Genomic DNA, 57671 nt, shown 5'->3' with positions numbered 1-57671 from the left:
GCCGAGATCCGCAGCATCGTCGCGGAGAAACTCGCCCTCGTCGGACTGCCCGATGCGGCAGAGATGATGCCGCAGGAACTTTCGGGCGGCATGAAAAAACGCGTCGGACTCGCGCGTGCGATTGCGACCGACCCCTCCATCATCTTCTATGACGAGCCGAGTTCGGGGCTCGACCCCATCATGACGGCGAAGATCGACGAACTCATCATCAGTATGCAGAAAAAACTCGGCGTGACCTCTGTCGTCGTCACGCACGACATGGCAAGTGCGTGCCGTATCGCCGACCGCATTGCCATGATCTACGACGGGGCACTCATTGCCGTGGACACGACGGAGCGTTTTCAGGACATCAAAGACGAGCGCGTACAGGCATTTTTCCGTACGATGCATCACCGCAAGGAGGCAGGAGCATGAGTGCAGAGGCAAAGGTGGGGGCGTTTACCCTCGGAGGCGTGATCCTCCTGATTGCTGTCGTCATATTCTTCGGCGGACTGCGCCTCGGCAGCAGCAGCGACTACACGCTGTACGCAGGATTTCACCGCGCCGTCGGGCTGAATCCGGAGGCGCAGGTGCTCCTCTCGGGCGTGCCCGTCGGGCACGTGCAGGACGTTGTGAGCGACGGGACGGGTGTCACCGTCTCCATGATCATAGAGCGTGGGGTGAAGATCCCGCGCGGCTCTGCCGTCACCATCGGGCAGCCCGGCATCATGGGGGATAAATTCATTATCATCACGCCGAACGGAAACAGCGACACATACGCAAACGGCGACTATCTCTACGGCACGGATGAGATGGGGATGGACACGATGTTCGTTGAGCTGAACAAGATGATCGTCCTTGTGCAGGAAATGCTCACCTCCGTCAACGCCATCGTGGGCGCGCCGGGCTTCCAAACCTCCGTCGTGCAGCTCGCCGTCAACATGGAGCACATCACGGCGAACCTCGACGGGCTCACGGCGACGCTGGAGCAGATGGCGGCGGAGAATCGCGGCGACCTGCGCGGCATCCTCGTGAACATGAACACCATGACAGCGAACCTTGCGCAGAGCACGGCGAGCGTCGAGCGCATCATGGCGAACCTTGAGAGCGTCGGAGCAGACCCCGCGACGGCGGAGAACCTGCGCCAGACGCTCGCGAACATTACCGATGCCTCGGGGCGCATCGCACGCATCGCCGCGGGCATCGAGGCGGTGGCAGGCGACCCGCAGACGCAGGAGGATGCACGAACCCTCATTCACAACGCACGCACGATGACGGACAAGGCAGGTGGGCTGATGGGACGGCTTAGCAGCATCAAGGTCACACCGAAGGTGGACATTATGTATAGCGGCAAGGCTGACGACTGGCGGACGAATTTCAACCTCGATGTCGGTGAGCAGCAGGGCATGTACGCCTCCTTCGGTGTGGACGACATCGGCGGCGGGGACAAGGTGAGCGCCCAGCTCGGAAAGCGTGGCAGCGCGTTCGGTGCGCGTGCGGGCGTGATCGGCGGCGCCGCAGGTGTCGGTGTCGACGCCTACGCGGGGGATAAATTCAAATTCTCCGCCGATGCCTATAACCCGAATGACCTCACCGTCCGCCTGCGCAGTCAGTATCAGCTCAGCGGCGGCACCTACCTCTTCGGCGAGTGGAATGCGGTGAACGACCACCAACGCCGCGCCTTCTATACGGGCATCCGACAGGAATTTTGAACGTACAGATTGACGTGTGATAAAACATGTATATAATGTAATTATAATCACACGACTAGACTTCGCATGCACGGAGGATGGGGAAATGATCGATCTGTATTTGTCTGATGGTACGGCGCATGGTCGGTGCCTGTTGACTTTATAAAATAAAACAAATGCTCTATAGCAGAAAGGGAGACTGCTGTAGAGCGTTTTTTTATCGAAAATAAACAGATTGTTACGCCTTTTTATGGGTTCTTTTCTTTTATAAAAATGGTTACAATTTAACTTGACATAAGGAAGAAAACAATATATCTTGTTAGGACAATGGAACTAGGGGGAGGCCCAAGGAAGGGAGGGTAGAGGTTCATGCGAGGAAATGTAAAAGGGGACGACATATAGCGCGCTATGTGTCGATTTTTTTGTTGTCCGGAGGATATGCGCTTCCCTCGCTTCTGCCGGTGTATGCGGCGGATGTGACGGTGCCCGAAGTTGTCGTTGATGCGTCTCATCCTGCGGTGACAACGAGTGAGCCGGGACCGATCAATAAGAAAACAACGCCTACCCCGCCCATCGGGAGCCAAATCGAAACGCCGTGGTCGGCAATGCTGCCGACCTCCCTCTTGCAGGCGATGTGCGTAACGTCGTCGGGAATAAGCTGACGATACGGGCGACCTCTGCGGCGACGATGGCGGGCAAGGGCACGATGCGCACGGCGAAAAAGGACCGTACGGAAAACACCGTGAACCTCGTCGATGGCAAGGTGCGCAATCTCTACGGCGGCTACACGAATGGCACTGGTCAGACGACGGGCAATACCGTCACCATCGGGGATGGGACGAATGCCCTTCCCACGGGGACGAATATCGCGGGCTACCTCTACGGCGGCAACAAGACCGTCGACACGGACAACAAGCTCGTGGTCAATACTGCGGTCAGCGTCAAGAACATCAAGCATTTCGAGAAAATTAGCTTTAACATCAGCCACGTCTCCAATGCGACAACGCCGCTCCTCAAGCTCACCGACGGCGTGCAGACGAGCGGGCTTGACTGGGATAAAGTGGAAGTCACAGGCGCGAACGATTTCGTGTCGAGTACGTATCGGACGCGTCTTGCGACACTTATGCACAACGACCAAGGTATCGACTTTACGAAAGCGGGCGTCAATACTTACAACCCCATTCGTGCGAAGAATCGCGAGAGTGGCGATCTTGAGTATACGATCGACACGGATAACCCAACGGTGACGGCGGCGAAAGAGGTCTATGTGGACGGCTTCCGCTTCCGCCACAACAAGGGCACGGACGGAAAGGGCGCAAAGCACCTCGCTTTGGACGGCACGGTCGCGGCAGCCTACGGCGCGAACGTCACGGTAAAAGACGGTGCGGCGCAGGACAATGCAGCAGAGATCTCAGGTGACACGGTGACGGGCAACGCCTACGGTGGTGCGCTCACGGCTGTCGCTGCGACGAAGAATGCCGCGGGAGGCAGTGCGCACATCACGGGCGGCTCGGTTGGAGGAAATGTTTACGGCGGAGCCATTACGGATGCGGCTGCGAGTGAGAACGTGACGGGAAGCTCCGTCCATGTCGCGGGCGGCACGGTCTCCGGTACGGCCTACGGCGGGCATAATGCCGGCACGGGTAACACGCTCGCCATCTACCCTGGACAGTCGGCCATCCACGATTTTTCCGGTGTGCAGAAACTGCGCTTCTACCTGCCGAATGACGCACGGGCAAGCTATACGCCCATGCTACAGCTCGGCGTTGCTGCGAAGGATATCCGCAATCTCAATATCGGTGTCGGCTTCTCGGGAAGCGCGCCCGTGTTGCACGGAAACGATGTAATCAGCCTCATGAAGACACTGCCGGGGGGAACTCTGCTGACTGATGCGGATATCGCGAATCAGATTGAGGGCACGCAGGGCGTTACGATGCGCTATCAGTTCGCACTCCAAAAGCGCGGCACCGATGAGCTCGTCCTCACCCTCATCGGCGCTGCGATGAACGACCAGACTAAGTCCCTCGTCGAGCCGCGTTGCGGTGCGACGGACTTCATCAATCGTGGGGCCGACCTTCTGGCGGCGTCGGGGATTTCGTCGGCGGCGAAGGAGGGCGGTCGGGCGGAGGACGACGAAAAGCGCGGCTATCAGCTATGGGCGGCGATGAGCCAGGGGACGATGCGCGCCGAGACGGGCTCCTATGTCACGACGAACGGCTACAACCTTAGCGTCGGCTGGGCAAAGGAGGGGAGGCTCAGGGCGGCTAAGACACTCTTTACCCCATTTGTGGAGTACGGCAGGGGCACGTATCACACATATCTCGACGACGGCACACATGGCAACGGCAAGATCAGTTACCTTGGTGCAGGCCTCATGGGCGCATCGAACGCCCGGACGGATGCTGGGCGGAGGCGGCGCTGCACGGCGGAAGAGTACGAAGCAGCTATAGCGATGATGTCTCTGTCGGGACGGTCTCGACCTACGACAGCGAAAATGCCTACTATGCGGCGCATATCGGCATCGGAAAGACGCGGCTGCTCCGCACGGGTGATACACTGAACACCTACCTGCGATACTTCTATTCACGGCAGGATGGCGTCAGTGCATAGCTCAATACAGGCGAAATATATGATTTTGATGCGGTTGCGTCGCATCGAATGAGAGTCGGATTCACCTTCTTGCACTGCGAGGATACGGGCAAGGAGATCTATGCGGGTCTTGCGTACGAGTACGAATTTGACGGCGAGGGTGCAGCATCCTATCAGGGGCTTGCCACGGACAGCCCTGCCCTGCGCGGCGGCAGCACGATGGTCGAGCTGGGCTATCGCTTTATCCCGCCGGACAGCCGTCTATCTTGGCACATCCACATGGCGGGCTGGCAGGGAACGCGGCGCGGCATGACGGGGAACATCCAGGTCAGCTGGGCACTTTGATTCAGTGCCATATGGGACTGCTGCACGTGCGGCAGTCCCTCTTTTGTCTCCTTGTCAAGGACGCTCGAAAATGATAGAATAAATAGGATGCAATTCTGCATCAACAAAGGGGAGAGTATGCATCTGAAAATCCGCATTCTTGACAAGTATATATTTCGTGAGGTCTTTCTGTCCTTTCTCTTTGCCATCTGTGCGTTCTCGGCAGTTTTCATCGGCTCGGGCACGCTTTTTCGCATTGCACAGTACATCACGGACTATGGGGCATCCCTGCCGTCCGTCATAAAGATATTCGTGTTTAGTCTGCCCGGGGTCGTCATGTGGACGTTCCCAATGTCGATGCTCCTCGCAAGTCTTCTGACGTTTGGCCGGCTCTCCTCGTCGAGCGAGATCACGGCAATGAAGTCCTGCGGCATCGGCTTCGGTCGTATTGCTGCGCCCGCGATTTTGCTTGGCTTTCTCGTGAGCGTCGGCGCGATCCTCTTCAACGAGCACGTCGTTCCACGCGCGAATACGGCGTACCGCAACGTGATCTACTACGAGATCGAGGGCAACTCGGGCATGAAGTCGCAGGAGCACGTCATCATCAAGGAGATCGAGGGCGGGCAGATCAAGCGTCTCGTCTACGCGCGCTCCTACAATGCCGAACAGCAGCAGCTGACGGGGGTCAGCCTGCAGATCTTCGGCGCGGACGGCAAGGTCTCGCACGTCGAGAACGCCGAGTACGCTGAGTGGACGGGCAGCGAGTGGATCATGCACAAGGGGGATGTCTACGACATCGCAGATGAACATCTCGAGCGGCGGATGCGTTTTGAGACACAGGTGCTCCCCGTGGAGAAGGATCCACGCCAGATCATCCGTGAGCAGAAATCCCCCGAGGAAATGACGATGCGCGAGCTGCGCCATCAGATCGCGCTCATGCAGACGCAGTATGTCAACACGAGCAAGCTCGAGGCGGAGCTCTATCAGCGCGTCTCCGTCCCCATGGCGAGCCTGATCTTTACGCTGATCGGCGTGCCGCTCGGGCTCCAGCCGACGCGCAACTCGTCCTCGGCAGGATTTGCGATGAGCGTCATCATCATCTTTATCTACTACGCGCTGATGACCATGGGAAATGCCTTTGCACGCGGCGAGGTGCTTCCGCCGATGCTTGCCGTATGGATTCCAAACATCGTCGGCATCATCGCGGGCATCATCCTCCTGCGGCGCGCATCGCGCTGAGGTTCGCTGCTGCTCTTGCCTGACGCATGAAGGAGGTGACGTCATGTACGGTGTTACGCTGATTCTCGTGCTCGCTGTCGTCGGCGGCGTCATCGCTGTCATCGGCGACCGGCTCGGCACGCGCATCGGAAAGAAAAAACTTACGCTCTTTGGGCTGCGCCCACGCCATACTGCGGTGGTCGTCACGATCTTTACGGGCGTCTGCATCACGACGGTGACCTTCGGCATCCTCGCGGCGGCATCGGAGAATGTGCGGACAGCGCTCTTTGGCATGGATCGGCTGAACGCCATGATCGCGGACACGCGTGCGGCACTCGATGCGACGGCATCGGCACTCACCTCGGCGGAGGATGCAAAGCAGCAGGCGGATGCGGAACTCGTGAAGTCCGAGGAGGAGATCGCCGGATTGCGCAGTGAACAGGACGATCTGCGTGCAGAGTCGGATCGCCTCTCGGCGGGCAACCGTGCGCTCATGATGGAAAAGGAAGGGCTGATCTCGCTCAACGGGCGGCTCTCGGGCGAGAACGCCAAGCTCCTGACGGACATCGACGAGCTCGGCGTGCGTGCCAATGTCCTGCGCGAGAACATCGTGAACCTGCGCGAGGGCAACATCGTCTATCAGGCGGGGGAGATTATCGCGAGCGGAACGATTCCCGCGGGGCTGACGCGTGACGAGGTGGAGCGCGGGCTGGAGGGCATCGCGCAGCTCGGCACGCGCAACGCCTCGACCCGCCTCGGCGAGAACCACACGGATCAGGATATATGGATCTACGGGCCGGAGTATGAGTCGGCGGTTCAGACCATCATGCACAGCCCCGTGGACATGGTCGTGCGCATCGTCGCGGCGGGCAATCTCGTGCGCGGCGACGAGATCCGCGCGACCATCCAGCTGTACCCGAACCGCATCATCTATCGCGGCGGTGAGCTGATCGCCGCGCGTGTCTACGCACCGGAGGGACAGGGACCAGCCGCGGAGCAGGCGGTCGTCTCCTTCCTGCGCGATGTGAACGAGGCGGCGTCGGCAAAGGGGATTCTCCCCGATCCGATCCGCGGGACGGTCGGCGTGATCGAGGGGGCGGAGTTCTATGGCCTCGTGCAGGAGCTGATGGCGCATACGGGGAACGTCGTTCTCTCCGCCTACGCGGCGGCTGATACGGATGCGATGGGGCCCCTGCGCCTGCGCTTCAAGGTCGAAAGTGAGAGCGGCAGTTGAGCGGCGCAGTTCTCGCCGTTGATCCCGGGCGAGAGAAATGTGGCGTCGCTGTCCTCTCGGCAGACGGCACAGTGCTCCTGCAGGAGGTCGTGCCGACGACGCAGCTCACAGCGACGGCGGCGCGTCTCATCCATACGTACGCACCGACGGTGATCATGGGCAACGGGACGACGAGTGCAGCGGCAAGGGCGCGCATTGAGGAACTCGGCACGGAGGTCACTCTCGTCGATGAGTATCGTACGACGGACGCGGCAAAGGCGGCCTACTGGACGGCGCACCCGCCGCGCGGCTGGCGGCGGCTCATGCCGCGCGGGATGCTTGTGCCGCCCGTGCCGGTGGACGATTTCGTCGCCGTGATACTTGCACAGCGATATTTGACAGAAGTGTCGCAATAAAGTAAGATGAAACTATATACATCTTTAAGGAGAGCAATCATTCATGCCCGATAATGTCTTAGCCTTTCTGGTCGCGCTCGGCGTGGCCCTCCTGTTGACCCCCGCTGTGATCGCCTTTGCGCGCCGCACGGGGGCACTCGACAAGCCCAACGCGCGCAAGGTGCACGTGCGCCCCATCCCGCGCATCGGCGGCATCGGCATCTATGCGGCGTTCATGGTGTCGATTCTCGTCCAGCTCACCTTCGTTGACCTCGCGTCCGAGTACATGACGAGTCTCATCGGACTCATGGTCGGCGGCACGATCATCGTCGCCATCGGCATCATCGACGACTACTGCGACCTGCCGGCAAAGGTGAAGCTGCTCGGGCAGATCATTGCGGCGGCCGTGGTCGTTATCGGATTCGATGTGCGCATCGACGTCATCACCGACCCGCTCGGCGACTATATCTACCTTGAGTTCCTTGCGATCCCGGCAACGATTTTCTGGATCGTCGGGCTGACGAATACGGTCAATCTCATCGACGGGCTGGACGGGTTGGCGGCGGGGGTCTCCTCCATCGCCGCGCTGACGATCTTCCTCGTTGCCATGGAGGAGGGCATACCGCCCGTCGCCATGGTCACCATTGCGCTCGCGGGGGCTGCGATAGGCTTCCTCTACTACAACTTCAACCCTGCGCGCATCTTTATGGGCGACACGGGGAGTATGTTCCTCGGCTTCATGCTCGCGGGCATCTCCGTCGTCGGTGCGGTCAAGAGCGCGGCGACCATCGCCCTCATCGTGCCGATTCTCGCGCTCGGCCTGCCGATCCTCGACACGACGTTTGCCATCGTCCGGCGCGCGCGCAACCACCGCCCGATCTTCAAGCCCGACAAGGGACATCTGCACCACCGCCTTCTCGCACACGGGTTCAGTCAGAAACAGGCGGTGCTGCTCATGTATGTCGTCAGCGCGCTGTTCGGCCTGTGTGCACTCGCTCTGACGGCGGTCAGCATCCAAGCGGCGGCACTCATCATACTGCTCGTCGCAGCGGCGGTATTCGTCGGCGCGCGCAAGCTGGGCATCCTCGGCATGGATGCGCCGCAGAAATAGCGTGTAAGAGAAAAGAGAGCTATGTGTCCCCCAGTGAACCTTAGTGAAGCATGTGAGTAAAGTGCGCGGTACGCCCCGACGGACTTCTTTCGTTCAAGCGAAGCGCGTTTAAGAAGTTCGTCGGTATTTCAGCGTACAAGCGCACGATCACATGCGGAACGAGGCGTTCACGGGGGACACATACGACAGTTTTATATACATGCTGCTATTCGCAGAGAGGAGCAGAGGAGAATGACCGGCAAAATCAAAGTCATGTCGATCTTTGGGACGCGCCCGGAGGCGATCAAGATGGCGCCCGTCGTCATGGAGCTGGCGCGCCATCCAGAGGAGATTGAGACACAGACGCTCGTGACGGCACAGCATCGGGAGATGCTCGATCAGGTGCTCCATCTCTTTCACATCGTCCCCGACTACGATCTCAACATCATGGCGGCGGGACAGACACTCTTTGACATCACCACGCGTGCAATGCAGGGCATCAACGAGGTGTTCCAGAAGGATCGCCCCGACCTCGTCCTCGTCCACGGCGATACGACGACGACCTTTGCGGGGGCACTCGCCGCGTTCTATCATCAGATCCCCGTCGGACACGTTGAGGCGGGACTGCGGACGCACGACATCTACTCCCCATTCCCCGAGGAGATGAACCGTCGCCTGACGGGCGGCATCGCGACGCTGCACTTTGCCCCGACGCCGACGGCACACGATAATCTAGCGGCAGAGGGCGTGCCCGAGCGGCGCATCTTCGTCACGGGCAATACCGTCATCGACGCGCTGCATCATACCGTACGCCCCAACTACGTCCTCCCGCCGGAGCTTTCGCAGGTGGACTTTGAGCACCACCGCGTCCTCCTCGTGACGACGCATCGCCGCGAGAACCTCGGCGAGCCGATGCGCCACGTCTACCGTGCCATTCACGATATCGTGGACGAGATGGGGGACGTGGAGGTCATCTTCCCCGTACACCGCAATCCGAAAGTACGCGAGATCGTACGTGAGGAGCTGGGCGGGCTGGCGCACGTTCACCTCATCGACCCACTGGAGTACGAACCGTTCGCCAATCTCATGGCACGTGTGGACATCGTGCTTACGGACTCGGGCGGGATTCAGGAGGAGGCACCTGCGCTCGGCAAGCCTGTCCTCGTCCTGCGCGACACGACGGAACGCCCCGAGGCGGTGACGGCGGGCACGGTGCATCTCATCGGCACGGCGCAGGAGCGCGTCTACGCCGAGACCAAGCGTCTCCTCACCGATCAAGCGGCATACGCGGCAATGGCGGAGGCAGTCAATCCCTACGGCGATGGGGAGGCGGCACGCCGCATCATCGAGGCAGTTCTCTACCACGCGGGACACATCCACACGCCGCCGGAGCCCTTTCGCGGCGCGTGACGGCTCGGTGTGAGAGAGGAGGGGACACCGATGCAGGAAAAGAAGCCAATGCCGTCGGGGATGGCAGATGCCATGCGCGCCTTTGGACTGCTCTCGGGGGTCGGCATCTACTTTGTCGTCTTTCTCGGCATCTTCCTCTTTCTCGGCCAATGCGCCGATGATTTTCTCGGGACGGGGCGCGTCTGCACCATCACGGGCATCCTCCTCGGCTTTCCAGCCGCGATCTACTCACTCTATCGGCAGCTGAAGTATTTCAAGCTGGTGTAATGGGACTGCTGCACGCCCCCATCGGCTCGCTGCGCTCGCCACTTCCCCCGTAGATGGGGGAAGCTATTATGCCGTTACTTCCCGAAGCCTTCCCCGTTATGACGGGGAAGGGGGACCGCGTGAGCGGTGGAAGGGGCACAAAGGCGGGGCTGTTGCACGAGAATTTTAAATTCGTGCAGCAGCCCCATTGGAATTTATGGGAGATATATGACATGGGGAACAAGACAGTAAACGATGTCATGCAGAAAATGATTGCTTACTCGGAGGGCAATCTGCACGATATAGCACACTTTATGAAGGTCTATGCCTTTGCCCGCACGATCGGCGTCGCGGAGAATCTTACGCCGACGGAGCAGGAGACCGTGGAGATCGCCGCGATCCTGCACGACATCGCCTGCCCTCTCTGTCGCGAGAAATACGGCAATACGAACGGCAATCATCAGGAGGAGGAGGGGGGCCCTCTGACGGAGGAGTTCCTCAAGGACATCGAACTCCCTGCGGGGATGGCGGAGCGCCTCGTCTACCTCGTCAGCCACCACCATACGTATAACGATGTGGACGGGCGCGACTATCAGATCCTCCTTGAGGCGGACTTTCTCGTCAACGCCGACGAGAGCCACATGGGGGCTGCGGCGATACGCAACTTCCGCGACCACGTATTCAAGACGGCGACGGGCACGCATCTGCTCAAGACGATCTATCTGTAAAGGAGTGTGGACAATGGCTGTTGTTATGGATGTCAATGTTTCTCTAGATCGTGATGTGAAAGAACGAAGCGAGGCGCTGTATGGTGAACTTGGCGTGGATCTGACGACAGCAATCAATGTATTTCTTCGTCAGTCACTTCGTGTCGGAGGATTTCCGTTCGAGGTACGTATGGATGTTCCGAACAATGAAACTTCCGCAGCACTGATGGAAGCAGAACATCTTTTGCACGATCCATCAGTCAAGCGATACCCCGATGTTGAGGAAGCGTTGAGGGTACTCAAAGCATGAAGAACCTCGATATCGTATGGACAAGTCAGTTTAAGAAAAGACTATAAGGCGGCGATGAAACGCCGTCTACCCATAGAGCTTCTTGATGATGTGATTCGCAGCTTGGCTCGCGGAGAGCTTCTTCCAGATAGGAATAGAGATCATGCTCTGCTCGGTCGATGGCGTGGTTATCGTGAATGCCACATTCAGCCCGATTGGCTGCTCATCTATCGTGTTGAAGATACTATGCTGATGTTGACGCTTGCACGAACGGGTACCCATAGCGATCTGTTTGGTGCTTGAGATACATTAAGGAATTGCTAAAAAAAACGATGAAAACGTCCCGCAGGTCAGTCCTGCGGGGCGTTGCTGTATATTCGGCTGTATCTTGGTTGTTCGCTCAGCTCTGTTCCGTCATGGCGGCGGCGAGTGCTGCGCCGAGAGCGGAGCCGGCGTTTTCGAGGATGATCTGGATGTTGACCGCCTCATCGAGGAGGAGCTTATCGAGTGCGCCGCGCAGATGATGCGCGACGAGAGGCACCTTTTCATAGACCGAGCCGTCCACGGCGATGAACTGGTTCTCTGCCTTTGTCTCACCCGCGCGGTGACGGATGATGCCCGCATAGGTCGCGGCGACGATGTGCGCGGAGCGCTGGATCACCGTCCCCGCGAGATCCTGCATGAGGGCACGGTCGGCGGCGGAAAAGGTCATGCCCGTCTTGGCCTCGATGATCGCGCCCGCGGCGTGGCGGTCGAGGAAGGCATCTGCCACGATGGCAGAAAGCTCGATGCTCGTGAAGGGATACGAGGCTCCCTCCTCCCCGAGGAGATCGGCGAGTGCCGAGCCGTAGAGCATCCCGAGGTAGCGTCCCGATACCATCTTTTCGAGCCGCTGTGCACCGGGCTGCTCGGAACAGGCGTCGATGGCATCATCGTATTTCGAGAAGGGGAGGCGGTTGAATCCGCCCGACTCCATGTTGATGACCATTGGCTTCTCGCTGCCGTCCGCGAAGTTCTCGAAGTAGCAGGTGTTCTGCCCCGTGGCGTAGATCGAGCCGATGTAGGTGTGCTCGCGCTTGTACGCCGCCGCAAGGAGCACGGCAACCGTGTCGTTGATGACGGCGACGGGCACGACGTTCTTCATGCCGCGCCGCATGAGTGCATCCTCGAGGAGATCGTTTACGACCTTGCCCTCGACGCCCTTCGTGGCGAACTCCTTCGTCCAAGTGATGAGCCGCGCGTTGCAGAGGTTCGTCTGCTCCGAGGGGAAGGAGAAGGTGTGGCCGAGCAGATACTTGGTCTCGTGGTCGCCCTCGATTGCCTCGTCGATGATTTCGGCGAGGAAGTCGAACATCTCATCCGCCGTTGCATCCGCGCAGACGTAGTCGTAGACGCCGGGAAGCGTGAGCGGCTTGGCGACCTTGCTTTCGACCTTATACTTTCCGCTGCCGTCGAGGCGGAGGCGGACGGCGCGGACGTTCGTCCCGCCGAAGTCAAGCGCGAGGAATGTGCCGGTCTCCTTACCCGTCGGCAGACTCGCGAACGTGCGGAGCATCCGCAGGCTCGCACCCTTTTCGTGCGCAAGCCCTGCGTGCATCTCAGTGCGAAAATCATCGGCAATGTGGTGCAGCGTATCGTCGTCCAAGGTAAAGGCTGCCTTGATTTCCTTAAATTTCTTATGATCCAGACCCATGATTTTCCTCCTTTTCAACAAAAATGATCGAGCATCGCACCGACGCTCGAGAATACCGCGCGCGCCTGTTCCTGAATCGCGGGGCGCGCCGTAGTCAGTGAAAACCCGTCAAATGCCTTCAGCATGGGCAGGTCATTCGTCTCATCACCGATGGCGTAGATCTCCGCATCATCCCAGCCCATGACGCGGAGGAGGGTACGGATGCCCTCGTCCTTGCCGATGCCGGCGGGCGTGATGTCGAGGCTGCACGCGTTCGGAAAGGCATGGATGAGGTCGCCGAGCTTCGCATTCAGTACCTCTGCGCACGCATTGGACTGCTCCGGCTCCGGAAAGCCAAGCGAGAACTGATGGATCTTCGTCAGCCCCGCGATGTCGGATTCCTCAATGTAGGTGATGGGGAAGTCCCACTCCTTTGCCTCGCGCTCGATCCACGAGCCCTCGGAATGGTGGCAGAGGTAGGTCGTCTCTGCCGCCGAGAAGGCGAAGTGAAATGATTTCTGCGCCGTCGGCTCGGCGGCGATTGCCGTCAGCGCACGCGGTGCGATCTCCGCCTGAAACCGTACACTGTCGTCCGTGCCGCGGATGATGCCGCCATTGTTGCAGACCGTGTAGTCGAATTCAACGCCGTAGGCGCGCAGCTGCGGGACGAGCATCCCGTAGTCACGCCCTGAGACGACGCCGAATTTATGCCCCGCCGCGCGCCAGCGGGCGATGCCCTCCTTCGTCTCGGCGTCGATTTTGCCGCCGCGCAGGAGTGTCCCATCATAGTCGCTTGCCGCTACTTTCATCCGATTTCCTCCTCATAGACGATGGCTTCGAGCGGGCGCAGCGCGTACAGCGGCGCATCCGCATAGTTTCCGATGAGGCGCGTTCCGCGCTGCAGCTCTGCGGGGAGCGCTGCCTGCTCTGTCGTAAAGTTGACCGCTGTGACCGTGCGGCGGTTCCCCTCCGTCCGCGCAAACGCATAGATCTGTTCGTTGTCCTTCAGCAGCTCCTCATACTTGCCGCGCAGCAGAAGCGGATGTTCCGTCCGCAGGCGGATGAGTTTCTTGTAGTAGGCGAGAACGGAGTCCGCATCCTTTTCCTCTGCCGCCGCGTTGACAACAGGATAGTTCTCGTTGACAGGCAGCCATGGCGTGCCCGTCGTAAAGCCCGCATGTGCGGTATCATCCCACTGCATCGGCGTGCGTGCATTGTCGCGGCTGTTGAAATGAACGAAGGACAGTGCCTCAGTGGGGGGGTATCCCTCCGCGCGCGCCAGTTCGTACTGTCCGTGCGAGGAGATGTCGTCGTAGTCGGAGATGCTGTCCCATGCGACGTTCGTCATGCCGAGCTCCTCGCCCTCGTAGATGAAGGGCGTGCCGCGCAGGGTGAGCAGTACCGTGGCGAGCGCCTTTGCTCCGAGGACGGGGTCGGCGTCCTTCGGGAGGAAGTAGTTCACCGAGCGCGCGCGGTCGTGGTTCTCAAAGTAGATCGGGCACCAGCCCTCGCGGGCGACCCCCGCCTGACTTGCGGAGAGCGCCGCCTTGAGCTTTGTCAGCTTCCACGGCTGCATCTTGTACCATGTCTCGCCGCTTTCATAGGGGACGAGGACGTGCGCAAACTCGAAGAGCATGGAGAACACGCCGTTTTCGCCGACCCAGTCGGGGAGCTCTGCGGGGCTGACGCCATTCGCCTCACCGACGGTGAAGATGTCGTGTCCGTCAAAGACCTCGCGGCGGAACTCATGGAGGAAGTCCAGAATGCCGGGCGTATTGACCGTCATCGTGTGGACGCTCACCATGCCGTCTGCCGCATCGGGCGTGCCGTCGGTGAAGACGGCTGGTTTCTTGATGTAAGTGATCGCATCGATGCGGAATCCGCCGACGCCCTTGTCGAGCCAAAAGTTCGCGGCGCGGTAGAGAGCGTCGCGTACCTCCGGGTTCTCCCAGTTGAGATCGGGCTGCGCCTCGGCAAAGGTGTGCAGGTAGTACTGCCCGCGCTCGGGGCAGTATGTCCACGCAGAGCCGCCGAAGATGCCGCGCCAGTTCGTCGGCGCACTGCCGTCCTCCTTCGGGTCGCGCCAGATGTACCAGTCACTCTTTTCGTTGGTGCGGCTGGAGCGCGACTTCAGGAACCATGGATGTTGGTCGGAGCTGTGGTTGTAGACGAGATCCATGATGATGCGGATGCCGCGCTCCTTTGCGCCTGCGATCAGCTCCTCCATCTGGTGCATCGAGCCAAAATCGTGATTGATGTCCGTGTAGTCGCTGATGTCGTAGCCGTTGTCGATCATGGGCGACGGGTAAACGGGGGTGAGCCAGACCGCGCCGACACCGAGCTCCTTCAGATAGTCGAGCTTTTCCGTGATGCCGCGCAGGTCGCCCGTCCCGCTGCCCGTCGTGTCGTTGAAACTCTTCGGGTAGATCTGGTAGACGGCGGTGTTCTGCCACCATTTGTACTCGTTCATCGCAGACCCTTTCCTTTCCCTATTTTTCCTATTATCGAGACGCCTTGTTGTTGTTGCACAACAGTATACGTGCTTCTCAGAACGTCAGCACGGGCGTCTCGCCTGCCTTTGCATCCATGCCCGTCGTCTTCTTCATCAGCGGATACTCGCTGGAGTTCGTCACCGCCATGATGACCGTATCCTGATAGCCCGCGTCGTGGATCACCGTGCGGTCGAACGTCACGAGCGGCGTTCCTGCCTTCACGCGGTCGCCCATCGCGACGTGCATCTCAAATCCCTTGCCCTCGAGCTTCACCGTATCCACGCCGATGTGGATGAGCATCTCTGCACCGTTGTCCATGCGCAGACCTACCGCATGACGGCTGTCCTCCATGACCATCGTCACCTCGGCGTCTGCCGGCGCAACGACGACACCTTCCGTCGGCTCGACGGCAACGCCGTCGCCCATCATCTTCTGTGAGAACATCTCATCCTTGACCTCGGTCATGTCGATGACATGTCCCGTCGTGACCGCGTTGATCGCGACGGATTTCTCCGTGCCGACCGCCGTCTCTGCCGCATCCGATGCGGGGGCGGTGAGCAGTGCCTCAAAACGCTCGCGGATCTGCGGCACCGAGAGTCCGACAATGACTTGGAATGCGTGACCGTTGCGCACCAGACCATGTGCGCCTGCATCCGTAAAGGCAACCGCCGGGGCAACGCGCTCGGGGTCGCTGACCGTGACGCGCAGACGCGTTGCACAGTTCGTCACATCAACGATGTTCGACGGGCCGCCGAGCCCTTCGAGGAATGCCTTTGCCTTTACATCGCGCTCATCGAGCTTCATGCTCGGCGCAGCGGCACCATCCGCGGCATCACCCGCCTGTTTTGCTTTGTAGTCCGCCTTCGTAAAGAGCTTGTCATCCACCGTATCATCCGTGCGTCCTGGCGTCTTGTAGTCCTTGTGGATGATGATCCAGCGGAATACAAAGAAGTAGATGGCGGTGAAGCACAGTCCGATGACGATCTGCGTAATGTATTCCATGTAGTGATACGGGAAGAGCGGGATCCAGTTCTGCACGAATGCGTCGATCAGACCGCCGCCGAAGTTCCCCGACAGTCCGAAGGAGTAGAGGGTTGCCGACAGTGTTGCCGAGAGCAGCGCGTGAATCAGATAGAGCAGAGGAGCGACAAAGAGGAAGGTGAACTCCAGCGGCTCCGTGATACCGCAGAGCATCGCCGTGATCGTCGCGGGGATGAGAAGCGCCGCCGTCTTTTTCTTCTTCTCGGGCTTGGCGCAGACATAGATCGCGAGTGCCGCACCCGGCAGGCCAAACACCTTGCCGCTGCCGTGGAGGGCAAAGCCGCCCTCGGGAAAGAGGTCGCGCAGACTCTGCGCGCTCGTCATGAAGTCATTGATATGTCCGAGCCAGTATGCCTGAATGCCGCCGTCCACAATCGCGGGGCCGTACATGAAGGGCAAATAGATGAAGTGATGCAGACCGGCGGGCAGGAGGATTTTCTCCGAGAACGTGTATGCCCAGACACCGACGATGCCGCTGGTCTTGAGGAAAAACTGAAAGTGCTCGATGGCGTGCTGAACGGCAGGCCAGACAAAGCAGAAGATGAGTGCCATCGGGATCATCACGACGAAGCCGATGGCGACGACGAAGGCAGGTCCCTTGAAGATGCCGAGCCAGTCCGGGATGTCCGTGTCATAGAAGTGGTTGTGCAGGAACGCCGTGCAGCAGGCGATAAAGATCGCACCGAGCATGCCCATGTCCAGCGTCTTGATGTTGGCGATCATCGCGAGTCCCGTGCCGGGGCCTGCTGCCTGACTGTAGTCCACACCGAACATATCCGCATGGAGAGTGAGGAAACCAGCGATGAAGTAGTTGAACAGCATATAGATGACGAACGACTCCATCGCACAGCGCGCCGGCTCTTTCTTTGCGAAGCCGATCGGCACGGCAATGGCGAAGAGAATCGGCATCTGTGCGAAGACCGTCCACGCACCCTGCTCGACCACGTACCAGAAATCGTACCATACCGTACCCTGCGCGGCGATACTGCCGAGCAGCCCCGTGTTTTTACATACGATGGACACCGCCACCGTGAGACCGAAGAATGCGAACAGAATGACGGGCGTATACATCGCGCCGCCGAACCGCTGCATGTTCTGCATGATGACATCCTTGCTGAGTGCCATGTGCTTTCTCCTCCTTAACCCATTCCGCAACGACATTGGATCAGCCATAATCCGTTATGTCTACGATAATGCAAAAACGCCGCGAAAGCAATAGCTTCGCGGCATTCGGGAGCGATATACAGAGGTCGTACCGAAGTACACGGCGTGAAATTTGTTACATCCCGGCGCATTCCTCCGCATAGAGCCGATAGTGGACGTACCAGATCTCGAGCAGGAGGAAATAGGCGAGCATGGACTTGAACTGGAGGCGCGCCTCGTTCTCGGGCAGATTGAACTCTGCGGGCATGACGTAGAGGTTCTCCGTGGAGCGGCTCGCGAGCGTATTGTGTCGCATCTCCGTGATGGAGAGGACGGGAATGCCCTTCAGGTTCAGCTGCTCCGCAAACTCCACCGTGCGCGCCGACTCGCCCGAGAGCGAGATGAAGATAAAGAGATCGTCCGGCCCCGCCTCCTGATAGACGGAGTAGAACTCCTCGCGTCCCGCGATCTCATAGATAAAGATATTGTCATAGACAAAGAGCCGTTTCAGCTCCTGCATCACGTTCGTCTGCACGTAGCCCGAGGCGTAGCCAAAGACGCGGTGCGCCCCGTTCATCAGGCGGCTCGCCCGCGTGTAGTCGCGCTGCATCAGCGCGCGCCACGTCTGATCGTAGAAACCGCTGAGCGCCGTGCGGACATCCTGTGGCGGCACAGCGGCAGGAGTACCCTCCATGCGCATGACCGCCTTCATCTCGCCGAACCCGTCAAAGCCGAGCTTCTGTGCAAAGCGTACGACCGAGGCACTTGAGACAGCACACGCCCGTGCCAGCTCGTGGATGGAGGCACGGCTCGCCGCCGCGCGGTTGGCGTCGATGTAACGCCAGATGCAGCGATCTGCCTCACTCAGTTCACGCAGGTGCGCATTGATTCGCTCCGTGAGCATGGCGCATCCCCTTTCATCTCATATATTTCTTTCATTATAGCATATACTGCACCGATGTGCGCGCCTTTGTTGCGCTCTGCAGCGGTCTTTGTTATAATGAGAACATTGTATCGAACGGGAGAGGGGCGATGATGTGATACGGCTGATTTTTTCAGATATGGATGGGACGCTCTTGGATGAGAACGGGCGGCTGCCGGAGGAGTTCGGCGATCTCTATGCGCGGCTGAAGGAGCGCGGCATCCGCTTTGCCCCCGCCTCGGGACGGCAGTACGCATCGCTCCGACGGACGTTCGCTCCGTGGAAGGACGAGCTGATCTTCGTCGCGGAGAACGGGACAATGGTGATGGAGGGCAGCAGGGAGATCTTTTCGAGCGGGATTGAGCGGACGCTTGTGCTCGATGCCCTGCGGACGGGCATGGAGATTCCCGGTGTGCAGATAGTCATGTGCGGGAAAAAGAGCGGCTACATATTGTCACGCGACAATGTACCGGCATTTCGCCATGAGCTGGATCAGTACGTTACAGTGTCGTCGGTCGTAGAGGACTTCGCCGGCGTGGACGATGTCCTGATAAAAATCTCGCTCTGTGATCTTACAGGACACGCCGAGACCTCTATACTGCCGACGATGCAGCAGTACAGAGACCGCCTGCAGGTTACGCTCTCGAGTACGAAGTGGATCGATCTCTTTAACCTCGGTGTCAGCAAGGGGGCAGCCGTCGCGCAGATTCAGCGGCAGCTCGGTATTGCGCCCGAGGAGTGTGCGGCGTTTGGCGACTACGACAATGACCTTGAGCTGATGGATGCCGTGCACTACAGCTTTGCGATGGAGAACGCCCTGCCCGCCGTCAAGGAGCGTGCGCGCTACCGTGCGCCGAGCAATCGCGAGCACGGCGTGATAGAGGTCTGCGAGCGCATTCTCGCAGGGGAGTTTGACTGAGGTGTCATATGCGCTTTGACTATCACATGCATCTTGAGTATGGCTCGTACGATGAGGACTACGCGGAGGGATTCTTCCGTGCGGCAGAGCAGCGCGGCGTCTATGAGATCGGCTTTTCGGAGCACTCCCATACCTTTCCTGAGTTCGAGCAGCTCTACTATGACGATCTTATCTTGGACGACAGTACTGTGGGACAGTTTCAGCGGAAATGGCTGAAAAAGAACAAGTTCAAGTACACGCTTGACGAGTATTTTTCCTTTATTGAAAAGCTGCGGAAAAAGCACAAGGTGCGCGCGGGCATCGAGGTCTGCAATTTCCGCGATCAGGCGGCGGCCGCAAAGATTCTCGCCGCCTATCCGTTCGACTATGTGATCGGCTCGGTGCACTTCCTGCACGGCTGGGCGTACGACACAGAGGCCATCGTGGCGGAGTGGGACAACCACCCGCTGACGGAGATCTACGAGTGGTATACGGAGGAGGCAGAGCACCTCGCGGCGGCACATCTCTACGACGTGCTCGGGCATCCGTTCAACATCCGCCTGTATCGTCACTTTCCAACGTTCGATGTGACGCCGTATCTCGAGCGCGTGGCGGCGGCGATGGCAGCGGCAGATATGATCGTCGATCTCAACACGGGGACGTACTATCGCTATCCGGTGCACGAGTTTTCGCCGTATCCGGACTTTATGCGCGTGGCACATGCGCACGGCCTGCCGCTCATCACGACATCGGATGCGCATAAGCCCGAGGACTGTGCGCGTTATAATGAGGAGGCAGTGCAGTATGCCCGCTCCTTTGGCTATACGGAGCAGATTCACTTTACGGGCGGGCGCACGCGTGAGAGCGTCCCGCTGATCTGATGCACAGCGTCGAGAGAGGAGAGCAACGGATGAGTGCAGTGAGATCGTTTTGGATGGGGGCGGCGACGCTCCTCCTTTCCCTGCTCATGTTCTGCCCTGCGGTGCTTGCCGACGAGGGGCAGACGTGGGTCTGGCTGAGCTCGAACGACAGGTACTCGAAATACTACGCACCCGCCTCTGTCCGCATCGCCCAGAGTGTGGCGACGAGTGACGGCAGAGCGGTGGCGACGGAGATCGAGGCAGAGATCAAGACCTCGTTCAGTTATGAGGGCGCGGAGGAGACCATCCGCAACTACAAGATTAACCACGTTATCCCAAATCCCGCGCAGCTCTCGTACTCCGTTGCGCAGGTGCGCGTTGTACCGCAGAGCCGTACGCTGCAGTACCTCGGTGAGACGTTCTACGACAGCGCCGGCAAGGTGCTCTGGTCGAAGGGTGAGGGCAAGGAAAAGGAGATGAACTCCCAGCAGTTTGATGAGGAGTTCTATGCAGCCATCATCGACACGGTGTTTCATCAGGGGGAGATGCAGCGCCTGCGTGCGGATAACCGCTGGATCCTGCTCTGGTCGGATGAAACGTCCGGCGTCAAAACGCAGGTGACGGCAGACACCTCGACCATGCGCCGCATGGGGGACAATCTCGTCTTCTGGGCATGGACGGAGGTTCGTGATGCCGACGGAAAGGCTCTTGAGATCAAGTTCGACAAACGTGCAGTGAACCTCCCACAGGGCACGGAGCGCATTGTCACGGGGCGCTATTGGTCGCCGCAGGCGGGCTGGCAGGCACTCGACGACGGCTATGAGGGAGCGTACCGCATGATCAATCGCGACGCACCCGAGGAGCGCGGGCTCGTCCGCCTGCGTGCCTTTGCCGATGGCTACAGCACATGGATCACGCGCTATCAGGTCCGATAATATCCTTGAGAAGGGAAAAATATGCCGATTAAGATACCGAACAATTTGCCCGCAGTGAATGTTCTCGAGGGGGAGAACATCTTCGTCATGAACGCAGCGCGCGCCTACAGTCAGGATATCCGTCCGCTGCGGCTGCTCATTCTGAATCTCATGCCGATCAAGGAGGTGACGGAGACACAGCTTCTGCGCCTCCTCGGCAATACGCCGCTGCAGGTGGAGGCTGACTTCATCTATACGGAGTCCTACGTCCCGACACATACGTCACGCGCCTATCTCTCAGAATTTTATGGAACGTTTGCCGAGGTGCGCCATAAAAAATACGATGGCTTTATCATCACGGGGGCGCCGGTCGAGCAGTATGCCTTCGAGGAGGTCGCCTACTGGGACGAGGTCGCAGAGATCATGCAGTGGAGCAAGAAGCACGCCTTCTCGACGTTCCACATCTGCTGGGGCGCACAGGCGGGGCTCTACTATCACTACGGCATCCCGAAGCACTGGACGGAGAAGAAGATCTTCGGCGTCTATGAGCACCATCGCTGTGTGCAGCACGAGAGTCTACTGCGCGGCTTTGACGATATTTTCTACGTGCCGCACTCGCGCCATACGGAGACACGCCGCGCCGATGTCGATGCCGTACCCGAGCTGACCGTTCTCGCCGAGGGCGATGCGGGGGTCTACATCATCGCGAATCTGCGGCGGCGGCAGTTCTTCATCACGGGACATGCCGAGTATGATCCACTGACACTGAAGGCAGAGTATGACCGCGATCGCGCGGCGGGGATGAACCCCGACATCCCGGTGAACTACTATCCCAACGACGATCCAAGTCTTCCGCCCGTTGTTCGCTGGCGCAGCGTCGCACATCTGCTCTTTGCGAACTGGCTGAACTACTACGTCTATCAGGGTACACCATACGAACTGGACAGCCTTGACAACGCGGAGGACTGAGGAGCGGTGAAATGCTGCATCATCTGGAATGTTCAGCGAAAATTCAGCTTTTGGTACTACCATAGTATTCGTTAATAGAACAATACGATGGGAGCGATCGATTTGCAGAAACGATGGGGTGCAGTGCTGGCTGCCTGTGCCGTCCTGCTCATGGGCGTCCGTACCGCCGATGCGGCGGAGGCAATTCCAAAATACATTTACGAATGGGTGCAGTCCACAGCGCGGCAGGGCTACTACTTCAACAAGGAGTACATCCAGTACGCCGCCGATGCGCACGGCTACATCGACCTCACGAAGATCCTCGTGCCGACGCTGCGCGTCTACGATAATATCCAGATCCAAGATGTTGTCTCGAAGCGCCGCTGGCGGATGCTCCCGCTCGAGGGGTACGGTGATCTCTCGGGCGCGGCGGAGTATCTTTTGATCGACCTGCGCGCGGGCACGGTGCGCGTGACGGCGCATGAGGATCTGGACAGCGCGTGGGGGACGATCTCGCGCGAGGAGAATGCGAAGGAGTTTACCCTCGCCTCCCTCTCGGACAAGGACGTGGAGAAAAAATTTTTTAATGCAATTATTTCCTACGCTGCGGCCCATCAGGAGGAGCTCATCCACCGCTCGAAGGGGATACTGAGCGATGCTGACCGCAAAATACTGGCGGAACAGCAGGCAAAGGCGGCGAAAGAACAGAAAAAAACCGTCAAGCATCCATAAAGCAAGATAAAACGATAAAATATGGAGCGTCCCACTGATATCAAGGGGGGACGCTTCTTTTTATTTGGGAGTCTCTAGCTTTTTTTTTGAAAACAAAGTATAATAGAGATGAGCCTACTAGGAGGAGGATGTGACGCGCATGACAGACAAGGAATGGATGCAGCATGAGCTGAACCGCATGGTGAAGGCGGAGGGCGGTAAGATCAGCGTCGAGCGTATGACCGAGATTGTCTCGGAACTCAGCCGGCGGCTGCGCGAAAATCCGAACCTGCCGCGTGAGATGAACACGCTTACGGCGGATGAGTTGATTGCACGCGCACGCAAGGCGTCAGGCGAGGAGCGCTACCGCATCATCAAGCGTGTTCTGCGCATCGAGCCGGAAAACATCACAGCGGCGTGCATGCGCGTGGAATATCTGGCCCGCAATGCCGATGACCGCGTTCACCACTACGAAGACCTGGCACGCAAGGCAACGGCGCGTCTTACGGAGGAGGGGCTCTTCGCTGAGGAGAACATCGGCAAGTTCTGGTCAATGCCGCAAACAAAGCCCTATATGTTCCTCCGACTTTCCTATTTGGAGGCTCTGCTCGCCGCACGTAAACTTCGTCTTGCAGCGAAGGAGTGCAAAGAGATGCTGCGGCTTTCTGAACACGATGGCCTTGGGCGCCGCTACCAGCTCATGTTCATCTACGCCGCAATGGAGGAGGGCGATGCAGCGATTGAACTGTATCAGCGCTACGAGGAGGGCGTGGCGATGATGTACCTGCCGCTCGCGATGCTCTTCTATCGCCTCGGCAAGATGAAGATGGCGCGCAACTTCCTGAAGGAGCTCGCCGCCGTTAACCTCGATACGGAGGAATTCTTCGAGCGCGGCGTGCGCGGCGATCTGCCGAAGCGTGCGCCGGGACGCTATGCCGGCTCCTTCGCCATCGGTACGATGGAGGAGTTCGGCGAGGCGGTGACGGACAATGCCTTTGCCTTTGTCGGGATGGACGCATTCTTCGCCTGGGGGCTGAGCGAGCTGCGCGCGGGCGTGGCAGAGGGGGCATAGCACAGAACACGTATCGGCCGGAGTTCTGTTTCTCACGGCGGAGCGCACTGCGGCAGTGCAGGGATGAGCAGTGCACATGGGGGTGTGCACATCTCGTCTCCGGACTGCTGCAGTGCCGGCATAGCGATTTATTTTGGAGATGCACGACGCGGAACAGATGCGGGGGGCATCGTTCCGCCGTGCCGATGCAGTAGTGGCAAAAGGGGAGGAAATCACGCAAAAACGTCAAGTTCTCATCGCAGATCTGGAGTGTTTGGGGGACATGGATGCATAGCCGTGTCACTTCGATGTACGCGGTACCGCGGCGATCGATATGCGAATGCATATTGGCTTTATTGCTCCGGCATCATTGGGAATTACGGGTGATCTCAGCATCGTTTGCTGCACATCTTACCGCGATTTCTACGTATATGGGGACGATGCCCTCAGCAGAGGGTGAATATGGAGGGGACAATGGGACTCTTTGATGGATTTAAAGGCGGTGAGCCGGTCGACATGGGCATTCGCAGTGCCATCAAGGCCGAGCTCGATCGCCGTGAATGGAGTTATGAGGAGAATGAGGAGAGTGACGAGACGCGCAAGGAAGCCTACTTCTATATGCGCAATGAGCTCGAGAATGACGAGCCCGTCACCGTCGTCATTGCCGTGCGCGAGTACAATCACGCGGACGGATTCATCAAGATCAAGATTTATGACATCGCCTATCTCGAGGAAAACGGGAACCGCGCGGAGCTGCTCGCGAAGCTCAATGAATGGAACGCCGAGTACCGCTTTGTGAAGTTCTGCCTCGACGGCGATCGGGATGTGGTCGTCGATATCGACCTGCCGCTCGATCTCCACAACGGTGAGTTCAAACCGGATGCCGTCATTGCAATGATGGCGATCGGGATGCGCGTCGTGGAGCAGGTTCATGAAAGTCTGATGGGACTGTGCGAACGGGGGCACCGCCCGCACGCACAGGCGTCGGAATGATACGCACATTGAACGGAGGATTATCTGTATGGGACTTTTTGACGGCTTCAGCGGAAGCGAAGAAGGGCTCAGAAATAGTGCATACGAGGCGATTAAGACAGAATTTGACAAGCAGGAGCTGAGCTACGGCGAGGATACCTCCGAAGATGGTGAGGATCATATCCTGCGCATGCGGCAAAAACTGGATAATGGCAGCGTCGTGAGCATTGCCATCGTGGTAACGGAAAACGGCGATACGAACGACTTCATCAAGATCAAGTATTTTGACCTAGTGCGGCTCGGCGAGAAGGCGGAGCCGACGGTCTTTCACGAAAAACTCAACGAGTGGAACAGCGAGTACCGCTATGTGAAGTTCGTGGTGGACGACGATCAGGATGTCGTGGTGGACATCGATCTGCCTCTCGATCTGCACGTCGGCGCTTTCCAGGTGGAGAGCTTCATGTCGATGGTCGGCGTCGGACTCCAAGTGATCGAGGAGGTCTACCCGGAACTCATGAAGCTGCGGTGGTCGTGAGCGCGGCAGATGCGGCGCGCATCGCCGCATCCGAGGACAATGAAAAAGAGCTGTAACGCGAAGGATTTCCTTCTTGTTACAGCTCTTTTCTTATGCTGCTCAGCCCCGTTTGGTATGATCGATCTGCGGTACTTTTAGCCCTTTGCGCAGGTAGCTCTGCTGCAGCTGGTAGATGCTCTGGACAAGATGCTCGCGCTCGCGCGGCGTCAGTGTGGTGAACTCGACGCCGATGTGGTACGTTATGCCGAGGTTCGTCTCGATGGGCGTGGAGCGGCGGATAGCGCCCTCCGTCTCGAGTGTGCCGATATGTGGCAGGTCGGGCACGCGCACGACGACGGGTGCGTTTTCGAGCAGCTCCTCCTCGTGGACGAAGCAGAGCCCGCCGCCGCTGATATCGATGAGGTGCATCTCGCGGAAGTTCTTGAGACTGCCGTGGTCACCTGCCAGCTTTACCTCGATACTCATCGGGATGGGGACGCGGACGAAGTCGCGCAGCTGGATGCGCTCGGCACTCTCGGGGAGATCGAGGTACCAGATGGTGTCAGGCAGCTGCGATGCCGAACGATAGGCAACGGTGAAGTGATAGACGCAGCCCGGACCCGTGAGGTGACAGGAGAAGAGGTGCCCCGTCTCCGGGGTGTCGACGAACTTTCCGACGGGAATATTGAGACGTACGCTGAGCACGCCGTTGGGAGCACCCGCCGCCTGTTCTTCCTCACTGAGTTCGAGTGATCCGTAGTAGTCTACGCCAAGCCCAGCGTCGATGATATGGATGGAAGCGTCGTGCTTTAACAGTGCCGTGAGCTTTTCTCCTTCGAGTGTCATGGTGTTTGTCCTTTCTGTCGTTTATTCCATTATTATATCGGAATCGGATTGCACTGACATAAGGGAAGCGCTGATAAATTCGGCACAACCATCTTGACGTATCTTTTTCGCCCGCTTTTCGTTAGCAAATCCTCCACATAGCCCCCGCTATGCGTCCGGTTTGCTGCCTCAATCGGACAAAAAATCTACGCCAATCTGGCAGACTTCATTTTATCAGCGATTCCTTAAGGTGCTTTTCATGCTTTGACTTTGATGCGGGTTCAAGCTATAATAACTATGGAAGTTTGTCCCCATTTGGTAGGGGAATGGGAATGCGGTCGTAACTCTGTGGATGGGGGACGCGCGCACCATGACAAAGGGAATGGGTGAGTGCCATGGCAATGAAGATAGACAGCACGATTTCGCAGAGTACGTCCATGACGATGCCGCGTGCGGCAAGTGATGTGGGCGTGCGCGGCGCAGCGGCGGATTTCGGTACGGAGCTGGCGGATCAAAAGTCCTCCATGTCACGCGAGGCAATGGATCGGCTGCTCGAAAAGATCGACGAGCAGGGGGCACGGCTATCGAAGTCGCCGACCTATGAGGAGCTGCGCTCCTATCGTGCGCTCATACAGAGCTTTATCGGCGAGGCCGTCGACGGCATGTACGAGCTGCATACGCAGGCGGGCTGGGATCGCCTCGGCCGGCAGAAGGTCTATACCTCCGTGCGCAAAATCGACAAGAAGCTCGAGGAGATGGCGGAGAAGATACGCCTTGGTCAGGCGGATCAGCTGAGCATCATCGCGAGCCACGATGCCATACGCGGGCTGCTCGTCGATCTCTATATGTGATGGCAAAGGCAAAGGAAATCCCCGCCGCAGCTGAGGAGCGTGAGCCGTTCCCCCGCGACTGGTCGGACATCCGCGGTCATGCGGCGGTCATCGCCCGCCTGCGTCATCTCGCGGTGAACGGACGCCTGCCGCACGCCCTGATGCTTACGGGGACGGAGGGCGTCGGCAAGCGCCGGACGGCACACGTGCTCGCGCGGACACTGCTCTGCACGGCAGGGGGAGATGCGCCCTGCGGGCACTGTGATTCCTGCCGTACGATGGCGGCGGGCGTGCATCCCGACTACTTCGAGGTGAGCCCTGAGTCGCGCGGCAAGAGTGCGGCCATGATCCGTGCCGACGCGGTGCGCGACATCCTCATCGCGGCGAGTGAGTCGCCGCGGAGTGCGGATCGCCGCATCATCCTCATCGACGATGTGCACTGCATGAATGAGGTCGCGGCGAACCGCCTGCTCAAGACCCTTGAGGAGCCGCCCGCGACGGTGCTCTTTCTGCTCGTGACGAGCGCGTGGGATGCCGTCCTGCCGACCATTCGCTCCCGTGCGGTGCGTATTGCCTTCGGCACCGTGCCGCGTGCGGAGATCGCAGCGGAGCTGCAGGGGCGCGGCATAGAGGCGGCGGAGACCATCGCCGCCCTCGCGGACGGCAGCATCGGGCGTGCCGAGCGGCTCGCGGCGGAGGGGCTTTCCCTGCGCGACGATGCGCTCGCCTTTCTCACCTCGCTCAGCGCACTGCGCGTCGAGGAGCTGTGGACGCGCGCGGAGGAGCTCGGTGCGCGTCCCTATGAGGAGCGCAGTGCATGGCTCGGCTATCTGCAGATGGCGCTGCGCGACCTGCTCGTCCTGCGTGAGGACGCGGGTGCGGAGCTGTATCACGGAGACCGCCGCGCCGACCTGACGTCACTCCTCTCCGCGATGCCGCGGCCGCGTGTTCTCGCGCTCATGGAGGAGGCGGGAACGCTCCTGCGCCGCTTCGGTGCGAATGTGAACCCCGCCCTGCAGGCGGAGGCGTTCTTTCTGCGTGCACGGCAGGCGGCGCGGGATTGAGATGAAGAGATGCACTTCATGGGTGGAGAATACTGCCACTCTGGTCTCCCGCAGTGTGGGAGATGGTAAAGTGAAGGGAAGTTTTCGCATCAGTCTGAAATAGTGTGCCCTTAGCCTCCCATGCAGAGCGGGGGAGGAGGACCGCGGAGCGGTGGTGGGGGCACTCCTTATACCTAGGAGGAACACTTGCAAACGGTTGTTGGTGTCCGCTTCAAGTCGGCGGGCAAAATCTATACATTTGGACAGGGACGGCTCTCGCTCGCCGAGGGCGACTACGTCATCGTGGAGACCACGCGCGGCATGGAGTGCGGCAAAGTCGTCGTCGCGCCCCACGATGTCCCCGATGAGGCAGTCCCGCCGCATCTGCGCGTCGTACATCGCCTTGCCGATGCCTCCGATCGCGCCCGCGTCGAGGAGAACCGCGCTCGCGAGATCGAGGCGCGCACGGTCTGTGAGGAGAAGATTCGGCAGCTCGGGCTCAAGATGAAACTCGTGAGCGTTGAGCTGACCTTTGACCTCTCGAAGATGCTCTTTTACTTCACGGCGGACGGACGTGTGGACTTCCGTCAGCTCGTGCGCGAACTGGCGAGCGTCTTCCGCACGCGCATCGAGCTGCGCCAGATCGGCGTGCGCGACGAGGCGAAGATGATGGGCGGCATGGGCTGCTGCGGGCGACCGCTCTGCTGTGCGACCTTCCTCGACGACTTCGTGCCCGTCTCCATCCGCATGGCGAAGGAACAGAACCTCTCCCTCAACCCGACGAAGATCTCGGGGATCTGCGGACGGCTCATGTGCTGCCTGAAATACGAGAGCGAGGGCTACGGCTGCGGCGGCTGTATGTGCATGAAAAAGAAAGAAGAGTATGTCCCCGCGCAGAACGACCGCGTCGTCGCCGACGATGGTGAGGGACGTGTCGTATCGGTGCATGAGCAGCGACGGACGGCGACCATCCTCCTCGACGACGGCAAGACACTCGTCTCCGCGTGGGAGGACATCGTCCGCGTGGAGGAGAATGATGAGGGCTCGATGCGTCCCATGTCCGCCGCGCGCGCAGAGCGCCCGCCGCGTGAGCGCGGAGAGCGCAGTGATCGCCCGCCGCGTCCCTCGGCGAAGGGCGAGGGCGGAAAGCGGCGTCCGCAGAGCGGACGCCGCCCCCGCCCACAGCAGCGTCCACCTCGTCCGAACAGCTCCTCGGATGAGTGAGCTGCGGCACCCGCAGGAGCGGCTGGACGATCTCTGTACGGGCGGACGGCGCATCATCCAGCGCACGGATCGGTTCTGCTTCTCCATGGACGCTGTCCTTCTCGCACACTTTCCGACGCTCACGGGGCGCGAGCGCGTACTCGACCTCGGTACGGGGACGGGCATCATCCCGCTCCTCATCGCCGACCATGCGGCGATAGTGACGGCGGTCGAGATCGACCCCGTACAGGCGGAGCTCGCCGCACGTAATGCGGCACTGAACGGACTCACGGAAAAAATCACCGTGCGGGAGGGCGACTATCGCGACCCTGCCGCACTTTTTTCGTATGCGGCATACGATATCGTCTTTGCGAATCCGCCCTACCGCCGCGTCGGGCGCGGCGCACTCAGCATGGGCGCGCGTGCAGCGGCACGGCATGAGCTTACGGCGACCCTCGCCGATGTTGTACGTGCAGCGGCGTACGCCCTGCGCCATGGCGGCAGACTGGCGATGGTACACCTCCCCGAACGGCTCGGCGAGATCATCCCCGCGCTTCATGCGGCAGGGCTTGCCATGAAGCATCTGCGCATGGTACAGCCGCGCGCCGACCGCCCGCCAAACCTCCTCCTCATGGAGGCGGTGCGCGGCGCATCGACCGCAGGACTGCGCCACGAGCCGGTACTCATCGTCCGCGATGCGGAGGGACACTACACGGACGAGATTCGCGCCATCTATGGGCAGGAGATGTGAAAAGAATGGGACTGCTGTATGAAGCGGCAAGCTTCGTACAGCAGTCCCTTTTGGCTTTATATATGTTTTATACTTTCTTCCCCTCTGCCTTTGCCATAAACTTCTGGACGGCAACGGCAAAGCGCGTGTGCGTTCCTGCGCCGATCTCCTCGCGTGTGTCGTACGCCGTGACCTTCAGCGAGACCGCGCGTCCGTCCACCGCCGTCACCTCGGCGACAGCGCGCACGTCAAGCCCCACGGGGGTCGCTGCCTTGTGCCGGATTGCGATCTCAGTGCCGACCGTCGTCCACCCCTCGGGGCATCCCGCCGCACACAGCTCCGCCGCCGCACGCTCCATCAGCGCTGCCATTGCAGGCGTTGCATAGACCGCGAGCGAGCCGCTCCCGACCGTCGCCGCCGTATTCTCCTCTGTGACCGCACCGTGTACCTCATGCGTTGCCCCAACGTGAACTTTCTCGTTGAACTCCATAGCGAACCTCTCTTTCTGAGACCATGGGAAGCACTGATAAATTCGGCACTACCATCTTGACGTATCTTTTTCGCCCGCTTTTCGTTAGCAAATCCTCCACATAGCCCTCGCTATGCGTCCGGTTTGCTGCCTCAATCGGACAAAAAATCTACGCCAATCTGGCAGACCTCATTTTATCAGCGATTCCCATGATTCTTTTTCATTATAACCATCTGCGCTGTCGTTGTCGATAGGAAAAGAATACTATTGCGAATAGAACATCGAAGATTAAGAATAGATATACAATAACAAGATGGTTGTTAGGAAATACCTTGCTATATAAAAATATTCGGTGTATAATTCAAAGTTAAGGGAGTGGACTTAGTCCGACCTAGACGAAAGCAACAGAACATACGTTTGCCGTGTCGGTCGAAGTGTTTTATGAGGAGGAACTGTGATGACAGGATTGAAGGATCGGCAGAGACTGGCGCTCTATGTAGCGCTCGGCCTCTCCGCAGGAAGCGGGCTCACGCTCGACGCATCGACGGCGTATGCGCATGATATTCCGCTGAATGCTGATCATACGGGTACGTATGTTGCCAATGCCGCCGCAGGCGACAATGTTGTAGCTAGCCAGCCCACAGGGGGGAGCACCCCCACCATTACTGATGGTGACATTGTTGGCAGCAAGGCGGCAAATGCAAAGAACGTCACAGTTACCGTAAACAGCGTCAAAGCGGAGAGCGCAGGATACGGACGTGTCTATGCTGCGCTTTCGACGGGGGATATTTCAAACAACCACATCGTCTACAATAATGATGCCAATGGTGTCGTTAATGAGCTCCTCGCCGCCGCAAGTAAGGCTGCAGCTTCGGGCTCGTCCCAAAATCTTCACGATAACGATGTGAAGGTAAATGCCGGGACGATTCATAACGATGTCACCGGCGCTGCAGGGACGGCGTCTGCTAATGTCCATGAGAATAAAGTTTTCGTCAACAACGGCACAATCGGCGGCAATGTGACGGGCGGTTCCGGGGGAGTATCCTCTCACGTTTACGAGAACAAAGTATCTGTCGCAGGCGGTACGATTACCAAGCAGGTCAACGGCGGCGTCGGCGCAGCCAATGCCACGGTCACGGGGAATGAAGTCACGATCTCGGGCGGTTATCTGAAAACTGTCAATGGCGGTATCGGAAAGAACGGCTCCATCGTCAACGATAATACGGTCACCATTACGGGCGGCACGTTTGCGGTAGGCAGAATTGTCGGCGGCGAAACGGGAACGACCTCTACAAAATCGAATGCGAATAAGATCATCCTCGGTTCGGAGGAGGGTGTGTATACGGCACATCTGGATAACACTGAAATCTGGGGCTCCCGTTACGATACGGTTGGTGTGATTGCAGGAAGTGACGTTGACGAGCGCATCAAGGAAAATACGCTCACCGTCAACGCACAGAATGTCGCCGTCGATAAGGTACGCAACTTCGAGAAGTATAAGTTCAACCTCAATAAGGGCGTGGCGAGAGATGCGTCCATGCTGACCGTTGCGGATACTGACGGCTTCGGTACAGGAGCAAATGTGCAGTGGGGCAAGATTCAGTTCGACGCGACGGGGTGGAATGACAAGCCGACCGATCTCGGCAGTAAATATTATGGCAAGAATGATCTGACGCTTCTCAAGACATCGGATGGGAATCAGCATCTGGTTATCCATAACGCTACGGCTTCACCGTTGACCCGTGAGGGGCTAAGCGGTGACTTTGAGTATCAACTTGCAACGGATAATCCTGCCGCCCCGGCTGCGGCGGGCGGGGCTGTTTCGGTCGCGAAGGTGACAGCGAGTGTCAACCGCATCCGGAATGCCAAGGCATTCTATGACGGCACAGCGGTCGATGGCAATGCGGTGCGCGGCGGTTATTCTGAATTCAGCCCTACTGGTGAGAATAGCATTTATCATGTGACGAATAATAAACTGACGGTTTCGCACCTCCTGACCAGAGGACTGGATGCCGCCTATGGCGGCGAAGTCGCTGGACTTGCAGGCAGTGTGCTTGGAAATGCTCTTTATGTTAGGAACACGGATGACCAGATCACGCCGACACCCAATCATGAGACACTAACGAACGCCTACGGCGGTGCGATTACGCGATCTATGAATGCGGGCGATGTCAAGCACAATGCCGTGAGTGTCAGCGGAGGCATTGTACAGAATGCCAATGGCGGCTATACTGCCGGAAATGGCACGGTAGAGGATAACCGCGTCTTCCTGAGCGGCGGTACCGTACAGAATGCCTACGGCGGCAAATCTGACAGGAACGGTACCGTAATCGACAACGTGGTTTCGGTCATGGGCGGCGGTACGGTATCAGATGCCTATGGCGCCTATGCTTCGGGAGTTGCGGCACTCACACACAACAGCGTCTTGATTGACGGCGGAACCGCGAAGGGGACGACCTACGGTGCAAAGTCCACGAGCGGGGATGTGGATAAAAACGAGGTATTTGTGCGCAGCGGCTCGGCAGCGCATATTGTCGGAGCAGACAGTGCGACGGGGAAAGTCAGCAACAGTCGCGTCATGATTGCCGGCGGCACGGTCGGAACGGCCATGACACGCGGCACAATCACGGGGGCCCAGAGCGCGGATGGACGCGTTACAGACAACGGCGTAACGATGACAGGGGGCGTTATTCATGGCGATGTCTATGCGGTAAAAACAACGGGAAACGGTACGGCACAGGGCAATTTTATCCGTCTTGGTGATGAGGATCATCGTGATCTCACGCAGACGGCGGCGATTAACTTTTCTGATGCAGATCTTATTGGAGCGGCAATCAATTACGCAACTGCCTCTTCCGGCAACAATGACCTAAGGGTCTACGCGAAGAATGCCGCGGTGCACAGCGTTAGCAAGTTTGACAACTATCGTTTCGATATCGCCCGCGGCATCACGGATGGCGCGACGATGCTGACGATTTCTGAGGGCGGCTTTGGTGACGTAATCGACGGCAGTAAAATCATAGTCGAGAACAAAGAAAAACTCATGGAGAAGGGCAATCCCGGCGGGCAGATTAAGCTTGCCCAAGGGAATGCGACGCATCTTTTAAAGTTCAAAAACAACGCGAATAAGCACGTGGACCTGACCAATACCGCCAGCTACAAGAACATCGAGTATGTTCTTGAACTTACGCCCGATACACTTGATGAAACAGAGGCAGGAGTATCCAAGGCGGATGCATTGCTTCTGACGTATGCAAAGTTCAAAGACAATGTATGGGCGTATGATGCCGCCCAGGATCCCAGTGAGCGGGATGAAGTGTTCGGCGGAATTTCCTACTACGACAAGCATGATACCGACAATAATAATCTCACGGTAGATGGGGTCAAGAAGGATCTTGAGGCGGCATACGGCGGCAAAACCAACGGTCTGGCAAATGCGACGAACAATCATGTCGTCATAAACAGAACCAACTACAATGTGGCCGGCGCCCCAGGAAAGATCAAAAAAGTTATCGGTGGTTATACACAAGCACCGTACACGGTCAGCAATGATGTTGGGACGGCAGGTGTCGCCGCAGAAAATGAAGCTGTTGTCTACGATGGAACAGTGTCCGAAGGTCTTTATGGTGGCTACACTAAGGGCAATAAGGGCAAGGCACGGAGCAACAAGGCGATTGTTGGCGGCGGCAGCGTCGCGAATGTCTATGGCGGCATCGCTACGGAGAATGGCGGCGAGGCGACCGAGAACAAAGCCGAGATCTATGGCGGCACGGTGACGAATGTCTACGGCGGTGCTGTGGACAAGGTGGATGCGGCGGCGACGAAGAACAAAGTTCAGGTGCGCGGCGGCACGGTGACGGGCGAGATCGCAGGTGCACGTGCCGTATACGATACGACACCTACGGCAACGCATACGCTCTCGAACGGAAATAATGTAATGCTCGGCTCGGAGGAGCCGACCCGCGCGTTGGACATGAACGTTGCAGGTGCGTCCGTCTACGGGACGGACTACCGTGACGTGACATCGGGCGTGGCAGGAACACCAGAGCTGACCTTTGACAGCGCCAGTGACCAGATCAAAGATAACGAGCTGATCGTCACGACGACGGGTGTATCTGCGAAGAAGGTTCGCAATTTCGATTCGTATACCTTTGTTCTCGGCGACAATTTCGAGAATAAAGATACGATGCTCACGCTCACCGAGGCGGGCGGATTTGGTACAGTCTCGAATGCAGCATCGAATCCTGCTGTGAAGGTTGATTGGGGGAAGGTCAAGGCAAGTACCTCCAAGCTGACGGATCGGCGTGGCGGGGGCATCCACGGCAGAAATAACTTCACACTGATGCAGGAAGTCGTACCGGGCACAGGAGGAGCGATCTCCTATCCCCGTGAGCTCGCCTTCGCGAACTATACAGATACGGCAGGGATCGCGGAAATCGACCGCGTCTACGAGAAAAAGATGACGACGGATGTTGCACCCGCTGCAGGCTCGACGGATACGTCGGCAAATAAGGTGCTGCTTGAGCTGAACCGCTTCCGCAACGATGAGGTGACTCATAAAGGAACGGAGGCGCAGACGCCCTCCGAGGTATACGGCGGCTACTCCGGCTACGATCATACGGAGAAAGTCAGTGGCGTTCTGACAACGCTTGGCACGACAACCGAGAGCAATATACTGAACATCGAGGGCATCGCAAATGGAACGACGCTCAAGGCGTATGGTGGCTATACAGGAGGCGCACGCGGCGGCTCGAAGGACAACGCCGTTCATATCAATCTGGAGGAACTGCCGGGCAACGTGGCATCGGGCGATCTGGACTCCGTCTATGGCGGCTATGCAGAAGGTGCGAACGCAGGAGCAGTAAGCGGGAATATCGTGACCTTCTCCCAGGGCGCAACACTCCATGATCTGATGGGCGGCTATCTTAAGAGTACCACGAGTACGTCGGATGTCTCAGGGAATCAGGTGTTCATCGCGGGCGGCGAGTTCAACAATGCTGTCGCCACGGATCCTGCCCCACGCATTTACGGCGGTGCTACGGATGGCTCCGGTACGGCAACCCGGAACGTTCTGCAGATCACGGGCGGGACGATAGGTAATGCAACACATGCAGCGGATGTCGTCGGCGGACGCTCGGCGACGGGGGCGGCAGAGGAGAATCATGTCGTCCTTGACGCTGCTGAGCCGGGGGCAACACCCTCTGCACCGGCGCTGAAGGGCAATGTAACGGGCGGATACGGCGCGACGGCAACAGACAATACTGTCGAGATTCTTGCGGGCACGCTTACTGGCTCGGTCTACGGCGGCTATGCGACGACGGCAGGAACACCGGCAACGACGGGGGCATCGCCGACGGCGGAGGTCTCTGCCCTGCGCAACAACAAGGTAACGCTCCGTGACGGCGTCACTGTTACGGGCAATGTCTATGGTGCCTATGCTGCAGCGGATGCGTCGAACATGACGGCTGCGACGGACAGCAATACCATTAACCTCTATAAGGCAGTCATCGGCGGTACGATCTACGGCGGCATGGCACAGGATGCAGCAGGACATGATGTTGTCAGCGGCAAGAATAATACGCTCGCAGTCCATGGATACGACTCCAAGGCTGGCGATTTTGCAGGGGTACAGAACCTCAACTTCTACCTGCCGGAGGATGTTAAGAATGATCCGCTGAATGATGTCAATGCACCGACCATGCTGAAACTTACCAACGTGACGAATGTCGATGCAAATGGCAAGAAGGATCTCAGCAATATCAAGGTCGGTGTGGAGCTTGATGCACGTCGCGCAGTACTGCACAGCGGTGATAATATCAGCCTGATGACAGCGTACAATGCGAATACACCGGTGGAGCTTACGCCGGATCATCTGATCAAAGCACCGGCAGAGGGGCATCAGGATGCTCTGAGGTATAAATTCGAGCTCGTTACTGTGCCGGCGGCAGATGCTGTGGCAGTTCCGACAACGACAGGCGGAACTGCTGCGGTGAACAACAAGCTGATTGCAAAGGTCACCGAGGCTGCACTTGACCCGCAGACTAAGTCTCTCGTCGAGACGCGTGCGGCATCAATGGCGTTCATCAACAGTGGATCCGATCTCCTGACGGACGCTGCGATGACAGCGGCGATGGAGGCTGCGGCAACGCCTGCCTCTGAGTCGCAGGCAGGACGCGCCCGTGTCGACGGAACACCGAAGGAGTACGGTATGTGGGCGGTGCAGAACGTCTCGTCCATGCGCCTCAATTCCGGCTCGCATGTCGATGCAAAGGGCTGGGGTCTCAATCTCGGCTTTGCAAAGCAGCGCGTGTCGGGACGCAATACGCTCACGTATGGCCCGTTCGTCGAGTACGGAAAGGGCTCGTACGACTCCTATCTGGACGACGGTCTGCACGGCAGCGGCGACATGGACTATCTCGGCGTGGGCGTTATGGCGAAGTCGCAGAGCCAAAACGGTGCATATGTTGAGGGCAGTGTCCGCGTCGGCCGCGTAAAGAGCGACTATGCAGGGACAATTGCAGATACGCATCGGACGTACGACAGCAGCAGCACCTACTACGCCGGACATCTTGGTGTCGGGCAGGAGAAGCAGCTGAAGAACGGCAATACGATTGATACATACGCGAAGTATTTCTTTGCTCATCAGGGTGGGGATACGGTGCGTCTCAGCAACGGTGCTGTCTACGACTTCGATGCGGCGAATTCGCATCGCATCCGCTTCGGTACGCGCTACACCTCGAAGAAGGGCGACGCATCGTTCTACACAGGGCTTGCCTATGAGTACGAGTTCGGCGATGATTTTGCGGCATCCTATCAGGGCTACAATACGCCAAGCCCGAGCCTTACGGGCGGCACGGGCATCCTTGAGCTGGGCTATCGCTTTGCCCCGCAGAACGGCCGTGCAACGTACGGCATCCAGCTGATGGGTATGACGGGCCAGCGTCGGGGCATCTCCGGCGGCGTCCAGATGCACTGGGCGTTCTAATACGTTAAACAATATCGACACAATAAACGAGGGCCGTGATACGATTCCGTATCACGGTCCTCGTTGTTGACCATTCCTTCTTTACTGTGCCGCCGCTTCCTTTTGATAGAGTGCGGTGAGCGCATCCTGCAGCACCTTGGAGACGTTGAGTTTTTTCTGCTCGGCGAAGGTGTTCAGCCATGCGGGGATGGTGAGATTCTTGCGGATGGATTTACTGCCGTACTTGGCGGCGTAGGCATCCATATCGAGGGAGAGCAGGCTGACGAACCCCTCACCCATCTCGGGGTCGGGGTGAATGTCCTCAATGCGGCTCGCGGGCGGAGCGCTTTTCCCGTCCTCCAACTCGCCGAGCACCCAGCCCGATGCTGCGTCCTCACCCATTGCGATTGCCTCGGAGAGACTTGCACCCTCACTGACACAGCCAGGGAGATCGGGGACAACGACACAGAAGCCGGGGTTCACTTCACAGGGATAAAAAATGGCAGGATAGACCAGATTCATAACAATGCCTCCTCACTTTAATCCTGCACTGCGCAGGACAGATCTGACGGTCTTGGGATCGAGGTCGCCTGGGTGATTCGGTATCGTGATTTTTCCCGGCTTATCATCATGTATATATTGCATATGTGAGCCGTTCGAATTTTTGAGATACCAACCATTCTTTTTTATCAGACGCTCAAGTTCGATAAATCGCATCTCATCACCTCTATCTCATTATATGTATCGTGCGCATTTCTGTCCAGAATAAATTTCTGCCCCTCTGTTGCGTGTATGAGAGAATCGTTCTATAATAAGATGCGTCCTTCACTGGGACAAAAGATTTGAATACGAGGTGATATGCGTGAGTGATACATACAGTGTTGCCATCAGCTATGGCGACGTTCTCGGTTGGATTGATTACGACGGCAGTGCGCATCGTGCGGAGGTCCATCTTGCCGATGAGAAGGGGTGTACGGCGGTGGAGGAGTTCCTCGCCAAAGACCATGAGGTCGAGGTACCGCACAAGACGCTGATGGACTTTACGAAGGAAACGATCACGCCGCTCGCAGACAAGGAGAGTTTGGCGCTCGCGCTGACGCGTCTGTGGAATGATACGGGTGTACAGGTGGACTGGTCGCGGCCGGTGGACTACGTGAAGGAACATCCGCATTACTAATCGGCTGTAGATTCTATGCCGTCGGGGGACGGCGAGGGAGGAAATATGATTCGCATTGGTATTCTAGGCTATGGCAATCTCGGACGCGGCGTGGAGTACGCCGTCGAGGCCAATCCTGACATGGAGCTGGCCGCTGTATTTACGCGCCGCGATCCCGCGTCGGTGAAGCCGCGCACGCAGGTGCCGGTGGTGGCGGCATCGAAGGCGGCGGAGTGGAAGAACAAGGTGGATGTGCTCATTCTCTGCGGTGGCTCGGCGACCGATCTTCCGAAGCAGACACCGGAGTTCGCGAAGCTTTTCAACGTGGTGGACAGCTTTGATACGCACGCCAATATCCCGACGCACTATGCGGCGGTGGATGCGGCGGCAAAGGCGGCAGGGCACGTCGGTGTGATCTCGGTCGGCTGGGATCCCGGCATGTTCTCCCTCGCACGCGTCTATGCGAATGCGGTGCTCACGAACGGTGCGGACTACACGTTCTGGGGGCGCGGTGTCAGCCAGGGGCACTCGGATGCGATCCGCCGCATCCCGGGGGTGAGGGATGCCAAGCAGTACACCGTTCCTGTCCCGGCGGCACTCGAGGCCGTGCGCAGCGGCTCGAATCCGGTGCTCACGACGCGCGAAAAGCATACGCGTGAGTGCTATGTCGTACTCGAGGAGGGCGCGGATGCGGCAGCGGTCGAGAAGGCGATCGTGACGATGCCGAACTATTTCTCGGACTATGACACGACGGTGCACTTCATCAGCGAGGAAGTACTGCAGCGCGACCATGCAGGGCTTGCACACGGCGGGTTCGTCATCCGCTCGGGCGCGACGGGGGAGAACAATGCGCATAAGCATGTGATCGAGTTCAGCCTGAAGCTCGATTCGAACCCCGAGTTCACGGCGTGCGTCCTCGCTGCATACGCGCGTGCGGCATACCGTCTCGCCTCTGAGGGCGCAAAGGGGTGCAGGACCGTGCTCGATATCGCACCGTGCTATCTCACGGTGCAGACGGATGCGGAGCTGCGCAAGGCGCTGCTGTAAAATCCAGTGGGACTGCTGCACAAACGCCCCTATCGACTCGCTGCGCTCGCCACTTCCCCCGTTGCGACGGGGGAAGCTAAGATGCCATAATCCTAGCCTCCCCCGTGCGACACGGGGGAGGGGGACCGCGCAAGCGGTGGAAGGGGGGCTTGTAGCGATACCGCTGACATAATGACAATGGGCTGTGGCATTCGCAGAAAGGAGGAGTAGCATGGGGCTGCTTCGTAAATTTTTCAGCAATATGGGAAACCCCCAAGGGAAGATGGGGAAATTTGTCATCGCCATGATGAATCGTGGACATGCGGGGATTGCGGCGTGGGGCTTTTCGCATCTCGACCTGCAAGGGAGCGAGCAGGTGCTTGACTGCGGCTGCGGCGGCGGAGCAAACGTCGCCGTGTTCCTGCGGATGGTGGACGAGGGGCATGTGACGGGGCTGGACTATTCGTCCGTCTCTGTGGAGAAGGCGCGTGAGGTCAACCATGCGGCGATTGCGGCGGGACGCTGTGAAATCGTGCAGGGAAATGTGCAGGAACTGCCGTTTGATGACAGTCAGTTCGATGTTGTGACGGCGTTCGAGACGGTGTATTTCTGGCCGGAGATTGCACGTTGCTTTGCACAGGTGCACCGCGTACTGAAGCCCGGCGGTATGTTTATGATTACAAATGAGACGAGCGGCAAGACGAAGAGTCATGAGAAGTGGCTGAAGATTGTCGACGGCATGTCCGTCTATACCGGCGAGGAACTCGAAAGCCTGCTCAGGGGCGCGGGATTTGCGCGCGTGGAGATCGACGAGGATTTGGCGCATGACCGTCTGAACGTTCGGGCGTATAAGGCGTAATAATCGTTTCGACATCATAAAAGCGTCCTGTGATCGGCGGGACGCTTTTTCTGTTTCGCCGAAGAGATTTTTCTGCTATAGTAGAGAGAGCAATTTGATGAGAAAGGAGCCCTGCTATGGCGATTACACCGCCGACACCGCCGACGCCCCCGACACCGCCGAAGATCACACTCGGGGATGCGGCGCGCGACGCACAGGCAAATCAGACGCATACAACGGGTGATGCGCAGGCGGAGCAGCAGGCGCGTGACTCGGTCGCGCAGGGGAACGGTGCGCTCTCCAAGACAACGACGGGCGCACCGCAGGATGGTAAAGCACAGACAGGAAAGACGGGCAATGCGGGCACGCGTTCCGATGCGGCGAAGGGCGATCACGTCAGTACGTCTGCGTCGCGTGTTGACCACGGCACGAAGGCGGATGGACAGACGGGCGCAGATGTCGCGAACGGGCTGGATATGGCGCAGGAGAATGCGGCACTCAAGCAGCAGCTCAGCCAGACGGGGGCTGAGCCGCCGCCAAAGTCCTATACGGCGACGAGCGGTGTCTACTGGGCAGGGATGATCGTCCTCGCGGCAGCGGTCGGGGCGTTCCTCTTTTTCCGTTTCTTTCGGAAAAAGGGGAATGCGCAGGCGGCAGAGCCGTCGCTTGGCGAGCGCATTCTCGCTCATGAGAGTGAGCCGCAGGCACCGCCGCCGCGCGCTCATGAGGATCTCCTCGCAGCGGCAGAACGGGCACGGCAGAGACGTACGCCGCAGGGCGAACTTCTCCCCGAGTACACGGGGCTGACGGCAGGCGAGGTGCTGGAACGACTGGCGGAGGAGGAGCACGCTGCACCTGCGGCCGCCCCGCCGCCCGTACGTGTGCCGAAGCCGCCGCGCCGTGTACCATCCGCGCGCCCTTCGGCGGCAAAGCCCAACCTACCTGCCGCCCCACCCAAGGAACTGCGCATGCCGCCGTCGGCCGCGCCCGCCCCGAAGGCTGGGCAGACGGGGGAGGCGCCTGCGGAGGAGAATGCGCCGCATTTTGAAGTGCGGGTATGAAAAAGCTGCGCGCATTGTATTCACGCGCCCGATATGCTCCACGCGGAAAAATCTATTGACAAATAGAGGCGTGAAGGAGATAATAAAGGAGTTTTCCCGAAAAAAATGTGCTGAGGAAGGAGGCGGATGACCATGAAACATGTGCTGTCCGTCTTTGTCGCGAACCAGACGGGGGTTCTGGTGCGTGTTGTCAGCATGTTCTCGCGGCGCGAGTTCAACATCGACAGTCTGGCTGTCGGTGTGACGGAGTCGCCGGATTTCTCACGCATCACGGTGGTGATGCACGGGGATGGGAATATCGTCGAGCAGATGATCAAGCAGCTGGAGAAGATGCCCGTCGTGCGGGCTGTCCAGCGTCTGGACGAAAAAAATGCGGCGTGCCGTGGCATGACACTCATCAAGGTGCGTGCGGGTGATGAGAATCGCCTCGATGTGCTGAAGATGGGCGAGCTGTTCCGCGCACATGTCGTCGATGTGGAGTCCTCCTCGATCATCTTTGAGATCACGGGCGGAGATGACAAGGTGACCGCATTCCTAAAGGTGCTGAAGCCCTACGGTATTGTCGAGGTCATCCGCACGGGGCTCATCGCGCTCGAACGCGGAGAACGCACCATATATGAACACTGTGAGGAGAGGGAGTACTATGGCAAAAACTTACTATGACCAGGACGTCAACTGGAGTGCAATCGAGGGCAAGACGATTGCGATCATCGGCTATGGCAGTCAGGGTCATGCGCATGCACTGAACCTCAAGGAGAGCGGACTCAATGTCGTCGTCGGTCTCTACGCTGGCTCGAAGTCCAAGGCGAAGGCTGAGGCACATGGTCTGAAGGTCACGTCGGTTGCCGATGCGGTGAAGCAGGCGGATGTCACGATGGTCCTCATCCCTGATGAGAAGCAGGCGGATGTCTACAAGGAAGAGATCGGCCCGAACCTCAAGAAGGGCAGTGCGCTCGCTTTTGCTCACGGCTTCAACATCCATTTCAAGCAGATCGTTCCGCCCGAGGGCGTCGATGTGTTCATGGTTGCGCCGAAGGGACCCGGTCACCTCGTCCGCCGCACGTTCGAGGAGGGCTCGGGCGTTCCGGCTGTATTCGCTGTCGAGAAGGACGAGACGGGCAAGTGCTTCGATCTCGCGCTCGCCTATGCACGCGGCCTTGGTGCGACGCGTTCCGGTGTGCTCCAGACGACGTTCCGCGATGAGACGGAGGAGGATCTGTTCGGTGAGCAGTGCGTCCTCATGGGCGGTGTCTGCCAGCTGATGCAGACGGGCTTCGAGGTGCTCGTCGAGGCGGGCTATCCGCCCGAGATGGCATACTTCGAGTGCTTCCATGAGATGAAGCTGATCGTTGATCTCTGCTATGAGGGCGGCATGACGAAGATGCGTCAGTCCTGCTCCGATACGGCAGAGTACGGCGACTACATGATTGGACCGCGCATCATCACCGAGGAGACGAAGAAGGAGATGAAGAAGGTTCTGAAGGAGATCCAGGACGGCACGTTCGCGCGCAACTGGCTTCTCGAGAACCGCGCTGCCGGACGTGCGAACTTCCTCGCACAGCGTCGTCTCCACAAGGAGCATCAGATCGAGCAGGTCGGTGCACAGCTGCGCAATATGATGCCGTGGCTGCGTGACAAGAAAGAGCTCAATTTCTAAACGATACACGTATTTTATGAAAAAGAAGTCTTTCCGCGCGGAGAGACTTCTTTTTTCAAAGGAGAGCTTTTTCCTGTCTGCTCCACGAGAATGCCTCGTGATGCAAGTCTAAATACCAACCCACTTGCTTTAATAGAATTCACATAGGAGCACGGCAGGGAATGATTGCCATATCGTAATTTCAGGAGGGCTATATGGGCATGAACATGAGCGAGAAAATTCTCGCACGCCATGCGGGGCTTGACCATGTGGAGCCGGGACAGCTGGTTGTCTGCCAGCTCGACATGGTGCTCGCAAACGATGTGACGGGTCCCCCGTCCATCAAGGAGTTTGAAAAGACGGGACGCCCTGTCTTTGATCGGACGAAGATCGCTCTGATTCCCGACCATTTTCAGCCGGCGAAGGACATCAAGTCCGCCGAGCTGGCGAAGATCATGCGCGACTTTGCGCACAAACATAACATCCTGCACTACTACGAGCAGGGACGCGTGGGCATCGAGCACGTTATCCTGCCTGAGCGCGGCATCGTTGGGCCGGGCATGCTCACGATCGGCGCGGACTCGCACACCTGTACCTACGGTGCGGTGAACGGGTTCTCGACGGGCGTCGGCACGACGGATCTCGCGGTCGGCATCGCAACGGGCGAGGCATGGTTCAAGGTACCCGAGGCAATCAATGTGCATCTGACGGGGAAGAAGCCGCAGGACATCAGCGGCAAGGATGTCATCCTTACGCTCATCGGCATGATCGGCGTGGACGGTGCGCTCTACAAGAGCCTTGAGTTTACGGGCGAGGGCGCTGCGTCACTCTCCATGACCGACCGCCTGACGATTGCCAATATGGCGATTGAGGCGGGGGCGAAGAACGGCATTTTCCCGTATGATGATGTATGCAGGGCGTACGTCGAGGGACGCATGACGAAGCCGTTCGCGCCTGTGGCTGCCGACGCTGATGCGCGCTATGCGCAGACGGTGGAGATTGACCTCAGCGCACTGCGTCCCGTCGTCTCGTTCCCGCATCTGCCCGAGAATACGAAGCGTGTCATGGACATCAGGGCGCCCATCGCTATCGATCAGGTCGTGATTGGGTCGTGCACGAACGGACGTCTTGAGGATATGGAGATTGCGGCGTCGATTCTGAAGGGGCACAAGGTGCATGAGCGCGTGCGATGCATCGTGATCCCGGGCTCGCCGTACGTCTATGAGGAGTCGATGAAGCGCGGCTATCTGGCGATCTTCATGGAGGCGGGGGCGGCGATCTCGACGCCGACCTGCGGCCCGTGCCTCGGCGGCTATATGGGGATCCTCGCGGCGGGCGAGCGGTGCGTCTCGACGACGAACCGCAATTTCCGCGGGCGCATGGGTCATGTGGACAGTGAGGTCTATCTCGCGGGGCCGCACGTCGCGGCGGCGAGTGCAATACTGGGGCGGATTGCGGCCCCTGAGGAGGTGGCGTGATGTTCGAGGGAAAGGTTTGGCGCTACGGCGATAACATTGACACGGATGTCATCATCCCCGCACGCTATCTCAATACGTTCGAGCCGAAGGCACTCGCGGCGCACTGCATGGAGGACATCGACACGACGTTCGCGGGCAGTGTGCAGCAGGGCGACATCATGGTCGGCGGAAAGAATTTCGGCTGCGGCTCCTCGCGTGAGCATGCCCCGATTGCCATCGCGGCATCGGGCATTCCCGTCGTGATTGCGGCAAGCTTTGCGCGCATCTTCTACCGCAACGGCATCAATATCGGTCTGCCGCTTCTCGAGATCGGCGATGATGTGGAGAAGATCCGCGCGGGTGACCGTCTGCGTGTCGATACGGAGACGGGAACAATTGAAAATCTGACGACGGGCGATACGTTCCATGCGCATCCTCTGCCGGGCTTTGTGCAGGATATTGCGCGTGCGGGCGGACTGCTGAACTATATCAAGGAGAACGGGGGATTTCGTCATGGGGTATAAGATTGCGGTCGTCCCGGGCGACGGCATCGGGCAGGAGATCACGAGTGAAGCGGTACGCGTCCTGAAGGCTGTCGATGCGAAGTTCTCGCTCGGACTTTCCTATGAAACGCGCGATGCGGGCGGCACGGCGTACGATGCATACGGTACGCCGCTGCCCGAGGATACGCTCGCCGTCTGCAAGGCATCGGACGGCGTGCTCTTCGGCGCGGTCGGCGGGACGAAGTGGGACGCGGTGGAGCCTGCACTGCGTCCTGAACGTGCCATCCTCGGCCTGCGCAAGGGCCTCGGACTCTATGCGAATCTGCGTCCAGTCAAGGTGGCGGATGCGCTCATCGAGCACTCGCCGCTGAAGCCCGATCTCGTGCGCGGTGTCGATCTCGTCATTGTGCGAGAGCTGATCGGCGGCATTTATTTCGGCGAGAAGTGCGAGTCGGAGCAGGTGGACGGCGCAGAGCGTGCGTGGGATATGGAGAACTACTCCGTGCCCGAGGTGGAGCGCATCGCACGCCTTGCATTTGAGACGGCGCGTCTCAGACGCTCCAAGGTCACGTCCGTGGACAAGGCGAACGTGCTTGCAACGTCGCGGCTCTGGCGGCGTACGGTGGCGGCATTGGCAAAGGAGTACGCAGATGTGGAGCTCGATCATCTCTACGTCGATAACTGCGCCATGCAGCTTGCCGTGCGCCCGACACAGTTCGATGTCGTCGTGACGGGCAATCTCTTCGGTGATATTCTCTCCGATGAGGCGGCGGTGATCGGCGGCTCGATCGGTCTCATGCCGTCGGCGTCGATCGGGACGGGCACGAGTCTCTTTGAGCCGATTCACGGCAGTGCGCCCGACATCGCAGGGAAGGGAATCGCAAACCCGCTCGGGACGATCCTCTCGGCGGCGATGCTGCTGCGCTATGCGCTCCATGAGGAGGAAGCGGCCGCCGCCATCGAAGCGGCGGTGGATGCGGCACTCGCCGAGGGGATGCGGACGGCGGATATCTACCTCGCGGATACGGGCTGCACGAAGGTCGGCACGCAGGAAATGACGGATGCGGTGCTTAAGCGCCTATAAGGTGCTTCCCTATCGGTAAATGCGCTGCTTCCCTGATTGCGATCAACGGCTCCCCTGTCGGGGCTTTGCCAATGCCAACAAAAATGCTGTACGAAGTGTTTTGCTTTCGTACAGCATTTTTTTCCATGTTATTCTACCGCCGGATGCCCCTTCCTCACATACCGCCACCGCACGAAGGCGGCGAGGATGAGGAGAATCGTGCCCGAGGTCGGGAAGAGGTAGTGTATTCCAAGGTACGTCGCGACGGCGCCGCCGAGCAGCGGCCCAGCGGCAGAGCCAATCTGCTGGGCGGAGAAGAGCAGCCCGAAGACGCTTCCCTTGAGCTGCGCGGGCGTATGCTGAGCGATGACGGCGTTCAGCGAGGGCTGAATCCCGGCGAGGAAGAGCCCCACGCCGAACTGCATGACGGCAAAGGGGACGAGGGTGTCGGGGATGCCCTGCAGGATGAACATGCCTCCCGCGCACAGCATGGCGAGGAACATCGCGCTGAAATAGCCGCGCCGTGTGCCGTAGATCCCCCAGAGCGGCGCGGAGATCGCTCCTGCGATGCCGCCGAGAGAGAATACTGCGCCCGCGACAAAGACGATGTTGTCCATCGCGCCCGCGAGCACCTTGATGTAGGTTGTCAGGACGGGCATGAGGATGTAGAGCACCACCTGCGCGAGCGTACTCACAATCATCATCGTGCGCAGGATGGGGATATGCCAGAGGTGCATCGGATTTTTTTCCTCTGCTGTAAGCGGTGCGGTCTCTTTCGGCATCGGCGGTTCTTTGATGATAAACGTAAAGGCAAGAAAGTTGATGAAGAGTGCCAGACCGCCGATATAGAAGCTCGTGCGCATCCCGAACAGCTCCGCGAGGACACCGCCGAGCAGAGGCCCGACGACGCCGCCCGCCGTGAGCGTGCCCTGCATGATGCCGAGGGAGAAACCGAGCCGCTCCTGCGGCGCGTAGAGCGTCATGATCGCAAGATCCATCGGCCAGAGTCCTGCGGCAAAGCCCTGAAAGAGGCGCACGATGATGAGCTGCTCGGGGGACGTGACGAGTCCGCCGAGCAGATAGCTGATCGCGATGAGAAGGCTCGCGCGCATGGCCATGAGACGCTTTCCCTTGCGGTCGGCGATACGACCCCAGATTGGAGCCATGACCGCGGAGACGAAAAAAGTCACCGAGAACGCAAGTCCTGACCAGAGATTCACGGAGGCATCGTCCACACCAAGTTCGTTCGTCAGATACATCGGCAGGAACGGAATGATCATCGTATAGCTTGCGGACATGAAGAGCACGTTGCACGTGAGCAGCGCGAGTACCACTTTCCAGTTCATGACAGACCCTTTCTCTTTATCGTGTTTCTCTTACCATTCTATCACGTTTCATTGAAAAAGTAAGCGATGAATATAGGACTAAATACCCTTAAACATTGATTTTCACGCGCCATTGTGCTATGATTGAAAAACGACGTGACGATATCAAAAAATCTAAACTACTGCAACACCATCTGCCGCGCGTCACTTACGGCAGATAATTTTCGAAAGTAAGGGTTGTCATGAAACACATCGTCGTAGATTTGGAAATGAATCCCGTGGGGAAGGAATACCGGGATGTCCGCAGGAAATTGAACGGAGAAATCATCGAGATCGGCGCGGTGCGCCTGAATGAGGATTTTGTGCAGGAGGACGAATTTCAGTGCTATGTTTGTCCTGAGTATGGGATGGTAAAGAAGCACATCACCGAGCTGACGGGCATCACCCAGGAGAAGGTCGCAGGGCATCCCGCGTTCGCCGACAGCTTTCACGCATTCGTTGCGTGGATCGGCGAGGCAGAGACGAAGATCTACTCGTGGAGTATGTCCGACATCAAGCAGCTGCGCAAGGAGTGCCGTCTGAAACTGCCGGACTTTGACGTCACGTGGCTCGATGCGCGCTGGGTCGACCTCCAGCAGGAGTTTGACGACCGCCTCGGGCTCCACAACAGCCTCGCACTGAAGCACGCACTCGGTGCGATGGGACGCAAGTTTGAGGGGAGTCAGCACTCCGCACTTGCCGACGCCGTCAATACGAGTGCCGTTCTCGCACTCATGCAGGATGACGCAAAGTTTCGTGAGACCATGCGCCCCGTCCTCGAGATACTGGAGCCGAGCGACGGCCTCTCGGACTCGATCGGCGAGCTGTTCCCCGATCTGGAAAAATTGAAACGAAATCTATGATGGATGTATTGAACCGCTGCACGGAGGGCCGTGCGGCGGTCTTTTTATACAAAAAAAGCCGCCCGATTGGGCGGCTTTTGTCGTGTCGTTTGGTGGAGATGAGGAGAATCGAACTCCTGTCCGAAGATAACGTCACATGGATTTCTCCGAGCGCAGTCTGTGCTTTGCTTTAGGTTCGGCGGCCCCCGCAGACAGGGTGCACCGTTCCGATCACGATGAAGTTCCCGTGAGAGTTATCGTGCGGTGGCTCTCAGGTATCCCGCGTTTGACCCCTGTCTCCATCCGTGCGGGAGGCAGACGGAAAGGGGCTGGCTTAAGCCGCCAGAGCGTAGTCTTCGTTTGCTTTTATGTTTAAATAAAAGTTTCACCTTACTGACGGGATGATGACCCCCCGGCTCGCTGTCCACATGCCATCCATCCCCGTCGAGACCATTACATCCCCGATAATGGAAGCTGTGCGCTTATCCATACTATAACAAAAGGCGGATATGTTGTCAAATCCTGTTTTTTCTTGCATGTTCGCAAAATTTTTAGTATCATGTACGGGAAGAAGCAATCGGAATTGTTGGACGGTACGATATTTTGCTCGTCCGTTCATGGAGGTTTACGCTTGCAAAAACAGAAAACACTGGCGTCACGGGTGGTCTACGATGGGATTGGACTGCATTCGGGACGGCCGGTACATATGGAACTCGCACCGGCACCGCCGGGGTCGGGGATCCTGTTTGCGCGCGCCGATTTGCCGGATGTGCCGCCTGTGGCGGCGACGGCAGCACATGTGACGGCGACAATGCGCGCAACGACAATTGGTGCAGGGGCACTGAAGTTCTTTACGATTGAGCATCTGATGAGTGCACTGCATGTGCACGGGATTGACAACTGCCGCGTGATGCTCGATGCAGAGGAGCCGCCCGTCGCTGACGGCAGTGCACGGGCGTTCTTTGAACTGATTGCACGCGCCGGGAGCATCGAACAGGATGCCGTGCGGCAGGAGACGGTCATTGACCGCATCTACCGTGTAGACAATGGCGGACACTTCATCATGGCACTGCCGTACGATGGGCTGCGCGTTTCGTTTACCTCGCTGAATGAGCATCCGCTCATCGGGGTACAGTACTACGACATCAAGGTTTCGCCCTCCGCGTACGAGCGCGAGATTGCGCCGGCACGGACGATTGCCTATGAAAAGGAGATTGCGGCGCTGCGTGCGCATGGGCTGGGACTGGGCGGCTCGCTGGAGACGGTGATCGTCTACAACGACGAGGGATGGATGAACCCGCTGAACTTTCCCAACGAGCTGGTGCGCCATAAGATTCTCGATGTAATCGGGGATATTCGTCTGGCAGGTATGGTTCGCGGGCATATCATCGCCGTTGCCTCGGGACACGCACTCAATACCGCGCTGGCAAAAGAGATTGCAGGGGAGAGGGATCAAGCATGACGTTGGATATCAATGAGATTCAAAAGATTTTGCCGCATCGTCCGCCGATGCTCCTTGTGGATCGGATCATCGAGCTGGAGCCGTTCAAGTCGGCAACGGGCATCAAGTGTGTGACGATGAACGAGCCGTTTTTCCTCGGACATTTCCCGGGGCATCCGATTATGCCGGGGGTACTCCTGCTCGAAGGAATGGCGCAGGTCGGCGGGGTGACAATGCTTTATCCTGAGGAACATCGCGGCAAGATTGCACTCTTTGGCGGGATGGAGAATGTAAAGTTCAAGCGTCCCGTCGTTCCCGGTGATGTGGTCGTGACAAAGGCGGAGCTGGTGCGTGTGCGCGGCGTGTTTGGCGTGCTTCATGCAGATGCGTACGTCGGAGAGGATCTTGTCGCATCGGCAGACTTCAAGTTTGCTCTGAAAAACGGCGAAGACATTTGACTGTGCGTCATAATGACAGGATAAACGGACATAATTCACGATAAAACGCGAAATCCGGCGATAATGGCTGATTTTGCCATGTGAAAGTCTTGCCCTTTTGTCGGATTGTAATGGATAGTGGAATATGTCTGCCCCGATTCCTGCGGGGCTGAAGGAGTTGAAACAGATGACAGGCACGAGCAAGGTTCTTGCCTATATCCACGAGGTGGCGGTGGTCGCACCGACGGCGCGCATCGCCCGCGACGTGGAGATCGGCCCTTATGCGGTCATCTCGGATCATGTCCAGATCGGCGAGGGGACGAAGATCGCCCCGCACGTCGTCATTAGGGAATGGACGCAGATCGGGCGCGACTGCCAGATTTTTCAAGGCGCATCCATCGGCGAGGTGCCGCAGGATCTGAAGTTCAAAGGGGAAAAGAGCTATACGTTCATCGGCGACCGCACGACGATCCGCGAGTGTGCGACCGTGCACCGCGCGACGGGCGAGGGCGAGGAGACGCGCATTGGCGACGATTGCCTGCTGATGGCGTATACCCATGTGGCGCATAACTGTGTGCTCGGCAACCATATTATCATGAGCAACGCCGCCATGCTGGCGGGTCATGCAATCGTCGAGGATGGCGTTGTGATCGGCGGCATGGCGGGCGTGCATCAGTTTGTCAAGATCGGTCGCAACGCGATGATCGGCGGCACGTCAAAACTCGTGCAGGATGTTGTGCCGTTCACCATGGTGGACGGGCATCCCGCGCGCGCCGTGGGCCTAAACAGCGTCGGCATCTCGCGTGCCGGCATCCCGCTCGATGTGCGCCGTCGCATCAAGCAGGCCTATAAGATCCTCTATCGCTCGGGGCTGAACCTCACACAGGCGATTGCCGTGATTGAGCAGGAGGTGGACTCCTGCGAGGAGATCGATCACATGCTGCGCTTCCTCCGCAATGCGGAGCGCGGTATCTGCCGAGAACGCCACGAGGACGAGTGAGGGAGACTGCCATGGAAAAACTGGGGCTGCTCGCAGGTGTCGGACACCTGCCCGCCGCGTGTGCACGCGCGGCACGTGCGCAGGGCTTTGAGGTGCATGCGATTGCACTCTTGCCGGACTGCGACCCTGAGCTGAAGGATGCGGCGAATGCCTATCGTGAGATCAGCATCGGCTCGATTGCATCGATTTTGGCGTATCTGCAGCAGGAGAAGATCCAAAAGGTCACGATGATCGGCAAGGTGACCAAGGAGCTGCTCTTTACGGGCGCGGTTCAGCCGGATGAGATGCTGCGCGGGATGCTGATGCAGCTGCCGAACCAGAATGACGATACAATTATGATGATGTTCATCGGGGCATTGATGAAGATCGGTGTGACGCCGCTTGACCAGACGGCACTCATCCGTCCCCTGATGCCGCCCGCGGGAGTTCTGACGAGCCGTCAGCCTTCGGCGGCAGAGCACGCTGATATGGAGTATGGGCTTCAGATGGCGCGCGAGATCGGACGTCTCGATGTGGGACAGACGGCGGTGGTGAAAGACCGTGCGGTCATGGCGCTTGAGGCGATCGAGGGGACGGATGCCTGCATCCGCCGCGGCGGGCAGCTTGCCGGCGGCGGTGCGGTCGTCGCAAAGGCGGCAAAGCCACAGCAGGACAGTCGTTTTGATGTACCTGCCGTCGGGCTCGATACGATCGAGTCGCTGGTGGCGGTGAAGGCGTCTGCGCTCGCCATTGAGGCGGGAAAGACACTCTTTGTGGACAAGGAGCGTGCGATTGCCCTTGCCGAGGCGAACGGCATTACGATAGCGGCGATGTAGTGAGGCATCCCTTGCAAATACGGACGGTGTTTGCTGTTGATTCTACCGAGGAGGTCTTGCCCATTTGAAGATCATGCTTTCGGCGGGAGAGACCTCCGGCGACCTCCACGGGGCGGCGTTAGCGCGTGAACTGCGCACACTTGACCCGGCGGTGAAGCTGATCGGCTTCGGCGGTACGGAGATGGCGGCGGCGGGAGTGGCACTCCGTCAAAATTATGCGGACTACAATGTGATGGGTATTTCGGCGGTGATTTTGAATCTCCGCCGAATTTTCGCGTTGCTTGATGATTTGACGCACTTGATGGATGAGGAGCGTCCCGATGTGCTGGTCATCATCGACTATCCGGATTTTAACTGGCGGCTGGCGGCGCGGGCAAAGGAGCGGGGGATTCCCGTCTTTTCTTATATTCCTCCGTCTGCGTGGGCATGGCGTAAGGGGCGCGCGAAGTCCTGCGCGGCTCTCGCCGACGAGATCGTCGCGATTTTCCCGCATGAGCTGCCGCCCTATGAGGCGGCGGGTGCGAACATTTCGTTCGTCGGCAATCCGCTTGTCGATACGGTGCGTGCCGAGATGCCGCCCACAGAGGCACGGCGTCACTTCGGCATCGGTGCAGATGATGTGCCGATCCTGCTCCTCCCGGGCAGCCGCCGTGAGGAGATCGAGCGTCTCCTTCCTCCCATGTTGGGGGCGGCGGAGCGGCTCGGAGCGGCAGACCCCACGCGACGGTTCTTTCTGCCCGTCGCGGGCGGCGTGGATGAGGAGCGCATCAGAAGGCATCTCGCTGCATCCACGGCGGAGGTGACGCTGACCCACGACGCGCGCTATGCCCTCATGGGGCTCGCACGCGCTGCGATGGCAACCTCGGGCACAGTGGTGATGGAGGCGGCGCTCATGGGGCTGCCCGCCGTCGTCCTCTATCGGATGTCGGCACTCTCCTATCTCATCGGGCGTCTGCTCGTCGATGTGCCGCGCTTTTCCCTGCCGAACATCCTGCTCGGCGAGACGTTTGAGACAGAGCTGCTGCAGGGGGCCGTGCAGCCCAACCGCATCGCGGCGGAGATGGAGAAGATCATCGCGGACGGCGCGGATCGCCGCTACGTGACGGAACGCCTGTCGCGCGCGGCAGCACGTCTTGGTGAACCCCATGCGGCGCGCCGTGTGGCGGAGAAGATTCTCGCTCTTGGACGCAAGAGATATTGTACCCCGTAGGAGACCTATGAAGAATTATAAGAGACTGCTGACCTACATGCGGCCGTACGTAAAGAAATTCGTGCTGGCAGTCGTGTGTATCATCCTTGCCTCGGCGGCGAATCTCTACGTTCCGTGGATCATCAAGGACATGATCGACGACGTTCTCGCCGATAAGAACATGGCTCTGCTGAACGCCATCTGCATCGGCATTGTCGTCATCTTTTTCCTGCGCGGAATTTTTTACTTCGGGCAGTCCTACCTCGTCTCCTACATCGGACAGAAGGTGATCATCGATGTGCGTGAGGTGATGTTCCGCAAGTTCCAGCGGATGCCGCTCGCGTACTATGACCGCCACCAGACGGGCGAGATCATGAGCTTCGTCACGAACGATGTTGCGGCAATCCAGTCGGCACTCGTCGACAACCTCATCGATCTCGTGACGGAGGGCTGTATCCTCATCGGATCGCTTGCCCTCATGTTCTATCTGGATTGGAAGCTCTCCCTGCTGACGCTTATCGTCATTCCTATGGTCGGGCAGGCGATGAAGATCTTTGGACGCAAGATCAAGAAGTCGAGCACCGTGATTCAGGAGCGGCTCGCAGAGATCACGGCACTCCTGCAGGAGTGCTTTTCTGCGACGCGCGTCGTGAAGTCCTTCGTCCGTGAGGACTATGAGATCGACCGCTTTGTCGTGAGCAACCAGCGCAACTTCGAAGCAGTGATGAAAAATGTCCAGCAGACGAGCATGCTCACGCCGACGGTGGAGTTCCTCGCTGCTCTTGCCGTCACGTTCATCGTCTGGTTCGGCGGCTACGAGGTCGTCAACGGTGACATCACGGCGGGCGCGTTCGTCGCGTTCCTCACCTATGCCGTGAACCTTGCAAATCCCGTCAAGCGCCTCTCGCGCATCTACGGCAACCTGCAGAAGGCAATGGCAGCCGTGGACCGCGTGTTCTCCGTTGTCGATCTCACGGAGAGCATTACAGATCGTCCCGACGCCAAGCCGCTTCCCCCCGTGACAGGGCACGTGTGCTTCGAGGATGTCACGTTCTCCTACAAGGAAGGACGCAAGGCGCTCGACGGTGTGACGCTTGAGGCCGCGCCCGGCGAGATGATCGCCTTTGTCGGTCCCTCGGGCGCAGGCAAATCGACGATTGCGAATCTTATCCCGCGCTTCTACGAGCCGGACAGCGGGGCAATCACGGTGGACGGACACGACATCCGCAGTGTTACGCTCGCCTCGCTGCGCGGGCAGATCGGGCTGGTACCGCAGGAGACGATGCTGTTCTCCACGACGATTCGCGAGAACATTCGCTATGGACGCCTCGATGCGTCGGATGCGGAGATCGAGGAGGCAGCGCGTGCGGCAAACGCACACGATTTCATCGCGCAGCTGGAGCACGGCTACGATACGCAGATCGGGGAGCGCGGCGTCAGTATCTCGGGCGGTCAGCGCCAGCGCATTGCCATCGCACGCGCCATCCTGAAGGATCCGCGCATCCTCATCCTCGACGAGGCGACCTCCGCACTTGATACGGAGAGCGAAAAGATCGTGCAGGCGGCGCTCGACAATCTGATGGTCGGGCGCACGAGCTTCGTCATCGCCCATCGTCTTTCCACGGTGTTCCATGCCGACCGCATCTATGTGATTGATGCCGGCCGCATCGTGGAGCAGGGAACCCATGAGGAGCTCTTGGCAAAGGGCGGGCTCTATCAGCATCTCTATGACATTCAGTTTCGGGGAGAGTGACGCATGCGATTTCTCTACAATTTAGCGGCAATCCTCATCGTCACCATCATCATACCTATCTTCATGCTGCGCGCCACACGGGAGCGCGGCTTTGTCGAGCGCATCAAGCAGAGCTTTGGCTTCTACCCGCAGGACACGATAGACAAGGTGGCGGGAAAGAATGCCATCTGGGTGCACGCGGCATCCGTTGGGGAGATCGTGGCGACGAGTCCGCTCGTGCGTGAGTTCCGCAAGGCGTTTCCTGACACGCCTATCCTCGTCTCGGTCGTGACAACGGGTGGCTATGAGATGGCGCACCGCATCATCAAGGATGCGGACGCGATCATCTATTTCCCGCTGGATTTGCCGTTCCTCGCCTCGCGCGTCGTGGAACGGATCCGCCCGCGTGTCTTTCTGCCCGTGGAGACGGAGCTGTGGCCGAACTTCCTCAAGAAGGCGAAGCAGCTCGATGTGCCCGTCATGATGGTCAACGGCCGCATCAGCGACCGCAGCGTGAAGCAGTACAAGTACTTGTTCGGGATGCTGCGCGAGATGATCGGGACGGTGAAATGCTTTGCGATGCAGTCGGGCATCGATGCGGACTACATCATGCGCCTTGGTGCGCCCCGCGAGCTCGTCACCGTGACGGGCAATACGAAGTTCGATCAGGCGTATACGAGTGTCAGCCCCGAAGAGCGCGCAGCATTGATCGCGGAGCTCGGCCTCTCGGGGGCGAGCCGCATCATGATCGCGGGCTCGACCCACCGCGGGGAGGAAGAGCTGGTGCTCAACGCCTTTGCCGCTGTGCGTGCAAAAGATCCGAACGTACGCCTCATCATCGCGCCGCGCGAGGTGCTGCGCACGATGGAGGTGGAGCATCTCTGCCGCAAAGCCGGGTTTACGGTCAACACGCGCAAGAACCTCCAGAAAGGAGCAGAGGGCGGCGAGGACATTGTGATCCTCGATACGGTCGGTGAGCTCGGCCGCGTCTATGGGCTCGGCGACGTGATCTACATCGGCGGCAGCCTTGTCCCGCACGGCGGACATAATATCCTTGAGCCGGCGGCGCATGGCAAGGCAATCATCGTCGGAAATCAGATGTTCAATTTCAAGGACATCCACGCGCTTTTCCGCAATCGCAGCGCCGTCGTGACGGTTACGAACGGCGCGGAGCTGACCGCGGAGACGCTGCGCCTCTTCGCTGATGACGCGGAGCGCGCACGCCTTGAGTGCGAGACGCTCGCGATCATCAACGAGAACAAGGGCGCATCGAAAAAGTCGGCCAAGATCCTCGTGGATATGCTTGCTGCCTATGAGACGCGCCGTGCTCAGCGCGCGCAGGAGCGCATCAGTGCACATCGCGTGCGCGCGACACAGAAGGTCGCAAACTTCCAGACCTATTTCATCGACCTCGTTCACGACAAAGAGGTACACGGCGTCACGCGTCGCCTCATCATGGGCGTGTTCTACGTGTTCTCCCTCATCTATGAACAGCTGGTCAATCTGAAGCTTGCCATGTATCGGTGGGGCTGGTTTAAGAAAGAACAGCTGCCCTGCTTCGTTATCAGCCTCGGCAATGTGACGGTCGGCGGAACGGGAAAGACGCCAACAGCGCAGCATCTCGCGCGTGCCATTCATGCGATGGGGTATCGCGCTGCGATTCTCAACCGCGGGTATCGTGCCAAGTGGCGCGGAGCAGTCGGCATCGTCTCGGACGGGCGTGCACTGAAGATGGATGCGGAGACGGCGGGGGACGAGGCGTTTATGCTCGCCAAGCATTTGCCGGATGTGCCCGTTCTCATCGGGCCACACCGCGCCGTGACGGGACGCTATGCCATTGAGCACTTCGGCGCACAGGTGGCGATTCTCGATGACGGCTATCAGCACTGGCAGCTTGAGCGCGATATGGATATCCTGCTAGTTGATGCGGTCAATGTATTTGGCAACGGCTACCTTCTGCCGCGCGGAACTCTGCGCGAACCGCTCTCGCATATCAACCGCGCAGATGTATGCCTTATGACGAAAGTCGATCAAGCGGCACCGGGGGCGATTGAGTACATCTGGGAGACGTTCCGCAGCTACAATCAGGACGGGCTCATCATGGAGAGCATCCATCAGCCCCGTCAGTTTGTCCGCCTTTCGGATTGGTTTGAGGACATTGCGGCGGGCGGTGTGCCCGTGACAGAGATGGAGGGCAGAAAGGTGCTCGCTGTCTCGGCCATCGGGAACCCCGCCTCCTTCGAGCAGACGCTTGCCGATCTCGGTGTTGAGATGGTGGAGAGCATGCGCTATCCCGATCATCACGACTACGGCGAACGCGATATGGCAGAGGTACTCTACCGTGCGGAGACGCTCGGCGTTGAGGCAATTGTCATTACAGAAAAGGATGCAGTGAAGGTGCCGGGCGATGTCGTACGCGCGAAATGGCGTATCCCGATGTATGTGCTCTCTGTCGAGGTCACCCTGCAGAAGGGGCAGGAGGTCTTCTTCGAGACCCTTAAGGAGCAGTTGGCAGCAAAGTTTGGGAAGCAGTGCACGATAGGATGAAGCTGCGTTTTCCACAGCGGATCCTAGTGGGCGGGATCAGTGCTCGGCTGCCTGCGCAGCGAGGGGTTCGCGCGGTGTGTCACTGCGAAAATTCAGTTATCCATCATATAGAGGTGATCGCATGAAGGTTCTCTGCATTATCCCTGCGCGGTATGCATCGACGCGTCTGCCCGGGAAACCCCTGCGCGATATCGCGGGGAAGCCGATGATT

Annotated in this window: 56 protein-coding genes and 1 other RNA gene (2 of these 57 only partly in view); 46 read left to right on the top strand and 11 right to left on the bottom strand. The window is 58.8% G+C overall.

Features of this window, described 5'->3' with window-relative positions; all coding sequences use genetic code 11:
• The 14 genes from C1713_RS11525 to C1713_RS11465 form a co-directional block, all read left to right on the top strand.
• Window positions 1-414 carry the 3' portion of an ABC transporter ATP-binding protein gene (locus tag C1713_RS11525; RefSeq protein WP_009753076.1) on the top strand. It extends 333 nt beyond the left edge of the window, so the window shows 414 of its 747 coding nt (coding positions 334-747); its start codon lies beyond the left edge, outside the window; its stop codon occupies window positions 412-414.
• A complete protein-coding gene (locus tag C1713_RS11520; protein WP_102493995.1) occupies window positions 411-1691 on the top strand; it encodes an MlaD family protein in 1281 nt (426 codons plus the stop codon). Before C1713_RS11525 ends, C1713_RS11520 begins: the two co-directional genes overlap by 4 nt.
• Window positions 1692-2095: 404 nt before the next feature.
• Entirely contained in the window at window positions 2096-2332 is a 237-nt protein-coding gene (locus C1713_RS12095) for a hypothetical protein (RefSeq protein WP_170950820.1), read from the top strand.
• Window positions 2266-4230: a hypothetical protein gene (locus C1713_RS12535; protein WP_102493994.1), complete on the top strand. Its 1965-nt coding sequence runs from the start codon at window positions 2266-2268 to the stop codon at window positions 4228-4230. Before C1713_RS12095 ends, C1713_RS12535 begins: the two co-directional genes overlap by 67 nt.
• 98 nt (window positions 4231-4328) lie before the next feature.
• Window positions 4329-4604, top strand: a complete 276-nt coding sequence (locus C1713_RS12530; protein WP_009753073.1) for a hypothetical protein — start codon at window positions 4329-4331, stop codon at window positions 4602-4604.
• 117 nt (window positions 4605-4721) lie between these two features.
• Window positions 4722-5822, top strand: a complete 1101-nt coding sequence (locus tag C1713_RS11505; protein ID WP_039981106.1) for an LptF/LptG family permease — start codon at window positions 4722-4724, stop codon at window positions 5820-5822.
• A gap of 43 nt (window positions 5823-5865) precedes the next feature.
• Entirely contained in the window at window positions 5866-7035 is a 1170-nt protein-coding gene (locus C1713_RS11500; RefSeq protein WP_102493992.1) for a DUF3084 domain-containing protein, read from the top strand.
• Window positions 7032-7430, top strand: coding sequence for a RuvC family protein (locus tag C1713_RS11495; RefSeq protein ID WP_102493991.1), 399 nt, complete (start codon window positions 7032-7034; stop codon window positions 7428-7430). The genes C1713_RS11500 and C1713_RS11495 overlap by 4 nt, the downstream gene beginning before the upstream one ends.
• A gap of 43 nt (window positions 7431-7473) precedes the next feature.
• A complete protein-coding gene (locus C1713_RS11490; RefSeq protein ID WP_102493990.1) occupies window positions 7474-8520 on the top strand; it encodes an MraY family glycosyltransferase in 1047 nt (348 codons plus the stop codon).
• Between the two features lie 231 nt (window positions 8521-8751).
• Complete coding sequence (gene wecB / locus C1713_RS11485) at window positions 8752-9909, top strand: non-hydrolyzing UDP-N-acetylglucosamine 2-epimerase (protein ID WP_102493989.1); 1158 nt, start codon at window positions 8752-8754, stop codon at window positions 9907-9909.
• A gap of 30 nt (window positions 9910-9939) precedes the next feature.
• Window positions 9940-10176 (top strand): AtpZ/AtpI family protein, encoded by a 237-nt coding sequence (locus C1713_RS11480; protein WP_050342698.1) that lies wholly within the window; start codon window positions 9940-9942, stop codon window positions 10174-10176.
• Window positions 10177-10388: 212 nt separating this feature from the next.
• Window positions 10389-10883 (top strand): HD domain-containing protein, encoded by a 495-nt coding sequence (locus tag C1713_RS11475; RefSeq protein WP_061944760.1) that lies wholly within the window; start codon window positions 10389-10391, stop codon window positions 10881-10883.
• A gap of 13 nt (window positions 10884-10896) precedes the next feature.
• Entirely contained in the window at window positions 10897-11172 is a 276-nt protein-coding gene (locus C1713_RS11470; RefSeq protein WP_102493988.1) for a type II toxin-antitoxin system RelB/DinJ family antitoxin, read from the top strand.
• A gap of 54 nt (window positions 11173-11226) precedes the next feature.
• Window positions 11227-11454, top strand: coding sequence for a type II toxin-antitoxin system YafQ family toxin (locus C1713_RS11465; protein WP_102493987.1), 228 nt, complete (start codon window positions 11227-11229; stop codon window positions 11452-11454).
• A gap of 97 nt (window positions 11455-11551) precedes the next feature.
• On the opposite strand, the gene C1713_RS11460 is transcribed toward C1713_RS11465, so the two are convergent.
• The 5 genes from C1713_RS11460 to C1713_RS11440 form a co-directional block, all read right to left on the bottom strand.
• Window positions 11552-12844 carry a hexokinase family protein gene (locus C1713_RS11460; protein WP_009753063.1) on the bottom strand — a complete coding sequence of 431 codons (1293 nt, stop codon included), beginning with the start codon at window positions 12842-12844 and terminating at the stop codon, window positions 11552-11554.
• Between the two features lie 14 nt (window positions 12845-12858).
• Window positions 12859-13632: an HAD-IIB family hydrolase gene (locus C1713_RS11455; RefSeq protein WP_102493986.1), complete on the bottom strand. Its 774-nt coding sequence runs from the start codon at window positions 13630-13632 to the stop codon at window positions 12859-12861.
• Window positions 13629-15293: an alpha-glucosidase gene (locus C1713_RS11450; protein ID WP_102493985.1), complete on the bottom strand. Its 1665-nt coding sequence runs from the start codon at window positions 15291-15293 to the stop codon at window positions 13629-13631. The genes C1713_RS11455 and C1713_RS11450 overlap by 4 nt, the downstream gene beginning before the upstream one ends.
• Before the next feature lie 76 nt (window positions 15294-15369).
• Complete coding sequence (locus C1713_RS11445; RefSeq protein ID WP_102493984.1) at window positions 15370-17481, bottom strand: alpha-glucoside-specific PTS transporter subunit IIBC; 2112 nt, start codon at window positions 17479-17481, stop codon at window positions 15370-15372.
• A gap of 154 nt (window positions 17482-17635) precedes the next feature.
• On the bottom strand, window positions 17636-18403 hold the full coding sequence (locus C1713_RS11440) for a MurR/RpiR family transcriptional regulator (RefSeq protein WP_102493983.1): 768 nt from the start codon (window positions 18401-18403) through the stop codon (window positions 17636-17638).
• A gap of 133 nt (window positions 18404-18536) precedes the next feature.
• On the opposite strand from C1713_RS11440, the gene C1713_RS11435 reads away from it, so the two are divergent.
• The 9 genes from C1713_RS11435 to C1713_RS11400 all read left to right on the top strand — a co-directional run bounded on the left by C1713_RS11435 (window position 18537) and on the right by C1713_RS11400 (window position 25310).
• A complete protein-coding gene (locus C1713_RS11435; protein ID WP_009753058.1) occupies window positions 18537-19340 on the top strand; it encodes an HAD family hydrolase in 804 nt (267 codons plus the stop codon).
• Between the two features lie 8 nt (window positions 19341-19348).
• Entirely contained in the window at window positions 19349-20200 is an 852-nt protein-coding gene (locus tag C1713_RS11430) for a histidinol-phosphatase (protein WP_009753057.1), read from the top strand.
• A 29-nt stretch (window positions 20201-20229) separates the two neighbouring features.
• A complete protein-coding gene (locus C1713_RS11425) occupies window positions 20230-21114 on the top strand; it encodes a hypothetical protein (RefSeq protein WP_050749699.1) in 885 nt (294 codons plus the stop codon).
• Window positions 21115-21135: 21 nt separating this feature from the next.
• Window positions 21136-22062 carry a homoserine O-acetyltransferase MetA gene (gene metA / locus C1713_RS11420; protein WP_050342717.1) on the top strand — a complete coding sequence of 309 codons (927 nt, stop codon included), beginning with the start codon at window positions 21136-21138 and terminating at the stop codon, window positions 22060-22062.
• Between the two features lie 102 nt (window positions 22063-22164).
• Window positions 22165-22773, top strand: a complete 609-nt coding sequence (locus C1713_RS11415) for a hypothetical protein (protein WP_050749698.1) — start codon at window positions 22165-22167, stop codon at window positions 22771-22773.
• Between the two features lie 139 nt (window positions 22774-22912).
• Window positions 22913-23824 (top strand): tetratricopeptide repeat protein, encoded by a 912-nt coding sequence (locus tag C1713_RS11410; protein ID WP_061946925.1) that lies wholly within the window; start codon window positions 22913-22915, stop codon window positions 23822-23824.
• Between the two features lie 139 nt (window positions 23825-23963).
• Window positions 23964-24098 (top strand): hypothetical protein, encoded by a 135-nt coding sequence (locus tag C1713_RS12595; protein ID WP_276329535.1) that lies wholly within the window; start codon window positions 23964-23966, stop codon window positions 24096-24098.
• Between the two features lie 179 nt (window positions 24099-24277).
• Window positions 24278-24796 (top strand): type III secretion system chaperone family protein, encoded by a 519-nt coding sequence (locus C1713_RS11405; RefSeq protein ID WP_039981101.1) that lies wholly within the window; start codon window positions 24278-24280, stop codon window positions 24794-24796.
• A 28-nt stretch (window positions 24797-24824) separates the two neighbouring features.
• The gene (locus C1713_RS11400; RefSeq protein ID WP_009753049.1) at window positions 24825-25310 is read left to right on the top strand and encodes a YbjN domain-containing protein; all 486 of its coding nucleotides are present in this window, start codon (window positions 24825-24827) and stop codon (window positions 25308-25310) included.
• 99 nt (window positions 25311-25409) lie between these two features.
• Here the strand turns inward: C1713_RS11400 and C1713_RS11395 are convergent, their stop codons facing one another.
• Window positions 25410-26135: a flagellar brake protein gene (locus tag C1713_RS11395; RefSeq protein ID WP_102493982.1), complete on the bottom strand. Its 726-nt coding sequence runs from the start codon at window positions 26133-26135 to the stop codon at window positions 25410-25412.
• 374 nt (window positions 26136-26509) lie between these two features.
• Between C1713_RS11395 and C1713_RS11380 the strand changes: the two genes are divergently transcribed.
• The 4 genes from C1713_RS11380 (at window position 26510) to C1713_RS11365 (ending at window position 29941) form a co-directional block, all read left to right on the top strand.
• Window positions 26510-26965, top strand: coding sequence for a YaaR family protein (locus C1713_RS11380; protein WP_009753047.1), 456 nt, complete (start codon window positions 26510-26512; stop codon window positions 26963-26965).
• The gene (holB, locus tag C1713_RS11375) at window positions 26965-28008 is read left to right on the top strand and encodes a DNA polymerase III subunit delta' (protein ID WP_009753046.1); all 1044 of its coding nucleotides are present in this window, start codon (window positions 26965-26967) and stop codon (window positions 28006-28008) included. Before C1713_RS11380 ends, holB begins: the two co-directional genes overlap by 1 nt.
• Window positions 28009-28194: 186 nt before the next feature.
• Window positions 28195-29211, top strand: coding sequence for a PSP1 domain-containing protein (locus C1713_RS11370; RefSeq protein ID WP_102493980.1), 1017 nt, complete (start codon window positions 28195-28197; stop codon window positions 29209-29211).
• Window positions 29204-29941, top strand: coding sequence for a tRNA1(Val) (adenine(37)-N6)-methyltransferase (locus C1713_RS11365; protein WP_102493979.1), 738 nt, complete (start codon window positions 29204-29206; stop codon window positions 29939-29941). Before C1713_RS11370 ends, C1713_RS11365 begins: the two co-directional genes overlap by 8 nt.
• Window positions 29942-30008: 67 nt before the next feature.
• Here C1713_RS11365 and C1713_RS11360 read toward each other — a convergent pair whose 3' ends face one another.
• Complete coding sequence (locus C1713_RS11360) at window positions 30009-30410, bottom strand: thioesterase family protein (protein ID WP_102493978.1); 402 nt, start codon at window positions 30408-30410, stop codon at window positions 30009-30011.
• 436 nt (window positions 30411-30846) lie between these two features.
• Between C1713_RS11360 and C1713_RS11355 the strand changes: the two genes are divergently transcribed.
• Complete coding sequence (locus C1713_RS11355; RefSeq protein WP_102493977.1) at window positions 30847-37374, top strand: autotransporter outer membrane beta-barrel domain-containing protein; 6528 nt, start codon at window positions 30847-30849, stop codon at window positions 37372-37374.
• A gap of 81 nt (window positions 37375-37455) precedes the next feature.
• Here C1713_RS11355 and C1713_RS11350 read toward each other — a convergent pair whose 3' ends face one another.
• Window positions 37456-37875, bottom strand: coding sequence for a type II toxin-antitoxin system HicB family antitoxin (locus C1713_RS11350; RefSeq protein ID WP_009753041.1), 420 nt, complete (start codon window positions 37873-37875; stop codon window positions 37456-37458).
• Window positions 37876-37887: 12 nt separating this feature from the next.
• Window positions 37888-38070, bottom strand: coding sequence for a type II toxin-antitoxin system HicA family toxin (locus C1713_RS11345; RefSeq protein WP_102493976.1), 183 nt, complete (start codon window positions 38068-38070; stop codon window positions 37888-37890).
• Window positions 38071-38215: 145 nt separating this feature from the next.
• On the opposite strand from C1713_RS11345, the gene C1713_RS11340 reads away from it, so the two are divergent.
• The 9 genes from C1713_RS11340 to leuB all read left to right on the top strand — a co-directional run bounded on the left by C1713_RS11340 (window position 38216) and on the right by leuB (window position 46114).
• Entirely contained in the window at window positions 38216-38530 is a 315-nt protein-coding gene (locus tag C1713_RS11340) for a hypothetical protein (RefSeq protein ID WP_102493975.1), read from the top strand.
• Window positions 38531-38575: 45 nt separating this feature from the next.
• Window positions 38576-39556: a diaminopimelate dehydrogenase gene (locus C1713_RS11335; RefSeq protein ID WP_102493974.1), complete on the top strand. Its 981-nt coding sequence runs from the start codon at window positions 38576-38578 to the stop codon at window positions 39554-39556.
• A gap of 211 nt (window positions 39557-39767) precedes the next feature.
• Window positions 39768-40394: a class I SAM-dependent methyltransferase gene (locus C1713_RS11330; RefSeq protein ID WP_102493973.1), complete on the top strand. Its 627-nt coding sequence runs from the start codon at window positions 39768-39770 to the stop codon at window positions 40392-40394.
• Between the two features lie 116 nt (window positions 40395-40510).
• Window positions 40511-41434 (top strand): hypothetical protein, encoded by a 924-nt coding sequence (locus C1713_RS11325; RefSeq protein ID WP_102493972.1) that lies wholly within the window; start codon window positions 40511-40513, stop codon window positions 41432-41434.
• 132 nt (window positions 41435-41566) lie between these two features.
• Window positions 41567-42097, top strand: a complete 531-nt coding sequence (gene ilvN / locus C1713_RS11320) for an acetolactate synthase small subunit (protein WP_039981095.1) — start codon at window positions 41567-41569, stop codon at window positions 42095-42097.
• Entirely contained in the window at window positions 42078-43091 is a 1014-nt protein-coding gene (gene ilvC / locus C1713_RS11315; protein WP_009753034.1) for a ketol-acid reductoisomerase, read from the top strand. The genes ilvN and ilvC overlap by 20 nt, the downstream gene beginning before the upstream one ends.
• Window positions 43092-43285: 194 nt before the next feature.
• Window positions 43286-44548, top strand: a complete 1263-nt coding sequence (gene leuC, locus C1713_RS11310) for a 3-isopropylmalate dehydratase large subunit (protein ID WP_102493971.1) — start codon at window positions 43286-43288, stop codon at window positions 44546-44548.
• Window positions 44548-45051: a 3-isopropylmalate dehydratase small subunit gene (locus C1713_RS11305; RefSeq protein WP_061944674.1), complete on the top strand. Its 504-nt coding sequence runs from the start codon at window positions 44548-44550 to the stop codon at window positions 45049-45051. The genes leuC and C1713_RS11305 overlap by 1 nt, the downstream gene beginning before the upstream one ends.
• On the top strand, window positions 45041-46114 hold the full coding sequence (leuB, locus tag C1713_RS11300; protein WP_102493970.1) for a 3-isopropylmalate dehydrogenase: 1074 nt from the start codon (window positions 45041-45043) through the stop codon (window positions 46112-46114). Before C1713_RS11305 ends, leuB begins: the two co-directional genes overlap by 11 nt.
• A gap of 128 nt (window positions 46115-46242) precedes the next feature.
• Here the strand turns inward: leuB and C1713_RS11295 are convergent, their stop codons facing one another.
• Entirely contained in the window at window positions 46243-47439 is a 1197-nt protein-coding gene (locus C1713_RS11295; RefSeq protein WP_102493969.1) for an MFS transporter, read from the bottom strand.
• A gap of 221 nt (window positions 47440-47660) precedes the next feature.
• On the opposite strand from C1713_RS11295, the gene C1713_RS11290 reads away from it, so the two are divergent.
• Window positions 47661-48320 (top strand): 3'-5' exonuclease, encoded by a 660-nt coding sequence (locus C1713_RS11290; RefSeq protein WP_102493968.1) that lies wholly within the window; start codon window positions 47661-47663, stop codon window positions 48318-48320.
• A 90-nt stretch (window positions 48321-48410) separates the two neighbouring features.
• On the opposite strand, the gene ssrA is transcribed toward C1713_RS11290, so the two are convergent.
• Window positions 48411-48762, bottom strand: a transfer-messenger RNA (tmRNA) gene (ssrA, locus tag C1713_RS11285).
• 168 nt (window positions 48763-48930) lie between these two features.
• Between ssrA and lpxC the strand changes: the two genes are divergently transcribed.
• From lpxC to kdsB, 8 genes are all read left to right on the top strand, one after another.
• Window positions 48931-49761, top strand: a complete 831-nt coding sequence (lpxC, locus tag C1713_RS11280; RefSeq protein ID WP_170950819.1) for a UDP-3-O-acyl-N-acetylglucosamine deacetylase — start codon at window positions 48931-48933, stop codon at window positions 49759-49761.
• Window positions 49758-50198: a 3-hydroxyacyl-ACP dehydratase FabZ gene (gene fabZ / locus C1713_RS11275; RefSeq protein WP_006690175.1), complete on the top strand. Its 441-nt coding sequence runs from the start codon at window positions 49758-49760 to the stop codon at window positions 50196-50198. The genes lpxC and fabZ overlap by 4 nt, the downstream gene beginning before the upstream one ends.
• A 166-nt stretch (window positions 50199-50364) precedes the next feature.
• Complete coding sequence (gene lpxA, locus C1713_RS11270) at window positions 50365-51177, top strand: acyl-ACP--UDP-N-acetylglucosamine O-acyltransferase (protein WP_102493967.1); 813 nt, start codon at window positions 50365-50367, stop codon at window positions 51175-51177.
• Between the two features lie 11 nt (window positions 51178-51188).
• Complete coding sequence (locus C1713_RS11265) at window positions 51189-51992, top strand: LpxI family protein (protein WP_102493966.1); 804 nt, start codon at window positions 51189-51191, stop codon at window positions 51990-51992.
• 64 nt (window positions 51993-52056) lie between these two features.
• The gene (lpxB, locus tag C1713_RS11260; protein ID WP_102493965.1) at window positions 52057-53202 is read left to right on the top strand and encodes a lipid-A-disaccharide synthase; all 1146 of its coding nucleotides are present in this window, start codon (window positions 52057-52059) and stop codon (window positions 53200-53202) included.
• 7 nt (window positions 53203-53209) lie between these two features.
• Complete coding sequence (gene msbA / locus C1713_RS11255) at window positions 53210-54934, top strand: lipid A export permease/ATP-binding protein MsbA (RefSeq protein ID WP_102493964.1); 1725 nt, start codon at window positions 53210-53212, stop codon at window positions 54932-54934.
• Window positions 54935-54937: 3 nt separating this feature from the next.
• Window positions 54938-57460 (top strand): tetraacyldisaccharide 4'-kinase, encoded by a 2523-nt coding sequence (gene lpxK / locus C1713_RS11250; RefSeq protein WP_102493963.1) that lies wholly within the window; start codon window positions 54938-54940, stop codon window positions 57458-57460.
• A 121-nt stretch (window positions 57461-57581) separates the two neighbouring features.
• A protein-coding gene (gene kdsB / locus C1713_RS11245; RefSeq protein ID WP_102493962.1) for a 3-deoxy-manno-octulosonate cytidylyltransferase crosses the window boundary here: on the top strand, window positions 57582-57671 show its beginning. Its footprint extends 645 nt past the window's final position; the window shows 90 of its 735 coding nt (coding positions 1-90); it begins with the start codon at window positions 57582-57584; its stop codon lies off the right edge, out of view.

Source organism: Centipeda felix (assembly GCF_900186465.1).
Taxonomy (GTDB): domain Bacteria; phylum Bacillota; class Negativicutes; order Selenomonadales; family Selenomonadaceae; genus Centipeda; species Centipeda felix.
This window is presented reverse-complemented; position numbering and strand designations above follow the sequence as displayed.

Coding starts and splice junctions, on each gene's coding strand:
- C1713_RS11465 (WP_102493987.1), top strand. CDS start 11,227: ATGAAACGCCGTCTACCCATAGAGCTTCTTGATGATGTGATTCGCAGC.
- C1713_RS11500 (WP_102493992.1), top strand. CDS start 5,866: ATGTACGGTGTTACGCTGATTCTCGTGCTCGCTGTCGTCGGCGGCGTC.
- ilvC (WP_009753034.1), top strand. CDS start 42,078: ATGGCAAAAACTTACTATGACCAGGACGTCAACTGGAGTGCAATCGAG.
- C1713_RS11350 (WP_009753041.1), bottom strand. CDS start 37,875: ATGAATCTGGTCTATCCTGCCATTTTTTATCCCTGTGAAGTGAACCCC.
- C1713_RS11505 (WP_039981106.1), top strand. CDS start 4,722: ATGCATCTGAAAATCCGCATTCTTGACAAGTATATATTTCGTGAGGTC.
- msbA (WP_102493964.1), top strand. CDS start 53,210: ATGAAGAATTATAAGAGACTGCTGACCTACATGCGGCCGTACGTAAAG.
- C1713_RS11450 (WP_102493985.1), bottom strand. CDS start 15,293: ATGAACGAGTACAAATGGTGGCAGAACACCGCCGTCTACCAGATCTAC.
- ilvN (WP_039981095.1), top strand. CDS start 41,567: ATGAAACATGTGCTGTCCGTCTTTGTCGCGAACCAGACGGGGGTTCTG.
- C1713_RS11290 (WP_102493968.1), top strand. CDS start 47,661: ATGAAACACATCGTCGTAGATTTGGAAATGAATCCCGTGGGGAAGGAA.
- holB (WP_009753046.1), top strand. CDS start 26,965: ATGGCAAAGGCAAAGGAAATCCCCGCCGCAGCTGAGGAGCGTGAGCCG.
- C1713_RS11410 (WP_061946925.1), top strand. CDS start 22,913: ATGACAGACAAGGAATGGATGCAGCATGAGCTGAACCGCATGGTGAAG.
- leuC (WP_102493971.1), top strand. CDS start 43,286: ATGGGCATGAACATGAGCGAGAAAATTCTCGCACGCCATGCGGGGCTT.
- C1713_RS11325 (WP_102493972.1), top strand. CDS start 40,511: ATGGCGATTACACCGCCGACACCGCCGACGCCCCCGACACCGCCGAAG.
- C1713_RS11445 (WP_102493984.1), bottom strand. CDS start 17,481: ATGGCACTCAGCAAGGATGTCATCATGCAGAACATGCAGCGGTTCGGC.
- C1713_RS11490 (WP_102493990.1), top strand. CDS start 7,474: ATGCCCGATAATGTCTTAGCCTTTCTGGTCGCGCTCGGCGTGGCCCTC.
- C1713_RS11265 (WP_102493966.1), top strand. CDS start 51,189: ATGGAAAAACTGGGGCTGCTCGCAGGTGTCGGACACCTGCCCGCCGCG.
- C1713_RS11455 (WP_102493986.1), bottom strand. CDS start 13,632: ATGAAAGTAGCGGCAAGCGACTATGATGGGACACTCCTGCGCGGCGGC.
- C1713_RS11430 (WP_009753057.1), top strand. CDS start 19,349: ATGCGCTTTGACTATCACATGCATCTTGAGTATGGCTCGTACGATGAG.
- C1713_RS11365 (WP_102493979.1), top strand. CDS start 29,204: ATGAGTGAGCTGCGGCACCCGCAGGAGCGGCTGGACGATCTCTGTACG.
- C1713_RS11470 (WP_102493988.1), top strand. CDS start 10,897: ATGGCTGTTGTTATGGATGTCAATGTTTCTCTAGATCGTGATGTGAAA.
- C1713_RS11335 (WP_102493974.1), top strand. CDS start 38,576: ATGATTCGCATTGGTATTCTAGGCTATGGCAATCTCGGACGCGGCGTG.
- C1713_RS11330 (WP_102493973.1), top strand. CDS start 39,768: ATGGGGCTGCTTCGTAAATTTTTCAGCAATATGGGAAACCCCCAAGGG.
- fabZ (WP_006690175.1), top strand. CDS start 49,758: ATGACGTTGGATATCAATGAGATTCAAAAGATTTTGCCGCATCGTCCG.
- C1713_RS11440 (WP_102493983.1), bottom strand. CDS start 18,403: ATGCTCACGGAGCGAATCAATGCGCACCTGCGTGAACTGAGTGAGGCA.
- C1713_RS11400 (WP_009753049.1), top strand. CDS start 24,825: ATGGGACTTTTTGACGGCTTCAGCGGAAGCGAAGAAGGGCTCAGAAAT.
- C1713_RS11355 (WP_102493977.1), top strand. CDS start 30,847: ATGACAGGATTGAAGGATCGGCAGAGACTGGCGCTCTATGTAGCGCTC.
- C1713_RS11405 (WP_039981101.1), top strand. CDS start 24,278: ATGGGACTCTTTGATGGATTTAAAGGCGGTGAGCCGGTCGACATGGGC.
- C1713_RS11475 (WP_061944760.1), top strand. CDS start 10,389: ATGGGGAACAAGACAGTAAACGATGTCATGCAGAAAATGATTGCTTAC.
- lpxA (WP_102493967.1), top strand. CDS start 50,365: ATGACAGGCACGAGCAAGGTTCTTGCCTATATCCACGAGGTGGCGGTG.
- C1713_RS12530 (WP_009753073.1), top strand. CDS start 4,329: ATGAGAGTCGGATTCACCTTCTTGCACTGCGAGGATACGGGCAAGGAG.
- C1713_RS11345 (WP_102493976.1), bottom strand. CDS start 38,070: ATGCGATTTATCGAACTTGAGCGTCTGATAAAAAAGAATGGTTGGTAT.
- C1713_RS11295 (WP_102493969.1), bottom strand. CDS start 47,439: ATGAACTGGAAAGTGGTACTCGCGCTGCTCACGTGCAACGTGCTCTTC.
- C1713_RS11305 (WP_061944674.1), top strand. CDS start 44,548: ATGTTCGAGGGAAAGGTTTGGCGCTACGGCGATAACATTGACACGGAT.
- lpxK (WP_102493963.1), top strand. CDS start 54,938: ATGCGATTTCTCTACAATTTAGCGGCAATCCTCATCGTCACCATCATC.
- C1713_RS11520 (WP_102493995.1), top strand. CDS start 411: ATGAGTGCAGAGGCAAAGGTGGGGGCGTTTACCCTCGGAGGCGTGATC.
- C1713_RS11395 (WP_102493982.1), bottom strand. CDS start 26,135: ATGACACTCGAAGGAGAAAAGCTCACGGCACTGTTAAAGCACGACGCT.
- C1713_RS11425 (WP_050749699.1), top strand. CDS start 20,230: ATGAGTGCAGTGAGATCGTTTTGGATGGGGGCGGCGACGCTCCTCCTT.
- C1713_RS11380 (WP_009753047.1), top strand. CDS start 26,510: ATGGCAATGAAGATAGACAGCACGATTTCGCAGAGTACGTCCATGACG.
- wecB (WP_102493989.1), top strand. CDS start 8,752: ATGACCGGCAAAATCAAAGTCATGTCGATCTTTGGGACGCGCCCGGAG.
- leuB (WP_102493970.1), top strand. CDS start 45,041: ATGGGGTATAAGATTGCGGTCGTCCCGGGCGACGGCATCGGGCAGGAG.
- C1713_RS11480 (WP_050342698.1), top strand. CDS start 9,940: ATGCAGGAAAAGAAGCCAATGCCGTCGGGGATGGCAGATGCCATGCGC.
- metA (WP_050342717.1), top strand. CDS start 21,136: ATGCCGATTAAGATACCGAACAATTTGCCCGCAGTGAATGTTCTCGAG.
- C1713_RS11360 (WP_102493978.1), bottom strand. CDS start 30,410: ATGGAGTTCAACGAGAAAGTTCACGTTGGGGCAACGCATGAGGTACAC.
- C1713_RS11460 (WP_009753063.1), bottom strand. CDS start 12,844: ATGGGTCTGGATCATAAGAAATTTAAGGAAATCAAGGCAGCCTTTACC.
- C1713_RS12595 (WP_276329535.1), top strand. CDS start 23,964: ATGCACGACGCGGAACAGATGCGGGGGGCATCGTTCCGCCGTGCCGAT.